53 protein-coding genes and 5 pseudogenes (1 of these 58 only partly in view) are annotated in these 55,893 nt (G+C 60.6%); 31 read left to right on the plus strand and 27 right to left on the minus strand.

Annotation, left to right across the window (positions count from 1 at the left end):
• Window positions 1–66: 66 nt before the first annotated feature.
• A pseudogene (locus tag ATY29_RS37790) lies at window positions 67–195 on the plus strand (acyltransferase); the annotation flags it as partial.
• A 71-nt stretch (window positions 196–266) separates the two neighbouring features.
• On the opposite strand, the gene ATY29_RS20760 reads toward ATY29_RS37790, so the two are convergent.
• The 7 genes from ATY29_RS20760 to ATY29_RS20790 all read right to left on the minus strand — a co-directional run bounded on the left by ATY29_RS20760 (window position 267) and on the right by ATY29_RS20790 (window position 9,056).
• Window positions 267–1,964 carry a hypothetical protein gene (locus ATY29_RS20760; RefSeq protein ID WP_097537202.1) on the minus strand — a complete coding sequence of 566 codons (1,698 nt, stop codon included), beginning with the start codon at window positions 1,962–1,964 and terminating at the stop codon, window positions 267–269.
• Window positions 1,965–2,025: 61 nt separating this feature from the next.
• A complete protein-coding gene (locus ATY29_RS20765) occupies window positions 2,026–2,871 on the minus strand; it encodes an FkbM family methyltransferase (RefSeq protein ID WP_097537203.1) in 846 nt (281 codons plus the stop codon).
• Window positions 2,872–2,899: 28 nt separating this feature from the next.
• Complete coding sequence (locus tag ATY29_RS20770) at window positions 2,900–3,640, minus strand: FkbM family methyltransferase (RefSeq protein WP_097537204.1); 741 nt, start codon at window positions 3,638–3,640, stop codon at window positions 2,900–2,902.
• 5 nt (window positions 3,641–3,645) lie between these two features.
• A complete protein-coding gene (locus tag ATY29_RS20775) occupies window positions 3,646–4,422 on the minus strand; it encodes a class I SAM-dependent methyltransferase (RefSeq protein ID WP_097537205.1) in 777 nt (258 codons plus the stop codon).
• A gap of 1 nt (window position 4,423) precedes the next feature.
• Window positions 4,424–5,755 (minus strand): glycosyltransferase family 2 protein, encoded by a 1,332-nt coding sequence (locus tag ATY29_RS20780; protein ID WP_097537206.1) that lies wholly within the window; start codon window positions 5,753–5,755, stop codon window positions 4,424–4,426.
• Between the two features lie 6 nt (window positions 5,756–5,761).
• A complete protein-coding gene (locus tag ATY29_RS20785) occupies window positions 5,762–6,748 on the minus strand; it encodes a lysylphosphatidylglycerol synthase transmembrane domain-containing protein (protein WP_097537207.1) in 987 nt (328 codons plus the stop codon).
• Between the two features lie 319 nt (window positions 6,749–7,067).
• Window positions 7,068–9,056: a hypothetical protein gene (locus ATY29_RS20790; protein WP_097537208.1), complete on the minus strand. Its 1,989-nt coding sequence runs from the start codon at window positions 9,054–9,056 to the stop codon at window positions 7,068–7,070.
• 444 nt (window positions 9,057–9,500) lie between these two features.
• Here ATY29_RS20790 and ATY29_RS20795 point away from each other — a divergent pair, with 444 nt between their 5' ends.
• From ATY29_RS20795 to ATY29_RS20825, 7 genes and pseudogenes are all read left to right on the plus strand, one after another.
• The gene (locus ATY29_RS20795; protein ID WP_097537209.1) at window positions 9,501–9,755 is read left to right on the plus strand and encodes a DUF7940 domain-containing protein; all 255 of its coding nucleotides are present in this window, start codon (window positions 9,501–9,503) and stop codon (window positions 9,753–9,755) included.
• Window positions 9,730–10,193 (plus strand): annotated as a pseudogene (locus ATY29_RS20800) (lysozyme). The gene ATY29_RS20795 and the pseudogene ATY29_RS20800 overlap by 26 nt, the downstream one beginning before the upstream one ends.
• On the plus strand, window positions 10,193–10,555 hold the full coding sequence (locus ATY29_RS20805; protein ID WP_097537210.1) for a hypothetical protein: 363 nt from the start codon (window positions 10,193–10,195) through the stop codon (window positions 10,553–10,555). The pseudogene ATY29_RS20800 and the gene ATY29_RS20805 overlap by 1 nt, the downstream one beginning before the upstream one ends.
• A gap of 22 nt (window positions 10,556–10,577) precedes the next feature.
• Complete coding sequence (locus ATY29_RS20810; protein ID WP_097537211.1) at window positions 10,578–10,787, plus strand: hypothetical protein; 210 nt, start codon at window positions 10,578–10,580, stop codon at window positions 10,785–10,787.
• Window positions 10,784–12,636, plus strand: a pseudogene (locus ATY29_RS20815) (SGNH/GDSL hydrolase family protein). Before ATY29_RS20810 ends, ATY29_RS20815 begins: the two are co-directional and overlap by 4 nt.
• A gap of 10 nt (window positions 12,637–12,646) precedes the next feature.
• Window positions 12,647–12,997 carry a DUF1515 family protein gene (locus ATY29_RS20820; protein WP_097537212.1) on the plus strand — a complete coding sequence of 117 codons (351 nt, stop codon included), beginning with the start codon at window positions 12,647–12,649 and terminating at the stop codon, window positions 12,995–12,997.
• 298 nt (window positions 12,998–13,295) lie between these two features.
• A complete protein-coding gene (locus tag ATY29_RS20825; protein ID WP_003569599.1) occupies window positions 13,296–13,481 on the plus strand; it encodes a hypothetical protein in 186 nt (61 codons plus the stop codon).
• Between the two features lie 496 nt (window positions 13,482–13,977).
• On the opposite strand, the gene ATY29_RS20830 is transcribed toward ATY29_RS20825, so the two are convergent.
• Both ATY29_RS20830 and ATY29_RS20835 read right to left on the minus strand, forming a co-directional pair.
• Window positions 13,978–14,178 carry a hypothetical protein gene (locus ATY29_RS20830; protein ID WP_003569598.1) on the minus strand — a complete coding sequence of 67 codons (201 nt, stop codon included), beginning with the start codon at window positions 14,176–14,178 and terminating at the stop codon, window positions 13,978–13,980.
• A 541-nt stretch (window positions 14,179–14,719) separates the two neighbouring features.
• A complete protein-coding gene (locus tag ATY29_RS20835) occupies window positions 14,720–16,222 on the minus strand; it encodes a DegQ family serine endoprotease (protein WP_097537213.1) in 1,503 nt (500 codons plus the stop codon).
• A 556-nt stretch (window positions 16,223–16,778) separates the two neighbouring features.
• On the opposite strand from ATY29_RS20835, the gene ATY29_RS20840 reads away from it, so the two are divergent.
• On the plus strand, window positions 16,779–17,813 hold the full coding sequence (locus ATY29_RS20840) for a LacI family DNA-binding transcriptional regulator (RefSeq protein WP_097537214.1): 1,035 nt from the start codon (window positions 16,779–16,781) through the stop codon (window positions 17,811–17,813).
• Between the two features lie 111 nt (window positions 17,814–17,924).
• Entirely contained in the window at window positions 17,925–18,845 is a 921-nt protein-coding gene (locus tag ATY29_RS20845) for a LysR family transcriptional regulator (RefSeq protein ID WP_097537215.1), read from the plus strand.
• 56 nt (window positions 18,846–18,901) lie between these two features.
• Here ATY29_RS20845 and ATY29_RS20850 read toward each other — a convergent pair whose 3' ends face one another.
• Complete coding sequence (locus ATY29_RS20850) at window positions 18,902–19,855, minus strand: NmrA/HSCARG family protein (RefSeq protein WP_097537216.1); 954 nt, start codon at window positions 19,853–19,855, stop codon at window positions 18,902–18,904.
• A 194-nt stretch (window positions 19,856–20,049) separates the two neighbouring features.
• On the opposite strand from ATY29_RS20850, the pseudogene ATY29_RS37795 reads away from it, so the two are divergent.
• Window positions 20,050–20,174 (plus strand): annotated as a pseudogene (locus ATY29_RS37795) (GntR family transcriptional regulator); the annotation flags it as partial.
• Between the two features lie 201 nt (window positions 20,175–20,375).
• Here ATY29_RS37795 and cysN read toward each other — a convergent pair.
• From cysN to ATY29_RS20870, 3 genes are all read right to left on the minus strand, one after another.
• Window positions 20,376–21,872, minus strand: a complete 1,497-nt coding sequence (gene cysN / locus ATY29_RS20860) for a sulfate adenylyltransferase subunit CysN (RefSeq protein ID WP_003569593.1) — start codon at window positions 21,870–21,872, stop codon at window positions 20,376–20,378.
• 1 nt (window position 21,873) lies between these two features.
• Entirely contained in the window at window positions 21,874–22,827 is a 954-nt protein-coding gene (gene cysD / locus ATY29_RS20865; RefSeq protein ID WP_003569592.1) for a sulfate adenylyltransferase subunit CysD, read from the minus strand.
• A gap of 114 nt (window positions 22,828–22,941) precedes the next feature.
• Window positions 22,942–23,700 carry a phosphoadenylyl-sulfate reductase gene (locus ATY29_RS20870; protein ID WP_003569591.1) on the minus strand — a complete coding sequence of 253 codons (759 nt, stop codon included), beginning with the start codon at window positions 23,698–23,700 and terminating at the stop codon, window positions 22,942–22,944.
• A 419-nt stretch (window positions 23,701–24,119) separates the two neighbouring features.
• On the opposite strand from ATY29_RS20870, the gene ATY29_RS20875 reads away from it, so the two are divergent.
• Entirely contained in the window at window positions 24,120–24,566 is a 447-nt protein-coding gene (locus ATY29_RS20875) for an RrF2 family transcriptional regulator (protein WP_003569590.1), read from the plus strand.
• Here the strand turns inward: ATY29_RS20875 and ATY29_RS20880 are convergent, their stop codons facing one another.
• Entirely contained in the window at window positions 24,567–25,910 is a 1,344-nt protein-coding gene (locus ATY29_RS20880; protein ID WP_097537218.1) for a chloride channel protein, read from the minus strand.
• Window positions 25,911–26,046: 136 nt separating this feature from the next.
• Here ATY29_RS20880 and ATY29_RS20885 point away from each other — a divergent pair, with 136 nt between their 5' ends.
• Together ATY29_RS20885 and ATY29_RS20890 are read left to right on the plus strand one after the other, a co-directional pair.
• Window positions 26,047–26,433 carry a DUF6152 family protein gene (locus tag ATY29_RS20885; protein WP_025415613.1) on the plus strand — a complete coding sequence of 129 codons (387 nt, stop codon included), beginning with the start codon at window positions 26,047–26,049 and terminating at the stop codon, window positions 26,431–26,433.
• Window positions 26,434–26,450: 17 nt separating this feature from the next.
• On the plus strand, window positions 26,451–26,924 hold the full coding sequence (locus tag ATY29_RS20890) for a DUF6644 family protein (RefSeq protein ID WP_097537219.1): 474 nt from the start codon (window positions 26,451–26,453) through the stop codon (window positions 26,922–26,924).
• 84 nt (window positions 26,925–27,008) lie between these two features.
• Here ATY29_RS20890 and betA read toward each other — a convergent pair whose 3' ends face one another.
• The 3 genes from betA to betI form a co-directional block, all read right to left on the minus strand.
• The gene (gene betA / locus ATY29_RS20895) at window positions 27,009–28,661 is read right to left on the minus strand and encodes a choline dehydrogenase (protein WP_025415615.1); all 1,653 of its coding nucleotides are present in this window, start codon (window positions 28,659–28,661) and stop codon (window positions 27,009–27,011) included.
• Window positions 28,662–28,876: 215 nt separating this feature from the next.
• Window positions 28,877–30,340 carry a betaine-aldehyde dehydrogenase gene (betB, locus tag ATY29_RS20900; protein WP_097537220.1) on the minus strand — a complete coding sequence of 488 codons (1,464 nt, stop codon included), beginning with the start codon at window positions 30,338–30,340 and terminating at the stop codon, window positions 28,877–28,879.
• 1 nt (window position 30,341) lies between these two features.
• Window positions 30,342–30,938, minus strand: a complete 597-nt coding sequence (gene betI, locus ATY29_RS20905) for a transcriptional regulator BetI (protein WP_025415617.1) — start codon at window positions 30,936–30,938, stop codon at window positions 30,342–30,344.
• A gap of 141 nt (window positions 30,939–31,079) precedes the next feature.
• On the opposite strand from betI, the gene ATY29_RS20910 reads away from it, so the two are divergent.
• From ATY29_RS20910 to ATY29_RS20925, 4 genes and pseudogenes are all read left to right on the plus strand, one after another.
• Window positions 31,080–31,679: an HdeD family acid-resistance protein gene (locus ATY29_RS20910; RefSeq protein ID WP_097537221.1), complete on the plus strand. Its 600-nt coding sequence runs from the start codon at window positions 31,080–31,082 to the stop codon at window positions 31,677–31,679.
• A 106-nt stretch (window positions 31,680–31,785) separates the two neighbouring features.
• A complete protein-coding gene (locus ATY29_RS20915) occupies window positions 31,786–32,028 on the plus strand; it encodes a ribbon-helix-helix domain-containing protein (RefSeq protein WP_025415619.1) in 243 nt (80 codons plus the stop codon).
• 154 nt (window positions 32,029–32,182) lie between these two features.
• A pseudogene (locus ATY29_RS20920) lies at window positions 32,183–33,347 on the plus strand (diguanylate cyclase domain-containing protein).
• A 77-nt stretch (window positions 33,348–33,424) separates the two neighbouring features.
• Window positions 33,425–34,423, plus strand: coding sequence for an NAD(P)H-quinone oxidoreductase (locus tag ATY29_RS20925; protein ID WP_025415620.1), 999 nt, complete (start codon window positions 33,425–33,427; stop codon window positions 34,421–34,423).
• On the opposite strand, the gene ATY29_RS20930 is transcribed toward ATY29_RS20925, so the two are convergent.
• Window positions 34,404–35,831, minus strand: coding sequence for an MFS transporter (locus ATY29_RS20930; protein WP_097537222.1), 1,428 nt, complete (start codon window positions 35,829–35,831; stop codon window positions 34,404–34,406). The genes ATY29_RS20925 and ATY29_RS20930 overlap by 20 nt on opposite strands.
• Window positions 35,832–35,934: 103 nt before the next feature.
• Between ATY29_RS20930 and ATY29_RS20935 the strand changes: the two genes are divergently transcribed.
• Window positions 35,935–36,558, plus strand: coding sequence for a helix-turn-helix transcriptional regulator (locus ATY29_RS20935; RefSeq protein ID WP_025415622.1), 624 nt, complete (start codon window positions 35,935–35,937; stop codon window positions 36,556–36,558).
• Between the two features lie 24 nt (window positions 36,559–36,582).
• Here ATY29_RS20935 and ATY29_RS20940 read toward each other — a convergent pair whose 3' ends face one another.
• Window positions 36,583–37,794, minus strand: coding sequence for an MFS transporter (locus ATY29_RS20940; RefSeq protein ID WP_097537223.1), 1,212 nt, complete (start codon window positions 37,792–37,794; stop codon window positions 36,583–36,585).
• Window positions 37,795–38,225: 431 nt separating this feature from the next.
• On the opposite strand from ATY29_RS20940, the gene ATY29_RS20945 reads away from it, so the two are divergent.
• Window positions 38,226–39,233 (plus strand): asparaginase, encoded by a 1,008-nt coding sequence (locus ATY29_RS20945; protein ID WP_097537224.1) that lies wholly within the window; start codon window positions 38,226–38,228, stop codon window positions 39,231–39,233.
• A gap of 74 nt (window positions 39,234–39,307) precedes the next feature.
• Here ATY29_RS20945 and ATY29_RS20950 read toward each other — a convergent pair whose 3' ends face one another.
• On the minus strand, window positions 39,308–40,063 hold the full coding sequence (locus ATY29_RS20950; protein WP_025415625.1) for a DeoR/GlpR family DNA-binding transcription regulator: 756 nt from the start codon (window positions 40,061–40,063) through the stop codon (window positions 39,308–39,310).
• A gap of 140 nt (window positions 40,064–40,203) precedes the next feature.
• Here ATY29_RS20950 and ATY29_RS20955 point away from each other — a divergent pair, with 140 nt between their 5' ends.
• Complete coding sequence (locus tag ATY29_RS20955) at window positions 40,204–40,560, plus strand: hypothetical protein (protein ID WP_025415626.1); 357 nt, start codon at window positions 40,204–40,206, stop codon at window positions 40,558–40,560.
• A 265-nt stretch (window positions 40,561–40,825) separates the two neighbouring features.
• Window positions 40,826–41,446, plus strand: coding sequence for a glutathione S-transferase family protein (locus ATY29_RS20960; RefSeq protein WP_097537225.1), 621 nt, complete (start codon window positions 40,826–40,828; stop codon window positions 41,444–41,446).
• 76 nt (window positions 41,447–41,522) lie between these two features.
• Here ATY29_RS20960 and ATY29_RS20965 read toward each other — a convergent pair whose 3' ends face one another.
• Both ATY29_RS20965 and ATY29_RS36435 read right to left on the minus strand, forming a co-directional pair.
• Window positions 41,523–42,191, minus strand: coding sequence for a glutathione S-transferase family protein (locus tag ATY29_RS20965; protein WP_097537226.1), 669 nt, complete (start codon window positions 42,189–42,191; stop codon window positions 41,523–41,525).
• 114 nt (window positions 42,192–42,305) lie between these two features.
• Window positions 42,306–42,671 carry a hypothetical protein gene (locus tag ATY29_RS36435; RefSeq protein ID WP_128398658.1) on the minus strand — a complete coding sequence of 122 codons (366 nt, stop codon included), beginning with the start codon at window positions 42,669–42,671 and terminating at the stop codon, window positions 42,306–42,308.
• On the opposite strand from ATY29_RS36435, the gene ATY29_RS20970 reads away from it, so the two are divergent.
• A complete protein-coding gene (locus ATY29_RS20970; protein WP_025415629.1) occupies window positions 42,643–43,161 on the plus strand; it encodes a GNAT family N-acetyltransferase in 519 nt (172 codons plus the stop codon). The two genes, ATY29_RS36435 and ATY29_RS20970, sit on opposite strands and share 29 nt — an antisense overlap.
• On the opposite strand, the gene ATY29_RS20975 is transcribed toward ATY29_RS20970, so the two are convergent.
• Together ATY29_RS20975 and ATY29_RS20980 are read right to left on the minus strand one after the other, a co-directional pair.
• Window positions 43,146–43,511, minus strand: coding sequence for an MmcQ/YjbR family DNA-binding protein (locus ATY29_RS20975; protein ID WP_097537227.1), 366 nt, complete (start codon window positions 43,509–43,511; stop codon window positions 43,146–43,148). The genes ATY29_RS20970 and ATY29_RS20975 overlap by 16 nt on opposite strands.
• Before the next feature lie 38 nt (window positions 43,512–43,549).
• The gene (locus ATY29_RS20980; protein ID WP_097537228.1) at window positions 43,550–43,744 is read right to left on the minus strand and encodes a hypothetical protein; all 195 of its coding nucleotides are present in this window, start codon (window positions 43,742–43,744) and stop codon (window positions 43,550–43,552) included.
• A gap of 179 nt (window positions 43,745–43,923) precedes the next feature.
• On the opposite strand from ATY29_RS20980, the gene ATY29_RS20985 reads away from it, so the two are divergent.
• Entirely contained in the window at window positions 43,924–44,820 is an 897-nt protein-coding gene (locus ATY29_RS20985; protein ID WP_097537229.1) for a LysR substrate-binding domain-containing protein, read from the plus strand.
• A gap of 1 nt (window position 44,821) precedes the next feature.
• On the opposite strand, the gene ATY29_RS20990 is transcribed toward ATY29_RS20985, so the two are convergent.
• Window positions 44,822–45,487 carry a glutathione S-transferase family protein gene (locus ATY29_RS20990; RefSeq protein WP_097537230.1) on the minus strand — a complete coding sequence of 222 codons (666 nt, stop codon included), beginning with the start codon at window positions 45,485–45,487 and terminating at the stop codon, window positions 44,822–44,824.
• 99 nt (window positions 45,488–45,586) lie between these two features.
• The gene (locus ATY29_RS20995) at window positions 45,587–46,957 is read right to left on the minus strand and encodes a TIGR03808 family TAT-translocated repetitive protein (RefSeq protein ID WP_097537235.1); all 1,371 of its coding nucleotides are present in this window, start codon (window positions 46,955–46,957) and stop codon (window positions 45,587–45,589) included.
• A gap of 246 nt (window positions 46,958–47,203) precedes the next feature.
• Between ATY29_RS20995 and ATY29_RS21000 the strand changes: the two genes are divergently transcribed.
• Window positions 47,204–49,501: a sensor domain-containing protein gene (locus ATY29_RS21000; protein ID WP_097537231.1), complete on the plus strand. Its 2,298-nt coding sequence runs from the start codon at window positions 47,204–47,206 to the stop codon at window positions 49,499–49,501.
• Window positions 49,502–49,504: 3 nt separating this feature from the next.
• Here ATY29_RS21000 and ATY29_RS21005 read toward each other — a convergent pair whose 3' ends face one another.
• Window positions 49,505–50,476, minus strand: coding sequence for a glycerophosphodiester phosphodiesterase family protein (locus ATY29_RS21005; protein ID WP_025415636.1), 972 nt, complete (start codon window positions 50,474–50,476; stop codon window positions 49,505–49,507).
• A gap of 116 nt (window positions 50,477–50,592) precedes the next feature.
• Here ATY29_RS21005 and ATY29_RS21010 point away from each other — a divergent pair, with 116 nt between their 5' ends.
• The 6 genes from ATY29_RS21010 to ATY29_RS21040 form a co-directional block, all read left to right on the plus strand.
• A complete protein-coding gene (locus ATY29_RS21010; protein ID WP_097537232.1) occupies window positions 50,593–51,396 on the plus strand; it encodes an alpha/beta fold hydrolase in 804 nt (267 codons plus the stop codon).
• Window positions 51,397–51,444: 48 nt separating this feature from the next.
• Complete coding sequence (locus ATY29_RS21015) at window positions 51,445–52,455, plus strand: ligase-associated DNA damage response exonuclease (RefSeq protein WP_097537233.1); 1,011 nt, start codon at window positions 51,445–51,447, stop codon at window positions 52,453–52,455.
• A gap of 273 nt (window positions 52,456–52,728) precedes the next feature.
• Window positions 52,729–54,354, plus strand: a complete 1,626-nt coding sequence (locus tag ATY29_RS21025; protein WP_025415638.1) for a cisplatin damage response ATP-dependent DNA ligase — start codon at window positions 52,729–52,731, stop codon at window positions 54,352–54,354.
• 119 nt (window positions 54,355–54,473) lie between these two features.
• Window positions 54,474–55,394 carry an alpha/beta hydrolase family protein gene (locus ATY29_RS21030; protein ID WP_003569540.1) on the plus strand — a complete coding sequence of 307 codons (921 nt, stop codon included), beginning with the start codon at window positions 54,474–54,476 and terminating at the stop codon, window positions 55,392–55,394.
• A gap of 64 nt (window positions 55,395–55,458) precedes the next feature.
• Window positions 55,459–55,668, plus strand: coding sequence for a hypothetical protein (locus ATY29_RS21035; RefSeq protein WP_025415639.1), 210 nt, complete (start codon window positions 55,459–55,461; stop codon window positions 55,666–55,668).
• 135 nt (window positions 55,669–55,803) lie between these two features.
• A protein-coding gene (locus ATY29_RS21040) for a L,D-transpeptidase (protein WP_037092441.1) crosses the window boundary here: on the plus strand, window positions 55,804–55,893 show its beginning. Its footprint extends 717 nt past the window's final position; the window shows 90 of its 807 coding nt (coding positions 1–90); its start codon is at window positions 55,804–55,806; its stop codon lies off the right edge, out of view.

The raw sequence follows: 55,893 nt of genomic DNA on the forward strand, positions 1-55,893 counted from the left end.
TGAGATGAAACGCGGCCTATAGATTCCATCTCTCGACACCCGAAAATGCGTTCGCCGGACGCTTACAAAATATTGATGAACGTCACGATAGGGACGGGCGCCGTTATCGGAGCAAATTCCGTCGTTACGGCCGATATTCCCGAATATGCAATCGCCGTTGGTTCGCCAGCGAAAGTCATCAAATACCGCAGCTAAATCGGTCCGGCGACTAGACGCTGGAGACAAGAAGAGCGGTAGTGAGGAAAGTTGGCGTCTCACACACCATTTCAAAGCGCTCGCAGCGTTACACTTACCAAGCCGCCTAAATAGGTTTTCAACTCGCTGGGTCTGATAAAGCGAAAATATAGATACTCGTATGCGAGAGATGCATTGTCCCATGAGCTTTTTTTGGACGATATTTCAAGCTCAGCTTGCGGTCCACTCAGATCGATATCTCTTGCGCTGGCCCAGGCGTCGCAGAAAAAAGCGATACGTGCGGGGTTCGTCGAATGAACTGGCCTCACGCCTGGTGCCGAGTCGATGCCGAAGAACGCTATGTGCTCAGGTGTAAACGCCATCCGGCTCTGTCCGCCCCAAATGATGTGAAATTTCGAGGTATAATCAGCAAATCCATATTCCGAGGCCTCGCCCGGCATCGGAAACTTATCGGTTATCCAATAATTTGAAAAAGTCGACCATTGTGGATTATCAACAAGGTATTGCGAGACTGCCAAGTCTTTTGCCGCTCGTGCCTGCCAAGCTGCGTAACTTCCCCACCACCGATTTGTAAATAACGTAAGAGCGATCAGAAGTAACACAAACGAAGTTTTCTTGGCCTGCAAGCTAGGCGCTTTTCGTTTCAGAAATCGCAAAACACCGACCGCGATCACAGCCAGCGGGAGGGGCATCAAGATCGCATTTCTCATCAACACCCCAAGCTCCGGACTCTTTCCAACAACGATGTAGGGAAGAGTTCCGCAAAGAAGTGAGAAGAGCCCAAAACTTATTATCTTGACACTGCCGTCTAGTCTCTGACTGCCGATATCAGGCTTTTCAGCGTTTGGCGTTCTTAGGAGGAAAAATAAAGCGATAAAAAGCGTCGAATATACGAAGGCAGCCAAAAGCACATAAAAGTTCCAATCGTCAATTGCAACAGGCCTAATCGCAACAGGCCATACAATTCCATCGACTAAAAATCGGTAAGAATTACTAGCAATGCTCGGGAGGTCTAAATAAAAGCTATTATAATTGTTGTAAAGCCCAGTCTTTTGGTAAAAAAATCCCTTATACAGCCAATAGACGATAGGAAGAGTTGTAAAATCTAGTTTTGACCAACAGAATGAAAGAAATGTGGATATGCACCCCCGTAGGTCGCTAACCTGCCGAGCCGCTTGGCTAATGTAGACGAGGTAGGCGAGGATGAAAGCGGCAGCGTAAAGTACCAGCAAAGAATTGAGCGTAAACGACACGAAGTAAATAAGAATAGAAGCGCCTCGTGCGAGGTAGTAAAGGCCTCCGCGGATCCGTTCAACTGAGATAAATAGGTACGTGGCCACCAGGAACAGCGCGTAAGCGTTAAAGTATGTTGAATATGTGATAATTACAGTAACAGTCGTTAACGGCAGCAAATTCGAAAAAAGCGCAATATAAAAAGATTCTCTCTCAGTGAGGAATCCGCACTTGAGGCCAATAAGATAGGAAAAAATAACAGCAATATAAACGCCGAAAATTACTATAGATTTTAGCAAGAAAATATTTGGAATATAAGATAGAGGCCAAACATAGTATGTGAACATTGGTACTGCTGCGGAAGAGTACATATTCATAATTGCGTTCCAGTCCTTGAAAAATAGTGACGAGAACAGGCCGGCGTCTTCCGCAAATATTCCTTCATTAACGAAGGCCATCCAGTGCGTACACAAAACTGAAACAGTCAGCAGAACCAAGCTGGTTAGTTTGGGCGCACGTCGAACGTAATCGCTCATGATGTGTCTCCTGATATTCCAAATTCCCCAAACCGTGGATACGGAGATGCTTTCCGCGATATCAATCGCAAGTGGCTAGCACGTTCAATCCTCCGCCTATGGGGATGATCGATCTAACAAAATCCGGGTTTCGCGGCAGTTTTCGATTTCTCGCAACGTCGGATATCTCATATCCCACACTCCAGAGAGAATTCAGAATCGCATCAAATTTTTCGGGCTGAGATTTGTATACGTAAGGCGCAAGCTCCAATAGAATTTTTGGCTGATATTTAATTATTGTTGCCTTGGCACCAAGCAGCACATCGCTTTCGTTTCCGTCTACGTCCAACTTAATGAAATCAATGCGATCAATCCCGTTTGCTGACACAAATTCATCAAGTGTACTCATTGCGGCACCAACTGTACCCATCAGGCGGCCGTGATGTTCGAGATGCAGATCGCTTGTAGTTTCCAACGGCCAGCTCGAATACACCGCGTCAGGCAATTTAGTGTTACTTGTTGCCATGAGCATCATCTGATGTGCGCTGATACGCGGCGCTAACGTTGGATTGAGTGCGATATTGGCCTTCTGTTTCCCGAAGGCAAAAGCTGTCGGTTCAAAGGAGAACACCTTGCCGCGAGCTCCGACAAGTTGTGCAAACGGCAAAGTATGTGCTCCGATGTTCGCGCCTATATCGAGGACGACATCGCCTTCTTTAACTAGCTGCGTATATAGCTTCAGAGTTTGAACCTCAAAGCCACCCAGGATATAGATTGCCAGATCTATCCCTTCCTTGAGGTCAATAGACCAAGTCACTCCCCTGCGCACGGCAGTAAGCTCTGACGGAAGGTGAAAGAGACGTCGGCCCCAAAGAATTGCCGTCGAAATAGAGCGGGCAATCCTGATTTTGTTGCTGGTCGACAGCATGTGATTTCGTCCTAAGTTGTTGGTGGCCTCATGGACGCGGGCGTCTGCTGAGGATCAGATTGCAGTATTCGCGGGCGTCCTGCGGATCAAACTGAGTGCCGTCAAAATGATGCAAAGCGGCATCGCGGATCATTTGTATATCGAGATCAAGTCGATCGATAAAAGCGAGGAGAGCTGCAGGATCCACCCCGGCCTTTGAAAGGCCGTAAGGCCAATACTCCATCAAAATCTTAATATTCACGTTTTCCTGCAGCACCCGCTCAGCGCCCCGTAGCACGCTGAGTTCATAGCCTTGGACATCGATCTTAATCAGATCTACGCGTGTTTCACGGGGGAAATACTGATCGAGACTCGCGAGGGGGACACTGATTGCCTGTCGACCGTCACCGCTGTCAAAGGTACGATGATCCACATTTAACTCGTCGGATATAAAAAGTTTGATAGCTCCGCTTCGGTCTCCGACCGCGGCATTACTCAATCGAACATTGGCCAGGTTGCGCAAATTGTCTCGTAGTCGCCGATAGTTCGCAGGGGCGGGCTCAAAGGCATGCACAATCCCAGAATCGCCGACAAGACCTGACAGGAAACGAGTGTAGACCCCGATATTTGCACCAACATCCACAATCGTCATGCCAGGTCTAACAAGCTCTCGCAGTAACGCCCGCTCTGTCCGATCTGAATAGCTTTTCCACAAGCGATAGGTCGGATAGTAGAGCGGATAACAATGCCTATACAGCAGATTGGCGATGGAAATGATTGTTGTGTTCATCGTTGTTACTTTGCGATCAAGTGCGCGCTAAAGAACGAGGCGAACAGTACGGGGAAAGTACGCGCGAGCCGTCTATCAATTGGGAGATAGAGCCGATAAAGCCAGTGTGGTACCGGCAAAATCCTAGAGATCCCCCCCGTCACCATGTAGGCAATACTCGTAAAATAACCTAATTTAATTGCCTTTAGATCATACTGATTGGACAATCGTGTCAGCCAATCACGACGCGAAAAGAACATCATATAGGGAATCGCTTGGTTTGAAGACGATAAGGGGCCCTCGATCGTATCCAGAACCGGTTGGGAAATTTGGAAATCAACCGGTTCATGGTGCAGGAACTTAAGGAAGGGATAGGAAACGGCGGAGAAATAGGGTTCAACGAGTACCAACTGCCCCCCTTTCTTAAGTTTGCGACTTGCGCCGCTGAGAAAGAGAATTGGATCACGCAGGTGATGTAGTACATTTGTCAGGGTAATTACATCAATACTGTGATCTTTGATAGCTTGTAGATCTGCTATATTATGACAATCAAAAACGATGTCTAGATAATCAAGATTGAGAACGTCTGTAGCCATTATATGTGGTTGAAATTTTTTCAACGGTGATGTGCCGCTGCCGATCTCCAGTACCTTCTTCTGAGAAAAATTTGGGATCTGGTCGAACAACTGTGCGTACAGTTCGCGATACCATAGCATTAGGTTGCGATTGCTTTGAAGTCGGTCACGATTCTCCAAAGTCATCGCCAAATCATGATCGTAGAGTTCTGTATTCTCTATCTTCATCTCAGATAAACTTTATTCGCCGAGCGGAAAAAGCGAGCATCGCCAATAAGATAACGCCATGGCGCCACCGGGAAATATTTGTTTCTCCGTAGAGCCGTTGGCGATAGCAGATGGGAACCTCAACGATCTTCAATCCCATTCTTGCGGCGCCGAAAATGAGATCGAAATCTCCAAACGGATCGAAGTCGCCGAAGTATGAACGGTTTTTGGCGAGCTTCAAATAATTGGACCGACTGATTACCTTTGTTCCGCAAAGGGTGTCTTTGAACCGCTGACCGAGAACGAACGAAAAGGCCGTAGCAAAAAACTTGTTTCCTAGCAGGTTGAAGAAACGCATCGCTTTCTTCTCCATTGGATACACAAGCCGCGTTCCGTTGATGAATTCGCCTTTATTGTCTTTGATGGCAGCATAGAACTTGGGAAGATCCTCGGGTGGAACGGTCATGTCTGCATCAAGAATCATAAGGATTTCATTCGAGGCAAGGCTGAATCCCTTCCGGACGGCGTCCCCTTTTCCCTTTCCTTCTTGCTGGTCAATCACAATTCTGCGCTCTGATCCATAGCGGGCTTGTGCGGCCTGGATCGCACTCCAGGTCTCATCCGTTGAATTGCCCTCGATAAAGATGATTTCGTCTTTTGGCCCCATTGGCGGAATGCGTCTGACTATTTCGTCGATATTGCCGGCTTCGTTTCGCGCGGGCACGATGACTGAGACGGATGGCGCGTCGACTTCTTTCACCGTCGCTACAGGTCTTGCGACAGCGATATTCAAAAGACAAAGGTTTCTGAATACCGGTAAAGGGGCGATGTAGCGATTGATAAAATTACTGACGAGCGGAATGTAGAGCGGGACCAGGATCTTTTGATCTAAGCTGATCAGCTCGAAATTTTCGAGTTCCAGCAGGTTTCGAACGTCCTCATGCGCTAACCAGTTGGCTTCGGGTAAGTTGCCTCGCAAGTTCAAGGCCGATGCGACATTAACCAAAGGTCGCCACAAGGCGCTATAGTAGGTAAGAACCAGGCGAGTTTCCGGATGGGACGCTTTATGCAGATCGGCAAAGAGGTTTTGAATGTCGCGCTCATAGTGAATGAGTCCGCCAATCACTATGTAGTCAGCGCAGGTTTCTCTGAGCTGCTCAAAAGGAAGCGCTGAATTTTCGCGAAAGGTCTCAGCGGGGAGGCTTTCATTAGGCTCTGAACGGAACGCAATTCGACCTTGAGGCATCGCACCTACTAAGAGTGACGAGGCAGGGTCAATTTCTACGACGGAATTTTGAGGGAGTATAAAAAGCTCCAGGTATTTCCGGAGCAACGAATAGAAATATTTTCTCATCGGTCTCTAACTTGGCAAGACGCGCGCCATGCGCCACCGGCCGTAAAGGATCGCTGCCGGCAGGACATAAGCCGCAAAAAATAGGAGATGGATAGCTGTCGCTACGAGAAAACCTTCAGCGGAGGAGCGCCCCAGGAGAAGGAATGCAGACACTACTGAAGCATGAAAAGTTCCGATACCAGAGGGTGCAGCAGGGAGCATCAGCCCTAGGGCGCCTGCGAACAATACGACGAGCGCCTCTTCGTAGCTGAGTGACACCCCCACAAATTGTGCGGCAAACACGTACGAAAAAGCATACGCTGACAACCACATTGATAATGTAAGAATGCCGGGAGAGAACAGATTGTTGAGCGTCATTTGCTCACCCGCACTGCGTATTAGCACTGCGATATGTCTGTTGAAGAAAGATTCCCACCCTATATATGTGAATACCGTGCAGATCCATTTCAGGAGAAGCGCGTTGAAGTATTTCACCAGCACAATGGCCGTAATCGCAAGTCCGAGAGCCGAAGCAATCGAAGCAAACAATATCTCAGTGTGGGCGGTATCCATCGATAATGTCAGAACGGTAGCAGCTAACACGCCAACAGCAGCGATCGTAATGAGATCGATTACTTTCTCGACCATCAGGCTGCCAAATACCTCGGCTTGAGCTATTCGGCCTGCAACATGGCTGTAGTGAACTCGCAACAGATCACCTCCTCTTGCAGGGAGAAACATGTTGCCGCCGAGGCAAAGAATGGAGGCTGTAAGAGAGGTGCGCTTGTCAAGTTTTCTACCTATCAGCATCTGCCAACGGCAACCGTAGATTACAGCAATCAAAACAGCCGTGAGCGAAAATGGCCAAAGAGAAACCGGGTGAACACCGTCCTTCAGTATACGAATAGTATCTCGCCAGTTAATCGAGCTAACCAGAAACGCAAGCAATGCGAGGCTCATAAGATAAGCGAAAAAAGTCCGAGCGCTTATTTTTGAACGAGCTTGTGCGGCCATCTAATTCGATCTTCGAAACTTGAGAGCCTTGAAGGCTAAACAGGCCATGACTCCTGCCACTGGCCCAAGCAAATGTGGGAAAACGACATACAGAGCGGCACCGCTTTAGCCGTATTCAGGCCTTCGACTACCCTTAAGAGAAAACTTTAGCAATAGATAACTATTACGGTACCTCGCGGTACCTATATTGAGTCGCCGCGGACAACACCCGTCTCCATTCGGGGGGCGGGTTTTTCCACAGCCACACCTCCGGAGCCCCAATGCTCGTTCATAACTGGCGCGCCATACTAAGGCGCGCCTGGAACGTCCGCTTCCGATTTCATTGTGGGGGAAAACCGTTGAACCGGTACAGTTCCCAGCCAAATCCGTCTTTCAGCAGCAAAGTCGATTCCGGCAGCATTCGCGATATCGTTTTTTCTGCCAATGCAAACTTGGCGGCGCCGATGCGTTCGGCCAGCAACTGCTGTTTCTGTGTCACCCGGATAAAGTACCGGATGTGATTGCGCTCAATGAAGGCGTCCACATCGCTTTCGGATTCAGGATAAGTCGGCAGCAACCATCCCTTATCTCTGCCTCCGGTATAAGCGGCCGCATATAAAGTACTGCCGGTATCGAATGGTTGAAATACGATCCTCAAATCATTCGCCGCGACATAGCGATAAATGATGTAACCTTCACGCTGGGCTCCCAGAAAATCATCGAGTTTTTGCCGGCCAATCAGGACGTCCATGGTTCCCTGCTCCATCCAGGAATAGGGTTGGCGTTTAGGGCGAGACATGAATTTGACGGCAGGAAGACAGAAAACAACGAGAGTAACGAGAACCACCGCAAACGCAAACAAATGGCCGTTGACCGCCCTCTGGCCTTGTCGCAGACGTGCCGACATTTCGAACAAAATTCCACCCGGCTGGGCAGCACTGCTCGCTGCAATTTTCTCGACTATCAAGCTCGCGCCGATGTAAGCTGTCGAAAAATATAGCAAATAGGCCGGCGTTGCCCATCGTATATGGTTGAACATGACGGCGTACCAGATGATGAACATCGCAGTTGTCGTCGCGACCAGCACAAATATCCTTCTGAACGACGCGAGCAACGCTCCAATGATCAGGATGAGAGCGACGATCGCATATCGCCGACGATCCAGAAACCAATCATGCAAGATGAAGAAAAAGTCGTGCCAGCCCTGACGGGTCGTGAGATCGGTGACGAAAACCCGGTTTGCCGGATCAAAAGCACGGCCGAGTTCGAGCCTATAGTCCGCCATCCACTGGTCTGAAAGTCCGGGATGCCCGAAAACGAAAGGATAGATAGGGTTACCGAGCACAATGAGATTTTTGACGTACCAATAGCCCGCGAGGGATAAAAACGCGGCCAGGCAGGTCAAAAAAAGCGAAAATGGCATTTTGCCGCGATAGATCGACGGCAACAGCGCTAAGCCGACCAAGCCAACCATCTGAAGCTCGGTGTATTTGCCACCGACCGCCCCACCCAAGAGCAAAGCACAAGAGACAATCTCGGAGGGCCTGCCGGTCTCAAGGTAGCGCCAGAGAAAAAGGACAGCCGCAACCGAAAAACAGGATCTGGGAAGAGCGGTTAAAGGGACTGCCGCGCCTGGGGTAAAAAAGGGCTGAAACGCGATCAGATAGAAAACTAGCAACAATCCAGCCGCCCGCCAGCGGTGCGCACAACTTGTGAGCAATAACAAAAATCCGAGGAAGATCGCCACATTCATCAGGCCCGCCGCGAGCCAATGATCGACGATCAGCAGTGCACTGGCGAAAAGCACATTGAAGAAAAGCGGTATGTTTCCGTAAAAATTGCTGTCTATCTGCGGCGTGACAAATCCACCATGGGAAACGATGCTTTGGGCGAGTGGGATCTGAAAAGCCCAAACGTCAGCTGATCCTGCCGGGAAAAGCGCTGTAACCGACATTACCCCAGTCAAGCCAATAAATGCAGCAGATGCCAAAAGCGGGAAAGGATTGCCCTTGGCAGTCGCCCGCCCGCCCATCACGGCCAAATTGCGCAAATCGCCAAAAATCGCCAACACATCGTCCCGGCGCCAGATCATCAGCATGGCGGCAAGGGGCAGCACGACTTCCACGCGCAACAAATGAATCGCCCCAAGAGCGGTTGCCAAACCACCGACGAGCGCAAGTCCCGGTAAGACGCCGCTGAGGAGCAGATCCGTCCCGTCACGAAAAGAAGGATTAACGCCGCGGTTCAACCGAAGCACAAGCGCACGATGAAGGGTCAGGCCGAATAGTAAAATCGCTGCAATGACAAGCCAGGCGGCGAGCACAGTCATGACCGGATGTTCCCCCCAGTGCGTTCCCGCTCATGGGCGGCATCGATGTGAGCTCGCGAACCATCAGATCGGAAATGAAAAACTCGAATCAACAACGACCCGTCACGGCGCAGTCTCAATTCCGATCGCCAAGACCGGATAGGGATCGTTCTCCCTGCCGCCGCAGGCTCCGCCCGGCATAAATGAAAAATATTCCTCTTTGTCAATTGCCAGCAAGGATGGCTCGAAGACGCGGCGTCGTGCGGGCGCTGCCGTGAAGAACATTTCCCATAGTGCACCCTCTTCCAGACGACTCAGGATCGATGATGCGCCATCACACTCAGGGACTACACACCCCTTTTCCGCTCGACGGAAGACCACCGCGTACTATTGAACGTCAACTCTCACTCCCGTCTCCACGCAGGGGCCGGGCGCCCGCTCTATCCCAAACCCGGAGCCCACCCCATGCTCGTCCATAACTGGCGCGCGGTGATCAAGCACGCCTGGTCCGTCCGTCTGATGGCGCTGGCGCTGCTCTGTATCGTCCTTGAGCCCGTCATCAATTTCGTCGCGGCAACCTGGGTGTCGCGCAACCTCTACATCCAGCTCGCCATGTCGGCGGCGACAGGGCTTTTCGTCGTTGCGGCGATCGTCGCCCGCATTTTCGTTCAGCAGAAAATCTCAGGAGATCTGAATGGCAAACCGCCTGCAGAAGGGTAGTGCCGCCGCGGCCATGGCTGTGGCGCTGGTCGGGTCGTTCGAGGGATTGCGGCAGAATGCCCATCCCGATCCGGCCACACGGGGGCAGCCGTGGACGATCTGCTACGGCAGCACCAATGGCGTCAAACCCGGGGATCGCAAGACGGTGGAGCAGTGCAAGGCGCTCCTGGCGCTGGAGCTCAACACCTATGCGCGCGGCTCGAAGGCTGTGTGCGCGTGCCGCTGCCGGATGCGCGCTTCGTGGCGCTGACCTCCTTCGCCTATAATGTCGGGGTCAAGGCCGCTTGCGGCTCGAGCGCGGTCAGGCTCATCAACCAGGGTAGGACGGCCGAGGGCTGCGAGGCGCTGTTGAAGTGGAACCGCGCCGCCGGCATCACCTTTCCCGGCCTTGTCAGGCGCCGGCAGAAAGAGCGGCAATTCTGCCTGGAGGGCATCTGATGTTCTCCCTGCTCGACACCCTCAAAATGGGCACCGGCATCGCCGCCGGCCTGGTGCTCTATCACCTCTATGCCGTTTCGATCGGCTATCCCTCGGCGGCGCGCCAGGCGCGCGCGGGATATGTGCTGCTGGCCGAGAAGGCTGCGGCCGATGCGAGAGCGGCCGAGATGGAGCGCCAGCGCAATGCGGCCTCGCTCGCCACCGAAGAGCACAGCAAGCGCCTTCTGGCCGCGGAGGCTTCAGAGAAGGCGGCCAGAGACACACTCGAAACCGAGATCCAATCCTATGAACTTCAGCTTTCTGAAAAGAACCGCGCTTGCGCTGTCACTGCTGCTGATCGTCAGTGGCTGCTCCGCCACTGAGCGGCTGAACAGGGCCTCTGTCATGAAGGGGCAGGCGGCGGCCGGCATCGCGCTGCCGCCTTTGCCCGATGATCTGCGCCGGCAGGAAGCGCATGCGCCGGTCCGCGAAGGCGAGCCTGTCATCGCCATCCTTGCCCGCGAGCGCCAGGCGCTCGACCGCGCCAATGCCCGCCAGGGGCGCATGGAGCAATTTTACGACGACCTCACCAGCAGAATTGGATCCCGCCGATGATGAACGGAATATCGCTCGCCGTAACAAGCCCGAGGTTCAGGGCTGGCGCATCCGGCCCGGTCGATCCCGACCGCTACATGTTCTTCGCCACCCGCAACCGCATGCCCTCGGGCACCATCGTGACGGCCGCATCCGGCACGAATTATGTGTGCAGCAAGATCATAGTCAGCACGCCGCAATATAAGACGCGGACTTTCCGCTTTCACCTCTCGGGCTTCGCGTCGACGGAAGGCGGAAACTCCCCGCAGGAGACGATTGTCACCGGAACCATCGGTACGCCCGGCAACTCCGTCCTTATCGATGAAATGTATATGCGCGTTGGCGGCACCTTCCATCAGCTGCAGTTCGGTGCATCGAACACGGTTACGATCGCCGACCAGACCAACGGCGCGTGGACGGATGAAATCACCATTCCCGACGTCGCCGCCGAAAGCGCGATCGAACTCTGGACTTTCTACCACACCGCCGTTGCCGAAAAGATCTGGCCCGTCTACCGCATCCAGAAGCATCGAGGCGAGCGAATCTGGGGGGCAAGTGACCTTGCCACGCTGGAAGCCTTTATGGCCACCCCGGATGCCGACAGCACGGCGTCTCTCGACACGGGATATGGCACACAGGCGCAGCCGCAATATTTCGGCCCCGACTTCATGGTCGCCAAAGGCGATTGGGATGGCCGCCCGGTCGCGCTCGGCTTTTGTGACAGCCTCGGCGAAGGTCGACAGGAGTTCAGCTCGGCTGCGGATGACCGCGGCAATCTCGGCTGGTTCCGCCGCTGGCTCGACAAGGACGGGATCAATGGCCGCACGCCGCATCTGCTGATGGGCATGCCGGGAGCGGGTTCCGTCCGCGAATATACCGGGTCCAGATCTTCCATTGCCACGCGTCGCAGGGATATCGTCCGCGAAATTATCGCCTTCAACAGCGGCGAATGGCCGTTCACTGTCGTCGCCAATCAGCTGGGGCAGAACGATATTTCGACCTCTTACAACACGTGGTTCAACACCAACTACCGCAGTTTGGTGACCCGCATCCGCGCTGAATATCCTGGCGCCAAGATCGTCGCCTTCCCGCCGCTTGGCCGTACCGACATCCAGAAGACCATAACGCTGACCTCGGCAGGGACGGTGGCCACCGGCACGATAGCGGCCGGCACCACCGGCCTTGCCAGCGGGCAGACTATCAGCATTACCGGGGCGACACCGACCGCCTACAACGGCAACGTCGTGATTACGGTCACAGGTCCGAATAGCTTCACATACGATTTTACGGGCGGCACGTCGCCGGCGACCGGAACAATTCGCCTCGGCGAACTGGGATTGAGGGTCGAGTTTCAAGCCTATTCGGCCAATCAGTCATGGCCGGCCGACGGGACGCATCGGGAAAGTGGCGGCTGCATGATGATATCATGGCGCAGACGTCGTCCTGCTGCGACGCGGCGATCGATACTTACTCAGCCTGGGTGTCGCCCTCACGCGGCGGCTGCTGGCCCGGTATGCTGGAACTGCCAAGCACGACGCTGACGGTCCAGGCCGGCACAGACGGCGTTGCTACCTACAATTCCATCACCGTGGCAGATGCGAGCTTCCTTCGAGCAGAGCAGACCATCAATCTCTATTCCGGCCCCGACGGCCTAGCGCGCCTAAGCACGCAGGTCATCGCCAGCATTGCCGGCAACGTCATCACATATCAAGGCACGAGCGCGGTGGTGATGCCGATTGGAACGGTCGTCCGTCCGGCCGAGGCGATCGGGGAAAACACGCCAGCATCCATGGTGCACCCGCAACCCGTTATGATCGACCGCATTGTCAGCGGCATCGCCCAGTCCGAAAAAACGAAATTCGCAATCTAGAGGCACCCGCATGAACACATCTGACTTCGACCCCCGGCTGCATCAGCAGATGGGGGAACTGCTCGCAGAGGTCCGCAATCTCAGGGATGCTTTCAGGCAATCGGAAATCAAATCCGACAACAGCCGGTCTCAGATGCACGGACGGCTGGATCTCCTCGTTGATCGCGTTGGCAAGGTCGAGGGAACCGCTTCGGCCGTGCAAGAGGATATCTCGGAAATGCGGCCGGTGACCGATGACGTCCGCCGGTGGAAGCTCATGGGGCTCGGCGCTCTCGGGATCGTCGGGATAGGGGCGTCGGCGCTTACCTTCATGATCACCAAGTTTGGTGCGTCTGCTGCTGGGTGGTTTGTCGGAAAATAGAGGCACAGGCGCAAAGTAAACTGGCCATTGCATCTGCTCCCCCGGCCCTGGACTCCAAAAAAGCCCCGCCGTAGCGGGGCAAGTCGTTGACAACGCGGATCGCACGGGAGGAACACCCATGCTTTCCTGCTAATATAACGAAAGAGGGCCCGGCTAGGTTCCGCTACAGTGTCGTATTGACGATAATTTACTGGTCGCACCAAGCGTTCCGCTGCCCTGAAACGAGCCTTTTAAATTTTAGCTATCGCTAACGAACAAATCCGCATCGGGCTGGTTCTCCTTTCAGGAGGAAACAGTCATGAAGAGCATGAACAATCGCCAGGTTCGCATTCCGGGTCCCCGGGAGCTTGATATTGCAGAACATTGCCGCAAGTTCGGGATCAGTCCGGCCGAAGAAAAGAAGCTGAAGAAACTTCTCGGGTCTCGGGCACCTCTGCATGAAATCCAGGCCAACGCTCCGCCGCGACAGCCGAGGTGGCGTTGACAGAGGATGCGTCTGTTTCACGCTCCGTTACGGCCATGACTCAAAGATTGAGCGGCGCCAGACGATGCCGCGAAGGCGAGGGACCGGATCTTGCTGCCGGGCGTCCTGATCGCCGATCCTGTTGATCAGGGAGGGCCGATTGTGGTGCTTACCCGTGAAAATCCGCTGAAAGCCCCGCTTCGCCGGGGTTTTTTGATGGGGTGCCGAGGCGCTTTGGTTTTTCGCAGGCGCCGAAGCATGCCAGTCTAACGATTGAAGCGGATCGAAGCAATTTTCGCTTGTTACTTGGCCCGACGGGGCGAGCGCGCCGGCTGATCTGCGGCGCCTGAATTGGCGGAACTTCCGACAAATAGTGACGTTGTGGCCGACGGACCGCGTAGCAGGTCTCGTCTCCTGTACCAACTGCTACCCCTGCAGTCGCTGCGCGGTCCACTGCACATCCGGGATGGCCGGAGCGCTTCTCTGCCCGGCCCGCACAGCCCGAAGCGCGAGCCGATCAATGGGCAAGTTGGCGCGACAGCATGAGGATGTAATCATCAGCGATATCGGCGACCACCATCGCGGCTTCGGCTGGCGGATAGCCCTTGCCGATGGCCTCGCTGAGGATTTTCATCACGAGCGGTTCGAGTGCTTCCCGGCAGTCGGCGAGAGTTTCGACATGCGGGCATTTCGGACGAAATTGCAGGACGTTGTTCATGGCGTACCCTCCATATGATCGAGTTCGGCCCTCTATGGAAGCCGGCCTCTCGATGAAAGGCGGGCCACGGTTCCGGCGAGCTGTCCCGAAACCAAATGAGTCATCGTGAAAATACGATGGCATAGGGCGGGAGGTATTCAAGGTGATGCTGATATTAAGGTAAGCCAGTAGGGTTAATTCGTCCACTGAGGGTTGATCGGTCCTCAACGGGCGCGTCCGTCAATAGCGCAACACCTTGTTTACATGTCGCTTTTCGGGACAAAAAGACGGGGCGTTTTTTCAGATTTCCAGAAAAATGCCAGCATTCGCCATGCGGGCGTCAGGCTTGACATCGCGAGCCGGAGGATTTGTCCCGGGGCTGGACACCACATCGGAAAAGCCCACTTTCGCGGGCTTCGCCTTTCCAATCTCAAATTCGAAATGCGCGCTCGTCTCAGGCTGCGCTGAACGGCACGGCGACGACGGTCTTGCTGCCAGGCGCGGCCGTTCAGGCCGCGGCAAACGGCACGGCGACGAAGGTTTTACTGCCAGACGCGGCCGTTCAGGCGGCGGCAAATGGCACAGCGACGAAGGTTTTACTGCCATCGCGTTCGACGAGCAGCAGCACCGATTTGCGGCCGGATTTGCCGGCCTCGGCAATCGCGGTCTTGACGTCGCGGCTGTTGTGGACCGGTCGGTCGTTGACCGAGACGATCACATCGCCCGCCTGGATGCCGGCGGCAGCGGCCGACTTGTCGGGATCGACGCTGGCGACCACCGCGCCGCTGACGGCGCGCGGCAGGTTGAGCTGCTGGCGCATATCGGGCGTCAGCTCGGCAAGGCCGATGCCGAGGCTCGGCTGGCCGCTGCTCTCGCCCTTGCTATCCGGGCTTTCGGCGGCGGCCTGTTTCTGGCCGTCCTCGTTGCCGCCGACGGTGACGTTGAGGTCGATCGCCTTGCCGTCGCGCCAGATGCCGAGGGATTTCTTGGCGCCCGGCGAAAGATCGGCGACCAGCCGCGACAGGTCCTTCGGCGTCTTGACAGTCTGGCCGCCGACCGATGTGACGATATCGCCCGGCTTCACGCCGGCATGGGCGGCCGGCGTATCGGCGGTCACGGCGGCAACCAGTGCGCCTGACTTGTCGAGGCCGACGGCATCGGCGACATCTTTCGTCACCGGCTGGATCTGCACGCCGAGATAGCCGTGATCGATCGAGCCGTCCTTCTGCAGCTTGGCGACGATCGCCTTGGCCTCATCGGACGGAATGGCGAAACCGACACCGACGCTGCCGCCGTTCGGCGAATAGATCGCGGTGTTGATGCCGACGACATTGCCGCTGCGGTCGACCAGCGGCCCGCCGGAGTTGCCGTGGTTGATCGGCGCGTCGATCTGGATGAAATCATCATACGGCCCGCTGTGCAGGTCGCGGCCGCGCGCCGAAACGATGCCCGCCGTTACCGTGGTGCCGATGCCGAACGGGTTGCCGATCGCCAGAATCTGGTCGCCGAGCTTCAATTTGTCGGAATCGCCCCAGGCAATGGTCTGCAGCGGCTTTCCCGCCTCGATCTTGACGACGGCGACATCGGATTTCGGGTCGGTGCCGATCAGCTTCGCCGGCAGTTCGGTACCGTCATCGAGCGTCACCTTGATGTCGACGGCATTGTCGATGACGTGATTGTTGGTGACGATCACCCCGTCCGGGCTGATGATGAAGCCGGAGCCGAGCGCCATGGCCTGCTGCGAAGGCCGGTTTTTCGGCGCCTGGCGCGGCAGCGGGATGCCCTGATCCTCGAAAAACTGGCGGAACTGCTCGTCCATCGGCGAATCCTGCTCGTCGGCGCTGACATCGGTCGCCTTCACAGTCGTGGTGATGGTAACGACGGCGGGCTTGTCGGCGTCGACGATCGACGCGAAGGAACCGCTGGCTGCGAGAACGCCGCCGGCATCGGCCGGTGCGGCAGAGGCGTTCGACGCGTTGATGGTCAACGGCAGGCATGCGGCGCCGGCGAGGATGGCAGCCCCGACCAGGGCTGCGGCGCGATGTTTGCGGAGGATGTGTGACATGGTGATGGTCCTTGGAAGGGTGGCCCTTGCGAGAGCATTGACTTTGGATGGCGTCGGGCTTCCCCCTGGACCTGGCGTCGGATGGCGTTGGGCGCCAATTGCTCTCATCGCGGCGCAGCCGTTGGGGGGCGACCGGGCGAAAAAGAAGAATTCGCGCTCGGGATTCATATGATCGCCGCCAGCGGATTTACAAATTAAATATTGATCATGTTGATATTGCCGATTTGTAAGACATTACTGGAAGTTAATCTTTGTGCCGAGGGATTTTCGGACCAGCGCCCACGCTTTGGAAATTCCACGCCGACTTTGTTCCGCCTCGCGTCCGCCGCGGCGGTTTCACTTGAAATCTAATGGACTTATTCCCGCAGCCGGTGATCCGGTGCGACGCGCACGCCCGTACATTCCCGCCAGACGATCCAGCGGCTCTGTCTGCAGTTTTATCCCTGGATTCTGTTGCTAATTTAAAACGTTAGTAGACTCTAAATTATTTATTCTTCAGAAAGCAAAGGCCGCGAATCGAGGGTTGGTGAGTCTCGCGGGCAGCATTTGAGGGACAATGAACAAGGCAGTGGGGCCGGGGACGGCCAGGCGCGGCGCGCAAGTGAAGTTGATCGATGTGGCGAAGAAGGTGGGCGTCAGCCCCATCACCATTTCGCGCGCGCTTCGCAATCCCGCAATCGTCTCGGAAGATCTGCGCGAGGTGATCCTGCGCACGGTCGCCGAAATGGGCTATATGCCCAATCTTGCCGCCCGGGCGCTCGCCGGCCGCCACAACGGTGTCGTCGGCGTCATCACGCCCGCCTTGCACCAATACGGCTTCACCGACCTGATGGTCGGGATCGAGGATCGCTTCCGCGACACCGAACTCACCGTGCAATATTCCAATACGCTGCGCCATGCCGAGGGCGAGGCGGGGCTGCTGAAATCCTTCCTGACGCAGAAGCCGGCCGGCGTGATCATCGCCGGCGCCGAATCCTATCGTGATCTTCTGCCGCTGATCGAAAGTGCCGCCTGTCCCATCGCCCATGTTGCCGATCTCAGCCAGGAGCCGCAAAGGCTGGTCGTCGGCCTCGACCATTATTCGGCAGGCACCGGCCCCACCCGCTTCCTGTTGTCGAGGGGCTATCGCAGGATCGCTTTCATGGGCCGCGGCGCCGATGTTCGCTCGCGCCGCCGTATCGAAGGTTATGAGGCGGTAATGCGGGAAGCCGGATATTTCGACCCCGATCTCATCATCGGCGGCGATTCGGCCAGCCGCACCGGCCTCGGCCGGGAACTGTTTTCCCACCTGTTGCAGCGCGTTCCCGATGTCGATGCCGTCTTTGCCCAGAGCGACGAGATGGCGCTCGGCGTCCTGATCGAATGCAAGGAGCGCGGCATCCGCGTGCCGGAAGACGTCGGCATCTGCGGTTTCAACGACCTGGAATTCTCGGCCTTTACCGAGCCGTCGCTGACGACGGTGCACATTCCCCGCTACGAGATCGGCTACCGCGTCGCCGACATGCTGCTGCGCGCCGTCCGCGACGAGCCGCCCCACGAAGGCAAGGCCGACTTGGGCTTTACCATTATTCCGCGCGGTTCGACGCGGTAATTTGGTACGCACCGCGACAACAGACGTGGAGCCGAGCCTTGCGGAGGCCTGGACTGGGCATGGTCAGAATTATTCCGTATAAGGATCGGATGGCAACCACTGTGCTGAAAAATGGATAAAGCGGGCCTGTCTTTTGACAGAATGCGCACCTTTGTTCGTGTCGCCGAGCGGGGCAATCTGTCGATGGTCGCAAGGGAGCTGGGTGTCGGCCAATCCACCGTCACGCGGCACCTCAATGAACTTGAGGAGGCTGTCGGCGTGCCGCTTCTCAGCCGCACCACGCGCCGCGTCACCCTTACTGACGAAGGCAGTCGCTATTATACCAACTGCCTTCAGATATTGCGCCTGGTCGAACAGGCAGCTGAAGAAGCCAGAGATGCCCGCCAGGCCCCCGCCGGCGCAGTTCGGCTTTCCTGTACGGCAGCGCTCGGCGTCATGCATGTCACGCGGATGATCTTCGACTTTCAGGACAGGCATCCGGATATCCGCGTCGATCTCAACCTGACGGACGAGCGTATCGACCTGGTGCGCGAAGGCGTTGACGTGGCGCTCCGTCTTGGACCTCTCGCCGACAGCGCAATGAAACTTCATGCGCTCGGAGAGAGCCAGCGGCTGCTGGTCGGTGCTCCGGCGTATTTGTCTGTTCGCGGACGGCCGCAGCGCCCGGCCGATCTGTCACGCTACGAAACCGTCGTGATGTCCAACGTGGCGGGCAGCAATCAGATCCTTCTCTCCTCGCCCGATGGCACCAGCCTGATGGTTCCCGTCAGCGGTCGTCTGCGCGTCGATCACGGGCTTGCGGCGCGCGAAGCCCTTGCCGCCGGACGCGGCATTGGTCCTACCCATCTCTGGCTGATCCACGATCTTCTGGACGACGGCCGGCTCGAGGTCGTGCTTGGCGACTATCGGCCTTCGCCGGTTCCGGTGAGCTTGCTGATCGTTCCGGAGCGTGCAGCCATTGCCCGCGTTCGGCTGCTCGTCGACTTTCTTGCCGCCGAGATTTCCAAACTACCGGGAATCCGGCAATCGTAAGTCTTCGTTTTCAAGCACGCCGTTGTCAAAATCGCTGCCGCGAGGCGAGCTAGGCGTCAACCTCCGAAGGACCGCTTGTCGCCGCGCCACCCCGTCGTCCGCAGAAACTGCTCCCAGTCATGCGTCTCGGGATTCAGGCGACGGCTCCATTCGAGATCGTGCTCCTTACCGAAATAGCCATACTCGACAGCATATTCGACCATCCCGAGAATCTCTCGAACAAGAAATTCGTTGGCGGCAAACTCGGGAAAATAGTGCAGCAGGCCGTCTCTGGTGAAAGCATTTCGATACTCGGCCTTGAGGCCTGTCACGCGTTGAAAGGTTTCGACCATTTCCCGCGGAGAAATGATATCGCCGACGATCGGCAGCGTCTTGCCGTTGTAGCGCTCAGGGTTCGAGAAGATCTCGAGGACAACAGGCCCGGTTGCCGTCAGCGGATCGACGAAGGGTGCTGCGAAATCTTCCGGAAGATAAATCGGCAAGAGCAGGGAGTCGCCTTCCATGCGCGGCGCATAATACTCGAGAAGATTGGTGTAGAAGAATGCCAGCATGATGAAGGAATGAGAGATCGGCAGGCCGCGGATATAATCTGCAACGCGCGCCTTGTCGGTGAAGTGCGGTGCATACTTCGTCCCACCGGCGATCTTGTCGACATTCTCGAGCGTGCTGAAAACAATGTGCCCGATGCCGGCCTCCACGGCCGCATCCGCCAACTGCCGGCCGAGAGGAGCCTCGCTCGTCTCCGGCGGGGCGATCGGAGGCGTCATCAGAAATGCGCCATCTGCGCCCTTGAATGCAGCAACGAGTTCCTTCTGAAGGCCGAGTTCGAGAGGCACGGTGGCGATTTCGGCGCCGAGTTGCTCGAGACGTAAAGCTTCGGGCGAATCCTTTCTCCGAGTGAAAGCACGGACGCGGAAACGTTGGCTCTCAAGAAGTGTCGCAACGACGCTGCGCCCTTGTTTGCTCGTTGCCCCCATTACCGCGATCAGTGGCTTACTGTCTGTAGACATAGCTTCATCCTTTTCCCTGTCATTCGCCGCCAGATCGGCGGCGTCCTTGCAAGGCAGGGCGGTCGGTCCGTGCCGAACGCCTACCTTTGACGTGGTACTTTATCGAAGCAGGTTCTTTTGATGTAGATCGCTGAAATGCATAATATAATGCCATTTTATGGATAAGTGGCGCCGGCCAGCGCCGAGACAAGTCCATGCCGCGCTACGATATCGGCTACCGCGTCGCCGACATGCTGCTGCGGGACGTCCGCGACGAGCCGGCTGAGGAAGACAAGGTCACTTGGGCTTTATCATTATTCCGCGGGGTTCGACGCGGTAAGTCGATAGGGTCTGCAGAGCCAGAAGCCGCCCCTCACCCTAACCCTCTCCCGTTCTGACGGGGAGAGGGGACGTGCCCTGCGGAGAGGTTGCTACATGGTCCCTTCGCCCCGTTTACGGGGGCCCGAAGGACGCGTCGAGACCGTGGCTCGACCCCGGTCGGTGCCGGCAGGCGGATGAGGGGTAGCCCCCTCGAACCCTATCAAATATCGCTGGCAGCGCTCGACCAGAGGTCGGCCGCTTCCGCTGCCGTCATGCGCCGTACCTCAGCCTCATGGCTGCGGCTGGCGAAGAGTTCGCTGGCCATGATCTGTTCGGCGAGATCGGCCGGCAGCGAGAGGATGACGCGGCCTTCGCCATTGTGCAGGCCGCCGAGTTCGGTGCGTTTGCCGGTCACCATGCCGCCGGCGACCGTGTTGTTGGTCTCCGGATCGATCAGGATGAAGGAGCCGGACTGCCGGTTCTGCTCATAGGGGTCGAAGATCGCCGCTTCGTCGAAGACGAGCCGGACTTTGCCGATGGCGTTCATGTAGAGCCGCTGGGCGGCGTTCCATGTGCCGGTCTTGAGTTCCAACTGGCTGAGCGGCTGCACCTGGACGCGCTGGCGGCGCGAACCGCTCTTCAGCCAGTAGCGCTTGCCGGGCTCGATGCCCTCGGGCTGGAGTGCGACGATCTGCGCGTCGAAGGCAAGGCCGACCTGCGGCTGGGCATCGATCGAGACGATCATGTCGCCGCGCGCCACATCGACCTGGCGGTCGAGCACCAGCGTTATGGCGTCGCCGGCAACCGCGGCATTGCGCACGAGATCGAAGGTGACGATCTTGGAGACATTGGCAACCATGCCCGACGGCAGGATCATGACGCTGTCGCCTGGTTTGACCGAGCCGCCGGCAACCGTGCCCTGGTAGCCGCGGAAGCTTTCGCCCGGACGCGACACGCGCTGGACCGACAGGCGGAAGCCGACCGTCTGCGACGATCGCACGGTGGCAAGCTCCAGCGTCTCGACCAGCGTCGGGCCGCTGTACCAGGGCATGGCGGCCTGGCCGGAATAGACGACGTTTTCGCCCTTCAGCGCCGACATCGGGATGGCGGTGATCTGCTTGACGCCGAGCGAAAGCGCAAATTCCCGGAACTCATGGCTGATCTTGTCGAAGCCGGCGCGATCGTAGCCCGTCAGGTCGATCTTGTTGACGGCGAGCACGAACTGCTTGATCCCGAGCAGCGAAGCGATCGTCGCGTGGCGACGCGTCTGCTCGAGAATGCCGAAGCGCGCATCGACCAGCAGGATGGCGAGATCGGCGGTCGAGGCGCCGGTCGCCATGTTGCGGGTATATTGCTCGTGGCCGGGCGTGTCAGCGACGATGAAGGAGCGCTTGTCGGTCGAGAAATAGCGATAGGCGACATCGATGGTGATGCCCTGTTCGCGCTCGGCCTGAAGGCCATCGAGCAGCAGCGCGAAGTCGGGCAGGCCGAGATCGTTCTGCTTGCCGGTGGAATCGCGCTGCAGCGTGGCGGCCTGGTCCTCCTTGACCGCCTTGGTGTCCCAAAGCAGGCGGCCGATCAGCGTCGACTTGCCGTCATCGACGCTGCCGCAGGTGATGAGCCGTAGCGGGCGCGAGTCGCGCTGGGCCTTCTGCGGCTCGGCGGCGGGCAGGCTGACGGCGGTTGCGGCCGAGACGGCGGTTTGCACTACGGTCATCTCAGAAATATCCTTCACGCTTCTTCTTTTCCATGGAGCCGGACTGGTCGCGGTCGATGGCGCGGCCCTGGCGTTCGGACACCGTTGCGATTTCGAGTTCGGCGATCACCTCTTCGAGGGTGGTGGCCTCAGAGCGGATGGCGCCGGTCAGCGGGAAGTCGCCGAGCGTGCGGAAGCGGATCATGCCTTCCTGACGCACTTCGCCGGGCAGCAGTTCCAAGCGCGGATCCTCGGCGAGGATCATCATGCCGTCGCGTTCGACGAACGGCCGCTTCTTGGCGTAATAGAGCGGCACCAGCGGAATGTCCTCGGCCTGGATGTAACGCCAGATATCGACTTCGGTCCAGTTCGAGAGCGGGAAGGCGCGTACGCTCTCGCCCTTGCGGATCATGCCGTTATAGACGTTCCAGAGTTCCGGCCGCTGGTTGCGCGGGTCCCAGCGATGATCGGGGGTGCGGAAGGAATAGATGCGCTCCTTGGCGCGGCTGGCTTCCTCGTCGCGGCGCGCGCCGCCGAAAGCGGCGTCGAACTGGCCGGCATCGAGCGCCTGGCGCAGGCCCTCGGTCTTCATGATGTCGGTGAAGGCGGCCGAACCATGGGTGAAGGGCGTGATGTTTTCGGCTGCACCGCGCGGATTGATATGCTCGATCAGGTCGAGATCGTACTTCTTCGCGGTCGCGTCGCGGAAGGCGATCATCTCGCGGAACTTCCAGCCGGTGTTCACATGCAGGAGCGGAAAGGGCACGCGGCCGGGATAGAAGGCCTTGCGCGCCAGGTGCAGCAGCACCGAGGAATCCTTGCCGATCGAATAGAGCATGACGGGACGCTCGAATTCGGCGGCAACCTCGCGGAAGATATGGATGGATTCGTTTTCCAGCGCCTTCAGATGCGGGTCGAGCGGCGCCTTGGCGCTCTGTGGATTGCTGAGTTCCGTATCCGGACGGCTATCGGGCATGTCTTACTCCAGACTGTCGGTCGTTTGCGGCGGCCCGCAAACAATTCCTTGATGTTGGCTTTCCCAAGGCAGCGGCGGTCGCCGCGCCTTGAATTGGGATAGCCGTGAAGTTGATTATACCGCGGCGACCGCCGCTGCCTCTTCGGCGACATGCAGGCCGCATTCGCGCGTCTCATCCTGCTCCCACCACCAGCGGCCGGCGCGTTCCGGCTCGCCGGGCTTGATCGCCCGGGTGCAGGGCTCGCAGCCGATCGAGGGATAGCCGCGGGCATGCAGCGGATTGACCGGCACGCCGTTTGCGGAAACGAAGGCCTTGATCGCCTCGAGATCCCAATCGGCGAGCGGATTGACCTTCAAGAGGTGGCGTTCGGCGTCATATTCGGCAAAGGGTGTCTCGGCGCGGTTGGCCGATTGGCCGCGGCGCAGGCCGGTGATCCAGATCGCAGCGCCCTCAAGTGCACGCGCAAGCGGCTTCAGCTTGCGCACGCCACAACAGGCATGCCGGGCTTCGACGCTCTCGTAGAAACCATTGAGGCCGTATTGCGCCGCATAGGCGTCGATATCGGCCTTTTCAGGCTCGTAGCGCTGGATCTTGATGTCGTACTGGCTTTCGGTCTCTTCGATCAGCGCCAGCGTCTCGGCAAACAGCCGACCGGTCTGCAGCGTCGCAACATCGATCGGCAGGCGATGCGTGCCGATCTCGGCGGTAATCACCTGGTCTTCGATGCCGAGCGAAGTGGTGAACACCACGCGACCGCCAAGACCTGCGACCAGCGACAGACGCCCGGCCAGGTCGAGACCGGCCAGCCTGTCGTTCAGCGCCTCGGCTTCGGCAATCGGCCCTTTTTCCGCAATCGACTTGATAACAGTCATGAGAATCCTGTCCTTTGTTGACCGGAGTATCGCAGTTCGATCCTGGATCGGACAGAAAAAGGGATTTCGAAAGCTGCGGGCGGAGGAGCAAATATCTCTCCGAAGCTGCCGCAATGCAAAAAAACAGCCGCCCGAAGATAAAAATCCCCGCGAACAGCTGGTATGTCTATAAAAATAGTAGAGTTACACGCGGCCTGTCAATCCGAAATCTGAAGTGATGCCGAAAAAGGTGCAGAAAGGGCGGTTTAAGCGTAGATTGTGACAGCTTGGCCGAGAGGGAAAAACAAGGCCGAAAACGCTTAGTCCTCAAGGCTTTCTCCGGTGCGTTCAAATTCCGTTCATGCTGGTTGTGCCATAGAGGCGAAAGTACTTCCGTAGCGGCGCGGAAATTCGCGCCGCCTGTGTGTCGATGGTCTGAGATGATTACGCAAAAGGCGAAATATGCGCTGCGGGCGCTGACGGTCCTGGCGGATGCCGATGCCGACGAACCGGTGATGATTTCCGACATCGCGGCGCAGCAGAAGATCCCGAAAAAGTTCCTCGAACAGATCCTGCTCGACCTCAAACATCACGGCATCGTCGTCAGCCGCCGCGGCAAGCAGGGCGGCTATCTGCTGCTGAAGCCCGCCCATACCATCACCTTCGGTGAAATCCTGCGCATTATCGACGGCCCGATCGCCCCGCTGCCCTGCCTGTCGATCACCGCCTACCGCCGATGCGACGATTGCGACGGCGAACAAAACTGCCAGATCCGCCACGTCTTCGCCAAGGTGGCCGACGCCACCCGCAAGGTGCTGTTCTCCACAACCATCGCCGATGCCGTCGGCCCGAGGCACGGCGCCGAAGTCACCCGGCTGCTGGCCTGATCAGTTCTCAACCGTTTCCCTGGCACGCCGGGCCCTGATCGCCGCGGCGATGAAGACGCGTGACAGGCCGTGATAGAGCGGTTCGCGTGAGAGGATGCGCGAGGTGATGTAGCCGATCATCGAGACTGCCATGATCGGGATGACGGCCTGGTGATCGCCGGTCATTTCGAGGATGATGACGAAGGCCGTCATCGGCGCCTGCACCACACCGGAGAAATATCCAGCCATGCCGAGAATGGCTGCAAGCGCGATACTGCTGCCGAGGAGCGAACCGACGGTACTGCCGAAGCCGGCGCCGACGGCAAGCGAAGGCGCGAAGATGCCGCCCGGAATTCCCGAGATCATCGACAGGAAGCCGGCAAGGAGCTTTTCGAGGAAGAACAGCAGGGGCAGGGGATTGCCCTCGACGGCGGCTTTCGCCTGGTCGTAGCCCGTTCCAAAGGTCGTGCCGTCAGACAGGATGCCGATCACCGCGACGGCGAGGCCGCAGACTGTTGCCAGCATCACCATCCGCCGCAGCGGCTGCGGATGCGCCCATCGGCGGACATGCTGCCCGAGATGGAGCGCGAGCCCGCTGAAAACAGCACCCAATGCGCCGCCGCCGATGCCGCAGACGAGCACCAGTTCCCAGTCGCGCACGGAGGCAGGGGCGACCGCAGCGGAGCCGAAATAGCTGTAGCTGCCGGCAAGCCCGAGGGCGGCAAGGCCGGAAAGGATGACGGCGGTCAGCACCAGGCCGTTGGCGCGCGACTCATAGGTCCGGCTCATTTCCTCGATCGCAAAGACGACACCGGCGAGCGGCGTGTTGAAGGCGGCGGCGATGCCGGCCGCCGAGCCGGCGAGGATCAGCCCGCGCGCCTGCGCCATGCCGCCGAAGCGGGCGACGGCCAGCATGATCGAGGCGCCGACCTGCACCGTCGGGCCTTCGCGGCCGATCGATGCGCCACTCGCCAGCCCCAGCACGGTCAGCACGATCTTGCCGACGACCAGCCGCAGCGACAGCAGGCGCGCCCGGTCGTCCGGATCGCGCAGATGCCGCGCGGCGATCGCCTGCGGAATGCCGCTGCCCTGCGCATTCGGGAAAAACGTCGCGGCGAGATAGGCCGACAGCATGAAGCCGAGCGGCGTGATAATGAGCGGCAGCAGAAAGCTCCATTGCCCCGAAGCGGTCACGCCGGCGAAGGCGTGTTGCGCGAGATCCGCAAGCCGGGCGAAGCCGACGCTGATGACGCCGATCGCCAAGGCGCCGAACCAGAAGATCAGCCGCGGACGCCACACCGAAAAGGAGCCCCACAGGACACGGGATCTGCGAAGAAGTCTGGACTTACGATACAACACTGGCATGCCGAGGAATATTGGATATGACCTCTTAAACCGGTTTGCCGGGAGGCGACCACCTCTTTCTTCAAGATTTGGTGAAATAGCTTTTCTTCGCTCGGCGATGCTCCACCTGCCTGTCCATACGGGTAGGGAGAACATCATGTTGCCAATTTCAATACAGCGCGTCGTGGCCGCGGCCATGCTTTCGATGTCTTTCGCCACCGGCGCAATTGCCCATCACGGCTGGTCATGGGCCGAGGCGGACCAAATCGAGCTGCGCGGCACCATCGAGAAAATATCCATGGGCGGGCCGCATCCGACGCTCGATGTCGCCACCGCCGATGACGGCCTGTGGCGCGTCGAACTCGGCAATCCGCGCCAGACGGAACGCTCCGGCTTCGTCGAGGGCGTCGCCAAGCCCGGTGACCAGGTGGTCGCACTCGGCAACCGTTCGCAGGATCCGAAGGAAAAGCGGATGAAGGCGGTGCGCATCACCATCGGCGAGAAGCGCTACGATATCTATCCCGACCGCATCCGGACGAACTGACCAAGGCGAACCGAGCTGTGATCGACATTCTCGAATGGCTGTCGGCCACGACACCCGCGGTCGCGCTGCGGCGCTCCGGAACGCTCTATATGTTCGTCAATGCCGCCCATATCCTGGCGATCGGCCTGCTTGTCGGCGCCATCCTGCCGCTCGATCTGAGGCTCGCCGGCTTCTTCCGCAAGGTGCCGGTCGACATCGTCGCGCCCTTTCTCTCCCGTTCCGCAGGCGTCGGCCTCGTTCTGGCGATCGCGACCGGCTTCTGCCTCTTCAGCGTGCGGGCGGTCGAATATGCCGAAAATCCTGCCTTCCTCGCCAAGCTCGGGCTGATTGCCTTCGGTCTACTCAACCTCCTGACGGTTCATGTCGGGCGAGGGTGGAAAACGCTTATTGCCACCGGTGTCATCCGACCCAGCCTGCGCGTGTCCGCAGCCCTGTCGGTTGCGATCTGGATCGGCGCGGTATTGGCCGGGCGGTGGATCGGATTCCTCTGATGTGCTGCCATTCTCGATACGACACAAAGATCCGTCCTATCGCAATCGCAACGCACGCTGCCGCGACAGGAAGGCTACCACTGACTATCGATCGCTAACCGCCGCCCTTGGATTAACCCACGGTTCCTGGTTCGAGCGCGCCAGCGGCTGTTTGCCGAGGATATGGTCGGCGGCCTTTTCGCCGGTCATGATCGAGGGGCCGTTCAGGTTGCCGTAGGTGACGTGCGGGAAGATCGAGCTGTCGGCGACGCGAAGGCCATCGACGCCGATCACCCGCGTCTGCGGGTCGACCACCGCCATCGGATCGTCCTTGGCGCCCATCTTGCAGGTGCCGCAAGGGTGATAGGCGCTTTCCAGGTGTTCGCGCAGGAAGGCGTCGATCTCATCGTCGCTCTGCACGCCTTCTCCGGGCTGGATCTCCGCGCCGCGATAGTCGTCGAAGGCGCTCTGCCCGAAGAGTTCGCGGGTCAGCCGCACGCAGTGGCGGAATTTCTCCCAGTCCTCGGCATGGCTCATATAGTTGAAGCGCAGCACCGGATCGGCCTTCGGATCGGAAGAGCGCAACGTCACGCTGCCGCGCGATTTCGACAGGTTGTAGCCGACATGCACCTGGAAGCCGTGGCTTTTCGCCGCCGCCTTGCCGTCGTAGCTGATCGCCACGGGGAGGAAATGATACTGGATATCGGGCTGCTTCAGCCCCGGTGCGGAGCGCAGGAAGGCGCAGGCCTCGAACTGGTTGGAGGCGCCGAGTCCGCCTTTGGAAAGCAGCCATTGCGCGCCCGCCACGCCCTGCCAGAACCATGGCAGCCAGGAATAGAGCGACACCGGCTTGGTGCTCACCTGCTGGAAGTAAAATTCCATGTGGTCCTGCAGATTGGCGCCGACACCCGGCCGGTCGGCCTTTACCTCGATGCCCATTTCCTTCAGGTGCTCACCCGGTCCGATGCCCGACAGCATCAAAAGCTTCGGCGAATTGAAGGAGGAGGCCGAGACGATCACCTCGCGGTTGGCCCTCACCACTTCTACCTTGCCGTTGCGTTCAATCTCGACGCCGGTGGCACGGCCGTCCTCGATCACGATCTTGCGGGCGAAGGCGTAGACGATCCCGACATTTTTCCGCTTCAGCGCCGGTTTCAGATAGGCATTGGCGGTAGACCAGCGGCGGCCGGCAAAGATGGTCTGCTCCATCAGACCGAAGCCTTCCTGCTTGCTGCCGTTATAATCCTCGGTCGTCTCGAAGCCCGCCTGTTTGCCGGCCTCGATGAAGGCACGGAACAGCGGGTTGGTGAAACCGCCGCGCTGGACATGCAGCGGCCCGTCGGTGCCGCGCCAGCCGTCCTCGCCGCCATGCGAATGCTCCATCCGCTTGAAATAGGGAAGCACGTCGGCATAGGCCCAGCCGCTGGCGCCAAGCTCTTCCCAGCGGTTGAAATCCTCGGCATGGCCGCGCACATAGACCATGCCGTTGATCGAGGAGGAGCCGCCGATCACCTTGCCGCGCGGCGCGGTGATGCGCCGGTTGTTGAGGTTCGGTTCCGGCTCGGACAGATAACCCCAGTTGTAGCGCTTCATGCTCATCGGCCAGGCAAGCGCCGCCGGCATCTGGATGAACGGCCCGAAATCGCTGCCGCCCGCCTCGATGACGAGCACGCTGTTCTGGCCGCCCTCGGAGAGGCGGTAGGCCAGCGCCGAGCCGGCGGAGCCCGAGCCGATGATGACGAAATCTGCTTGTTGCATCTTCTTGTCTTTCTCGAGCTGCCGTTATCCGGCTGCTTCCTGTTTTCCCAGAGCCTGCCCCTCATCCGCCTGCCGGCACCTTCTCCCCGCCTGCGGGGAGAAGGGGATATGCCGCACCGGCTTCGTCAATCCTCGACGTTGCGTTTGGCACGTCCCCTCTCCCCGCCTGCGGGGAGAGGGTTAGGGTGAGGGGCAAAGGCAGGCACAAATATTTCTCAATAAGGCGCCGCCACCGGCCCCATGCCGACGTAAACCGTCTTCAGTTCGGAATAATGCTCGAGCGCCGCCAGCGAATTCTCCCGGCCGAAGCCCGATTGTTTCGAGCCGCCGAAGGGGATTTCCACCGGGCAGAGATTATAGGTGTTGATCCACAGCGTGCCCGCTTCCAGCCGGTCGACGACGCGGTGGGCGCGGGTGAGGTCGGCGGTAAAGACACCGCCGGAGAGGCCGAATTCGCTGGCATTGGCGCGTGCGATCACCTCGTCCTCATCGTCGAAATCGAGCACCGACATCACAGGCCCGAAGATCTCCTCGCGGGCAATGGTCATCTCGTCGGTGACGTCGGCAAACACCGTCGGCTGCACATAATAACCTTCGCCCGCGACGTTGTTCGGAATGCCGCCGCCGGCAACAAGCGTTGCGCCTTCGGACTTGCCCTTCTCGATATAGGCGATCACCTTCTCGCGCTGCGCCCAGGAAACCATCGGGCCGATCTGCGTCGCCTCATCCATCGGATCACCGATCAACATCGCCTCGGTGCGCGCCTTCAGCCGCTTCAGGAATTCGGTCTTGATGCCCTTCTGCACGAAGACCCGGGTGCCGTTCGAGCAGACCTGGCCGGTGGAATAGAAGTTGCCGAGCATCGCCCCGCCGACCGCCGAATCGAGATCGGCATCGTCGAAGACGATGAGCGGTGACTTGCCGCCGAGTTCCATCGTCACGTGCTTGAGGTTGCCGGCCGCCGCCGCCGCGACCCTGCGGCCGGTGGGCACCGAGCCGGTCAGCGACACCTTGGCGACATCGGCATGGTTGACGAGCAGCGGCCCGGTGTCGCGGTCGCCCTGGATGACGTTGAAGAGCCCCTTCGGCAGCCCGGCCTCATGCAGGATCTCGGCGATCTTCAAGGCGCCGAGCGGCGTGTTTTCCGAGGGCTTGAACACCATGGCATTGCCGCAGACGAGCGCCGGGGCCGCTTTCCAGCAGGCGATCTGCTGCGGATAGTTCCAGGCGCCGATGCCGACGCAGACGCCGAGTGGAACGCGCTTGGTATAGGCGAAATCCTGGCCGAGCGGGATATGGGCGCCGTTGAGGCCGGCGGGTGCAACGCCGCCGAAGAATTCGAAGGCATCCGCGCCCGAGGTCGGGTCGGCGACGATGGTCTCCTGGATCGGCTTGCCGGTATCCAACGTTTCCAGTTCTGAGAGCGACCGGTTGCGCTCGCGCATGATCTCGGCGGCGCGTTTGAGGATGCGCCCACGCACCATCGGGCTCATCGCCGCCCATTCCGGCTGGGCGCGTTTGGCGGCGGCAATCGCCTTTTCGACGATGGCAGGCGTTGCCGCATGCAGCCGGGCGATCACCTCGCCGGTGGCCGGATAGAGGCTCTCGATGACGGTGCCATCGGTATCCTCGACATATTCGCCGTCGATGAAGTGCGAGGCTTTCGGCTGGGCTTTCATGTCATTTGTCCTTGGGGGAGGTGGTGGATAGAAGCGCGTTCAGATAATCCTCGGTCAGCGCGATCGAAGCTTCGATGCCGATCGGCGCCGATTTCAGACTTTGCCTGATATAGAGCCCGTCGATCATCGCCGCTGCGCCTTCGGCGATGCGTTCTGCGGCCTCAGCGGGCAACAGCGCCTTGAGATCGGCGAGCAGGTTGGAGCGCAGCCGGCTGGCATAGATCACCAGGAAGCGCCGCGTCTCCTCCGAGCGTTGCGCTTCGGCGTAAAAGGCAAGCCAGGCGGCGATCGTCTCCGGCGCGAACTGGTCGGCGTGGAAATTGACGCGGATGATGGCCGAAAGCCGCTCGCGCGGCGTCCGGGCGACCGCCAGCGCCGCCACGGTATCGTGGCGCAACTGCCTGAGAAGCGAGCGGATCGTCTCGATCAGCAACTGTTCCTTGCTGCCGAAATAATGATGGGCAAGGGCTGGCGATACGCCGGCCTGGCGGGCGATGTCGGACATGGTGACGGCAAGCGAGCCGTGATCGCCGATCACTCGCAGCGCTGCATCGACCAGCGCCTTGCGGCGCACCGGCTCCATTCCAACTTTCGGCAAACCGCCAACCCCCAAAAAATTTCGGCCAGAGTATTTTTGATTGACTGATCAATCAACAAAAATCTTTCTGAATTTGGCGTGAACCCGATCTTTCCCCCCACAATTGCTGCAACATATTGCTTAAGCAACAGGAGGTGCGTCATGGCCGATGTCTTCAACGCAGAGCCCACAACATCCTCGTTGCAGTCGAAATGGATCTGGTTCGTCGGCCTCGGCGTGTTGCTGCTCGTCTGCGGTCTGATCGCGCTCGGCAATCTGATGCTCGCCACCGTCGTCTCGGTCTATTATGTCGGCATGCTCATGCTGTTTGGCGGGGTGGTCTATCTCGTCCACGCCTTCCAGGTGCGCGGCTGGGATCACGTGCTGTTCTGGGCGCTGAGCGGCCTGCTCTATGTGCTGGCCGGCATCTGCGCCTTCGTCAATCCCATCCTCACCTCGGCGGCGCTGACGCTGTTTCTTTCGCTGGCGCTAGTGATCGCCGGCGTCTTCCGCACCTGGGTCGGCATGCGCATGAAGCCCACCAAGGGCTGGCGATGGGTCGTCGCGAGCGGCGTCATCACCGCCTTGGCCGGTTTCGTCATCGCGCTCGGCTGGCCGGTCAACAGCCTGTGGATCCTCGGCCTGTTCCTGGCTGCCGACCTCATCATCCAGGGCTGGACGATGATCGCTTTCGGCCTCGGGATTCGCAGCGGACCTGGCAAAAGCGATACCCCTGCGCCGCTTTCCGATCGTTCTTTTTGACAAGGGGATGAGAGGGGATTAAACTTTAGGGGTATGTGCGATCGCCGCAAATGGTCATGCGTCCCCCAAAGGCAGGGTACTGCCTGAATAAAAAGGGAGGAAGTTCATGCCGATGGTCACCGTTTCCATCTCTCCGCAACAGGCAGCGGGCATCCGTGCCGCCGTCGATAATGGTGGTTATGCCTCGAGCAGCGAGGTCGTCCGCGAGGCCCTGCGCCTCTGGGATACCGCCCGCAAACTCAACGAATTCCGCGACGATGTCCTCGATGACGAGGGCGCTCCGTCCGGGGGCAGATGTGTCGCCGATATGTTCGCCGATCACGAGGCGGAGCGCCGCCGCACCGCCTGAGCAAGCGCCTGATTGTATTTGCAATCCGGATAAGCGCGGAACGCGTGGCGATGGCCCGCGTCTTTCACAAAACTTTCATATTGGCGAAAGGGTTCATTGATCCTTCCGGGGCATCTTCGTGACCAAAGAAGAACACGTCACAGTGGAGATCAGCATGTCCCTGGCTGCCACCGTCGAGCCCGGCGTCCTGCGCCGCTATTCACGCTGGCCAAGCTCGTGGTCGAAAACGCCTTTCAGCCGATCGTCGAGGCCGGCACCGGCACGGTGTTCGGTTATGAATCCCTGATGCGCGGCCAGGAGCGCATCGGCTACGACACCCCGGTCGACATTCTCGACGAGGCCCATCGGGCCGGCCAGCTGCTGCAGCTCGAACAGATGCTGGCAAGCCGTGCGCTCGCCAAATTCGCCACCCTGTCGAATTTCTCCACCTCGACGCTGTTCCTCAATCTCGATGTCCGGCTGATCCCGGATGGCGAACGCCTGGTCGAAAGCCTGCTGCAGCACACCTCAAGGAATTTATCTATCAGCCCTTCGGCCGCGATCTCCTGAAGAACAAGATGTATGAGCGCAGCATCTCGCATTTCGTCGAAATGGCACCGATCGTCGGCCTCGACAGCGATGCCGAGCATCTGATGGCGATCTTCGCCAACATGGAAGGCAGCAACTGCCTGATCCTCACTGACAATATGCGTTATGCCGGCGTCGTTTCCGCCGCCTCGCTGATTAAGGTGATCAACGAGAAGCAGCTGAAGACCGCCCAGGACCAGAACCCGCTGACCGGCCTGCCGGGCAATCGCGCCATCCGCGATTTCATGCGCCAGTCCGGCCGCGACGGCGATGAGGTCCGTCATTTCTGCTATTGCGATTTCGACAATTTCAAGCCGTCCAACGATGCCTACGGCTTCCATCTCGGCGACCATGCGATCTCGCTGTTTGCCGCGCTGATGCGCCGCTATTTCTTCGCCGAGCGCCATTTTCTCGGCCATGTGGGCGGCGACGATTTCTTCATCGGCGTCGTCGGCTGGACCAAGCAGGAGCTGACGGAAATTCTCGATCGGCTGATCGGCGATTTCCATGACGCCGTGCTCGACCTCTATTCCGACGAACACCGCGCCGCCGGCCGCATCCTCGGTCATGACCGCGCCGGCGCGGAAGCCTTGTTTCCGCTGATGCGCTGTTCGATCCGCGTCATCGAACTGCCGGGAGGTCTTGTTATCGACGATATCAATCGCGTCAGCTCCGAGATCGCTGTCATCAAGTCGGCCGCCAAGGAGAGCGACGACGGCCTGGTCTTCCATCTGCTGGGCGAGGCGAATTGACGCCCTTGCCACTTCCAGCCTTCCCAAGCCCGCGGGGCTGACTTATCTCCAACAGTCGGGATCAGGAGGGTTGCGCCATGCCATTGCCGCAGGAAATGCGTTTCGTCGATCTGCCGTCCTTCGGCGGGCCGGAGGTGATGACCATCGGCAGAGGCCCACTTCCGGAGCCGGGTGAGGGGCAGGTGCTGGTGCGCGCCGAGGCGGTCGGCGTCAACCGCCCCGATGTCGCCCAGCGCGAGGGCAGCTATCCCGCGCCCAAGGATGCGAGCCCGATCCTCGGCCTGGAGCTTGCAGGTGAAATCGTCGCGATCGGCCCCGGCGTCAGCGGCTATAGCCCCGGCGACAAGGTCTGCGGCCTCGCCAATGGCGGCGCCTATGCCGAATACTGCCTGTTGCCGGCAGGCCAGATCCTGCCCGTTCCCAAGGGTTATGATGCGGTCAAGGCCGCCGCTCTCCCCGAGACCTTCTTCACCGTCTGGGCCAATCTCTTCCAGATGGCCGGGCTGACGGAAGGCGAGACGGTGCTGATCCATGGCGGCTCCAGCGGCATCGGCACGACGGCGATCCAGCTCGCCCGCGCCTTCGGCGCCGAGGTCTACGCCACGGCCGGCTCAGCCCAGAAATGCGAGGCCTGCGAAAGGCTCGGCGCCAAACGCGCCATCAACTACCGGAGCGAGGATTTCGCCGCGGTGATCAAGGCCGAAACCGGTCAGGGCGTCGATATCATCCTCGACATGATCGGCGCTTCTTATTTCGAGCGCAATCTCGCCTCGCTGGCGAAGGACGGCTGCCTGTCGATCATCGCCTTCCTCGGCGGCGCCGTTGCCGAAAAGGTCAACCTGTCGCCGATCATGGTCAAGCGGCTGACGGTGACCGGCTCCACCATGCGCCCGCGCACGGCGGAAGAAAAACGTGCCATCCGCGACGACCTGCTCTCTGAGGTCTGGCCGCTTTTGGAAGCCGGCACCGTCGCCCCCGTTATCCACAAAGTGTTCGCCTTCGAGGACGTCGTCGAAGCCCATCGGCTGATGGAAGACGGCAGCCATGTCGGCAAGATCATGCTGCGCGTCGATTGAGCGTCAGCGAAACGCCGACGGCGAGAACCCCGGGCAGCGCCGTCAGCAGATAAAGCCAGTAGGCCGCCGACAGCGCGCCTGCTATCCCGCCCGGATCGACGAGGCCGGCGCCATTGGCGATGAGGCCGGCGAAGGCTGCGCCGAACGCGCCGCCAAGCGAACTCATCGTCGGGATTGCCGCCGAAGCCTTGTCCTGTTCGCTGTCGGCGACGAGCGTCAAGACCATGGCGACGAGGTGCGCCCAGCCGAGCCCGACGCCGAAGCCCATCATGAACATGCCGATGGCTGCCGGCACGATGAAGAGCATCTGCGCATGCGGATTATCGTTGGCGAGGAAGGCCGCAAGGCTGGCGGTCGCCGCCGCTTCGATCAGCGCACCCGCAATGATGGCGAAATAGGCCTGCCGTCCGGTCAGCGAGCCGCTGAGGAAGGCGGCGAACGTCCAGCCGAGGGCGACGAGCGCGACGAGATAACCTGAGACAAGCGGTGTCACCCCGTGCAGCACCTGCAGGAAATAGGGAATGAAAACGTCGCTGACGAGCACGATCGCCATGGCCAGCATCGTCAGGTAGACGCGCGCGATCGGCCGGGAAAAACTCACCGCGCCGGAGGGCAGCAACCGGTTCGGGCTTCGGCCCTCGATGAAAAGCATGCCGGCGACAGCGACGACAGAGGCCGCGATCAAAGCGATTTTCGCAGCCATGGTCTCGATCGTCCCGGCGGTGCTGACCATCAGCACGGCGCCAAGCAACAGCCCGATCTGGGCAAGCGGCGTTTTCGCGTGGTCGCGGTCGTCTGCGACCTCAGGCAACAGCCGTGGCGCCAGAACCGCCATCGCCAGGCCGAGCGGCACGAGCACGACGAACGCATAGCGCCAGTTGCTGCCGCCGGAAAAGAAGCCGCCGAGTGTCGGCCCGATAACGGTCGCCACACCCCAGATCGCCGCATAGAGCGTCGACGCCTTCGTCCATAGCGGCTCGGGATAGACGAAGCGGATGAAGGCATAGCCAAGCGCTGCAAGCGCGCCGGTGCCGAGACCCTGCACCGCGCGGCCGATCAGCACCACCGGCATCGACGGCGCGGTTGCGGCAATCAGGCTGCCGACGCCGAAGACCAGCGCAGCAATCACATAGACGGCGCGAAGCCCGATACCCCGCGGCCGCATGGCGACGAAGATCGAACCGAGCACGGCGGCGGCGACGAACAGGCTGGTAACCCAGGAAAACAGCGCCAGCCCGCCGATATCGCGCACGATCGACGGCGCTATCGTCGCCATGATGTAAGTCTCCACCGCATAAAGCGTCACGCCGCCGGCAAGGATCAACGTTGCCGGCAGATGCTCAGGCAGGAAGAGGCGGAGGAGGGAGCTGGCGTTGGCAATGGTTGCAGTCTGGTCGATATCCGACATGGGCTAACCCCGAGATTTTTGCTGGCGAAGGATTATTTTCCAAGTTATAAATTGGAAAAATTACATGTCGCCCCAATTAAAACAAGTCATGACTTGGAAAAATATGCGCCAGTCGCCCGCCAACCGCATCCTGATCCTGATAAAGACCGACGGCCCGCAGCTTGGCGGTGCGATCGGCGATGCACTCGGTATTTCGGCCGAGGCCGCCCGCCAGCAGCTCGCCAAGCTGGCGGAGCAGGGGCTGGTGGAGCCGGTCACCATCGGTGCCACAGGCAGGGGCCGGCCGCGTCAGCTCTGGCACCTCACCGCCGCGGGCAACCGGCAATTCCCGGACGGCCATGCCGAACTGACGGCAAACCTGCTTGTGACGCTGGTCGAACAGTTAGGCCCCGCAGCGCTCGACACGGTCATCTCCGCCCGCGAGGCGGATACGCTGCAGCGTTATCGGCTGGAACTGGAAAATGCCGGCGACCTTGCCGCCCGCGTCGAGGTCCTGGCCGCCATCCGCACCCGCGAGGGCTATATGGCCGATCACTGGCAGGAGGCGGACGGCTCCTTCACGCTGGTCGAAAACCACTGCCCGATCTGCGCGGCTGCCACGGCCTGCGCCGGCTTCTGCCGCTCCGAACTCGAGACCTTCCGCACCGCCCTCGGCGCCGACGTCGAGCGCCGCGAACACATCCTCGCCGGGGCAAGGCGCTGCGCCTACCGGATCACGCCGCGTTGACCAATATCGCAAGCAGCCCGCACCTTACGCCGGCTGCCGCGCCTGCCGTCGGCTGCTTTCGAGATAGAGCAAGACCCCGACCGATGCGAGGCCTGCGGCGGCGCCGACGAAAGCGGTGCCGGAATAGTCGCTGACCGATGTGCCGAAGGCGAAGAGCCCGGCGGCGATGCCGGTGCCGATGAAGGTGTTGAGCGAGATCAGCGAGGTTCCAAGCCCCGGCCGGTCGGCGATCAGGTCCTGCAGATAGGTGATCGGCACGCTGAGGATTGCCGCCGCCCCGCCGGCATTGAGAAGAAGCAGCGCATAGATGTGCCAGGGCGCCGAGGCAAAGCCCAGCAACAGCAGATAGGCGCAGTAGATCAGCGCGCCGAAGGCGAGCACATGCACGGTGCGGAACCGCCGTTGCGCCATGCCCCACATCATCATGAACGGCATCTCGAGAAGGGCCGTCAGCCCGGCGATGAAGCCGACATCGACCACGGTTCCGCCGGCCGCATGGGTGATGATCAGCGGCAGCAGCATGCTGTTCAGCCGCTGCAGTCCGAAAAGCAGCGCCATGACGATAACGCGGACCAGCACATAGGGCATGAAGATCCGTTTCAGCGACGCAAGGAAACCGACGGGATCGGGAGCACGGCCGGCCGTGCCGTTTCCGGGGGCGAAGAAGAAATATAGGCAGAAGCAGGTGAGGCTTGCGAAGGCCGCGATCCCATAGGCCGGCGTCATCGACGGCGAATTGACGAGATAGAGGCCGATCAGCCCTGGAGCCAGCGCCCATGAGCCGGAAAAAAGCGCCCGCACCGTTGCCGTGACCGCCGCTCCCTGGCCGCGATCCATCTGGTTGGTCCTGGCGCGCAGGCTGGCAAACAGCAGCGAATAGGTGGAATTGCTCATCGGCACCAGCAACAGCGTCGAGACGATGAAGACGGCAGGGTTGTGAAAGATCGCGATCGACCCGAAGCCGAGCATGCCGGCGACCGAAAGCCCCAGCACCAGCGGCCGCCGCTCCTTCAGCCTGTCGGACCAGATGCCGAGCGTCAGGCTGGTGGTGACGTTGACGATCGCCGAGAAGAAGATCAGCGCCGAATAGGTGCCGTTGCTAAGGCCGAGTTCGTTGATCCCGATGATCGACTGATAGGGCGCGGTCGAGGCATAGGTGAAGGCGAGCGCGATGAGGGTCACGGTTGGAATGCGGATCCTGTTGTCGCCAAGGATCAAGGAAAATGTGGAGGGCATGGTGCGGTTCCTGATGCACCACCCTTAGCGGCATCGGACACATCAGAGAAACGATAGTTTTCGATCGGCGGCGTCAATTCTTGTGATGAGTATCGAGATGATGCGGTTGTTCGACGGAGCATGCATGGTCGAGCAGCGCGCATGGATTCCAGGCTCAAGGCCTGGAATGACGGAGGGTGGGGCTCAACAGGCAGGAAGCGCGATGGGGAGAGCTTGACCAAGGTAGGCGCAACCACCTGCTGCTCCGCCGCACGTCGCGTCTTGCTGCAGACGCTTACCCCACTCTCCGTCGTGCTCGGCCTTGAGCCGAGCATCCACGCCTCATCAACCAGCGGTCGTCGCCCGAATTCCGGCGTCACCTAAACCCCGTTGGCTTTCGCGTCGCGACGCGTTATGCCTGCCGCATCCCGCCAGCATCCGGATAAGAACCAATGACCAATCCCGTCACCGTCGAAGTTACCCGCGGCCTGCTCGTCGAAAGCCGCCATCGCGGCGCGGTGGCCGTTGTCGATGGTGATGGCAAGCTCGTCTTTTCGCTGGGTGACATCGAGGCCGCCGTCTTCCCGCGCTCGGCCTGCAAGGCGATGCAGGCGTTGCCGCTGATCGAGAGCGGTGCGGCCGACGCCTATGGCTTCGGCGACAAGGAATTGGCGCTTGCCTGCGCTTCGCACAATGGCGAGGATGAACACGTGGCGCTTGCCGCTTCCATGCTATCGCGGGCCGGCCGAAATGCCGAAGCGCTGGAATGCGGCGCCCATTGGTCGATGAGCCAGAAGGTCCTGATCCATCAGGTCCGCACGCTCGATGTGCCGACCGCGCTGCACAACAATTGCTCGGGAAAACATGCCGGCTTCATCTGCGCCTGCTGCCATAGGGATATCGATCCGAAGGGTTATGTCGGCTACCAGCACCCGCTGCAGGTCGAAATCCGCGCGGTGATGGAAAGCCTGACCGGCGCCGTGCTCGGCGCAGAGAGCTGCGGCACCGACGGCTGCTCCATTCCGACCTATGCCGTGCCGCTCAAGAGCCTTGCCCACGGCTTCGCCAAAATGGCGACCGGGGTCGGCCTGGAACCTTTGCGCGCCAAAGCATCCCGCCGGCTCATCGAGGCCTGCATGGCCGAGCCCTTCTATGTTGCCGGCACCGGCCGCGCCTGCACGGAGCTGATGCAGATCGCCCCCGGCCGCATCTTCGTTAAAACAGGCGCCGAGGGCGTCTTCTGCGCCGCGATCCCGGAAAAGGGCATCGCCATCGCGCTGAAATGCGAGGACGGCACGACCCGCGCCGCCGAAGCCATGGTGGCTGCGACACTCGCCCGTTTCTCTGAGACTGAGAGTGAGGTGCATGCCGCGCTGATGGGCTTTGCCGCCACCTCGATGCGCAATTGGAATGGCATCCATGTCGGCGATATCAGGGCCACTTCCGCCCTGACCGCATAAGCAGGGGGCGGAATTCGCCGGTGGCGTGACCATGGTTTCCGCATGCCGCAAGGGCAGGGCGGCCAGCAGCACCGTCACGCCACAGCGATCGTGCCATTGAGATCGCGATAAGGTTTCAGCCGCTCGGCCGGCATCTCAGCTGGCACGATCAGCCCCGCCACTTCGGATATACCGAGCACCGGGCAGGGCGAGACGAGGTCGAACTTCTCCTCCGTCAGCAGCACATGCGTTTCGGCCGAGCAGCCGGCAATATGGCGTTTGATCGCCGCTTCCTCGAAATCGCCGGTGGAAAGTCCGTGCACCGGATGGGCGGCCGTGACGCCGAGGAAGAACAGGTCGGGGCGCAACTGCGAGATCGCTGCAACTGCTGCTGCCCCCGTCGCCACCATCGAATGTTTGTAGAGTCGCCCGCCGGTGAGGATCACCTCGGCCGTCGGGTGGTGTTCCAGCTCGGCGGCGATCGTCGGGCTGTGGGTGGCGACGGTCAGCGGCATGTCGCGCGACAGGTGCCTGGCGATTTCCGCCGTTGTCGTGCCGCCGTCGAGAAAGATCATCTGCCCCGGCCTGACCATCGCCGCCGCAGCAGCCCCGAGCCGCGCCTTGATTTCCGACGAGACGCTACGCCGCGCGGTGAAATCGGGCAGATCGGGCGAAAGTGGCATTGCCCCGCCATGCACGCGTTTTAGCAGCCCCTCCGCCGCCATCTCGCGCAAATCGCGCCGGATTGTGTCTTCCGAAAGCGAAAAATCCTCGGCGACGCGCTTGGCGATCACCTGGCCGTCACGGCGCAGGATGTCGAGAATCAGGGCCTTGCGCTGCGTCGTCAACATGGTCTCTCCGCGCGAAATTGAACGAGATGGCATGATCTTGCACGAATTGACTCGACATTCAAGAAATATCGTGCGTTTTCACGACATCCCGTGCATGAGGCCGGGATGTGCCCGCGCATGAAGCGGAGATGGAGTGGATCATGTTGATTTTAATTGCCGGGCCCTACAGGTCGGGAACGGGCGACGACCCGGAGAAGATGGCCGCCAACCTGCAGCGGCTGGAGGAACCCTCGCATAAGCTGTTTGCTGCCGGCCACGTGCCGATGATCGGCGAATGGGTGGCGCTGCCGATCTGGCAGGCCGCTGGCGGCAAGTCGGTCGGCGATGCGCTCTACGAAGAGATCTTCCACCCGGTCGCCGGCCGGCTGCTGCAGCTCTGCGAGGGCGTGCTGCGGCTGCCGGGCGACTCCAAGGGCGCCGACAACGACGTGCGCATCGCCAGGGAACGCGGCATCCCGGTCTGGCACCGGCTGGAGGATGTGCCGGGTTGCAGCTGAGCAGCGGACCCGAGGCTGCCCCTCACCTTAGCCCTTTCCCCGTAAAACGGAGAGGGGACGTACCCAGCGCGAGATCTGCGGGGAACCGAGAGGACGCGGCATGTTCCCTTCTGCCCGTAAAACGGGGAGAGGTGGCGGCAGCCGGATGAGGGGCTGCCGCACGGCACGCCGATCATTGTCCGGCTGCCGAAAGGCGAGGCAATCTCCCCGGTTCCGCCGCACGCCTCCCTGCGCTATACCAACTCCCGAAAGGGAGACGAGAACCATGCTGACATTGTATTACGCGCCGGGAACCTGCGCACTCGCAAGCCTGATTGCCCTGGAAGAATCGGGGCTCGCCTTCGAAACGCGCAAGCTCACCTTTGCCAATGGCGAGCAGCGTTCGCCGGACTATCTGCAGATCAATCCGAAGGGCCGGGTGCCGGCGCTGGTCACCGATCGCGGCGTGCTGACGGAAACGCCGGCGATCCTCGGCTTTATCGCAGAAAGCGCGCCGGGCGCCAAACTGGCGCCGCTCGGCGATGCCTTCGAAATGGCGCGGCTGCAGTCCTTCAACAGCTATCTATGCTCGACCGTGCATGTGAACCATGCCCATCGCCCGCGCGGCTCCCGCTGGGCCGACGAGCCGGCGGCACTCGAGGCGATGAAGGCCAAGGTACCGCAGAATATGGCTGACTGCTTCACGCTGATCGAAGAGAAGATGTTCGAAGGCCCGTGGGTGATGGGCGAGACCTACTCGCTCGCCGATCCCTATCTCTTCGTCATGACCGACTGGCTGCCATCCGACGGCGTCGATCCCACCCGCTTCGCAAAGGTCACCGACCACCACGCCCGCATGCTGCAGCGCCCCGCCGTCCAGCGGGCGCTGGCTTACGATCGGGGCTGATGCTTCGCTCGGGCCGGAACGGGCTAGGTAGGGACGGTATCCGAATTGGCGGCCCGCGGCTTGGGGTCACAACTGTCTAAGTAACCGGCCCTTTGTCAGCGGCCGATGCGGCGGTGAACACGGCCAGCTGGGCCGCGAAAGCGCGCTGATAGGCCGGCCGGGCTTCGCCGCGGGCCACATAGGCGCCAAGGTTCGGATATTCCTCCAATAGACCCGATGCTCGCGCCCTAAGGAGCACCGTCACCATCAGCAAGTCGCCGGCGCTGAACGCACCATCGAGCCAGTCGGCATCGCCAAGGCGAGTGGAAAGGCTCCCCAGCCGTTTGCGGATGCTGTCATCGAGGACGCTGAGGCGCCTCTCGTACCAGGGTTCGTCGCGCTCGAGGATGGTGGCGAGGCTGCGCTCGAAGATCGGTGACTCCACTGTATTAAGCGCGGCAAACATCCACGTGACAGCGCGCGCCCGGGCATTCGCATCCTCCGGCAGCAGGCCCGCATGGCGCTCGGCGATATGAAACACGATCGCTCCGGACTCGAACAGAGCGAGATCGCCTTCTTCATAGGTCGGAATCTGCCCGAAAGGATGAAGCGCCAGATGCGCGGGCTCCTTCATCGTCTTGAACGAAACGAGACGAACCTCGTAGGGCTGCCCCGCTTCTTCGAGCGCCCAGCGAACGCGCATGTCGCGCGCCAGACCTCGGCCGCGATCGGGCGAGCATTCAAAGGCGGTAATGGTAATCGTCATCGCTTCCTCCCTATAGATTTATCCTCAGATCGATGCCGATTTAAGGCGTCATGTGGCTTGAAGACGGCCGGCGAAACGCGATTCCGACACGATGCTCGCGATAATCTTCGCGGGTCAGATTAGATTCAGTTTCACAAGCCCTCCGATTGTCGGCAGATCCTCCAGCCATTGCAATTGTGAACGCCAAATCAGCCGATCTGCAAAGCCTGGACAAACATCTAGCTCCGCTTCAGTATCGATCCACACAAGCTCTTCCGAAGCCATGTGTTTAACAGGAGAATGCCTTTGTTTGCCGTCGCAAAACACCCAGAACGCACCGGCCGGGGCGGACGAGACAGGCACGGCTTCCGCTAGCCAAACAGTTCCTGCAAAAATGCGCAGCGGTTTGCGCGCGGAATCTGGAATAAATGCTCTGATCTCGCTGCTCGGCCTTGAGCGCCAAAGCTGGCGCATGTCCAATGTCGAGAAGAATATGATCATCGAATTGTCTGCTTATGATTTCGACGCGTTGCTGAAAGGCTTCGTGCCCGCAAATACCCGCCTGGTTTCCGATAGCGTCGTCGCGCCGCCGCAGATTCTGGAGATGCTGGCGAGGATCGCCGCCGAGATCGGCGCCAAGTTTACCCCGTCGGCCTGGATGATTGTCGAGGCGGGTGAGATCGTCGGGCTATGCTCCGTCATTCGCACACCCGAGAACGGCGAAATCCACATCGGCTATGGGGTAGCGCCCAGCCGTGAGCGGCGTGGATGCGCGACGCGGGCGATAGGCGAGCTGCTCGAATGGGCGCGGAAGGACCCGCGGGTGAGGCTGCTTTCCGCCGAGACCGGGGTGGAAAACATCGGCTCCCAGCGTGTCCTCGAACGCAACGGATTCATCCGCACCGGCGAGCGCATCGATCCCGAAGACGGTCTGGTGATCTGCTGGCAGGCATCTGCCGATGAGCAGGTGCCGGCCTATAATCGGGGCTGATGTCCAAACCGCGCGGCAAGCTTCTTCGGCGCCCGCCTCAGCCAGGCGCCGATCAACCGCAACCGCAATTCCTCGTCGCCGATCATGGCCGCACGCACCGGCAGATACGGCCAGCCGACATAATGGTCGGTCTGGAAGTAGATGTCGGGCGCCATTTCTAGCAGACGATCCTTGTCGTCGAGCGAAATCGAAATCACGATCGTCTCGGCGTTCTTGATCGCCACGAAGCTCTTGCCGGCGACCTTCAGAGCCGGGTTGCCATAGGAGGTGCTTTCCTCGACATCGGCCAGGCCGGCTTCGGCCACCAGCCGTTTCAGCCGTTCAAAGGTCGCATCGACGTCACCGGCCATTGTTCCCGCCTTTCCACCGGGCGAAATCTAGCATGAATTCACGCGCATTTCGCCAGCGGCGGCTTCCCCTCGGCAAGAAAACCGGTCTCAGCACCCAGCGGCAGATCGGCGATTTCGCGCAGCGACATGCGCTCGACCTCGGGATGCCGCAGCGGGTCGTCTTTCCAGGTTGGAGCGATGTCGACACCGCCCATGGCAAGGGTTGGCTTCAAGAAAAACTTCAGCAACGACATGGCATGCCTCGCTTTCTCCAACGGTGCGGGATCGTGACCGCCGGCGGCTGACGCCGATTTGTGCTATCCCCGCTTCGCTGACGGCCAGCGTTCAAGCGGGATTACCGATGCTTGCAATGTCGGCTTCTGCAGGCGGATTTTCAATTGAGATTACGGCGGCGCTGCTATAGAAAAACTATATGAAGAACTTGAATTCCGTCCATCTCAACGGCCTGCGGGCGCTGGAGGCTGTCGGTCGTCTCGGCTCGCTACAGGCAGCCGCCGACGAGCTCGGCGTCTCGGTCGGCGCCGTCAGCCAGCAGGTCATCAAGGCCGAAGCCCAACTCGGCCAGGTGATGTTCGAGCGCACCGCCCGGGGAATGATCGCCACTGAAGCCGGCCGGCCGGTGCTCCTGGCGCTCGACGAGGGTTTTGCCCGTCTTTCCGCAGCGGTGTCGATCGCAAACCGCAAGGACGACACGATCCTGACCATTTCGGTGGCGCCGGTTTTCGCTGCCCGCTGGCTGGTTTGCCGCCTCGATCGTTTCGCCGAGCGTCACCCCGACATCAAGCTGCGGCTCGATGCAACCAGCAACCTCGTCAATCCAGCCCTTTGCGACGTCGATATCGGCATCCGCGTCGGTGCCGGCAAATGGCCTGACGTGAAAGCCGAACTGTTGCTGGAGCAGGAGGTCTTTCCCGTCTGTTCGCCCGAGATGGCGGCGCAATTGAAAGAGCCTGCCGATATCCTCGCTTTGCCGGCGATCATCGATGGCCCTGCCATGTTCACCTGGGAAGTCTGGATGCGCGAGGCGGAGCTGTCGGGCGCGACGCTTGCGACGCGCCACGTTTTCAACGATGCCTCGCTCTGTCTCGATGCGGCGATCGCCGGCCAGGGCGTCATGCTTGCTTGGCAGACCCTTGCCGCCTTCGCGCTCGCCGAAGGCCGGCTAGCGGCGCCCTTCGGCATTCGCGCGCGCACCGGCTTCGGTCACTACTTCGTTACTGCCGAAGGCACGCGCGAACCGAAGAAGGTCAAGGATTTCAAGGCTTGGATCCGCGAGGAAATGGCCGGCACATTGACCCTTTTCCGGTAACTCACACCTCGATCGGTTCCCTGGCTCGGCTTGCCTGCATTGCCTTATAGCCGGCGCGTGACTGGCAGTGTTCGATCCAGCCCTTGACGTTCGGATGCGCATCGAACAGCGCCGCCTCGCTCTGGGCGTAGCGCAGCACCTCGGCAATGTTAAGATCGGCGACGGTGAAGCGATCGCCGACGATCCACTGCCGGCCGGCAAGGTGGCTTTCGAGAGCCGCAAACGGCCGGCGCAATGCGCGGCAGGCGACGGCAATCACCTGCTTGCCCTCATCGCTGTTTTCGAGGCCGTTATCATAGGTCAGGACGATTTTGACCGTCTCCGGTTCGACCTGCGCGGCGGCCCAGACGGTCCACATGGTCAGCAATCCGTCTTCTTCGACGGTTTGACCGGAAAGCGGCCCGCCATGTTTGCGGGCGAGGTAGAGATTGATCGCCAGCGACTCGTGCATGACGAATTCGCCGTCCTTGATGCTGGGGATCTGCGCCATCGGGTTGACGGCAGCAAAATCGGACGATTGCGTATTGAGCGGCGCTTCTGCTGCCAGCGGGTCTGCGAGCCGCCTTGCCTGCAGCACCGGCACCGAGCGGAATTCGAGCCCGAGCTCCTCCGCCATCCAGTAGACGCGCGATGCCCGCGATCGATAGACCCCGTAGATTGTCAGCATTTCTTATCCCCTCGATGCAACTGCCGGGCAGGGTAGAGGCCGCAGCGGCTGCGGAAAAGTCCTTGCCGCTGATGGGACGATAAAAGCTTTTGATACCCGTCAGGAGATGCGGTTTCGCTCGACGGTCAGCTGTTTGTAAGGCGCGCCGCCGCCCGCCATCTCGTCCGACACTTTCTTTTCCCATTGGAAGCCGAGAACGGCGCCTTCGGCAGTTTCCTGGAAGACGTTGTCGGTAATGACGGCGGTGCCTGCGCCATCGGCGACCGAAACGGCGCATCCCACAGGCGCCTGGCGCACCACATTGCCGCTGACGACGACATTGCGGAGATAGGGACCCCAGCCGATCTGCATGCCCCAGCGCGGTGCGCCTTCGATCACATTGCCCGAGATCAGCGTATCGGCCTCTGCCGCAATACCGATGCCGAAGCCGACCTCGTGCTTGTAGGGGCCTTTCAGTGTCAGGTTTCGCACGACGTTGCCGATGACGGTCGCCAGCCTGCCACCCTCGTCGAAATTGGCGATCGAGATGCCGTTCGCCGCCCCGTCGATCATGTTGGCGGAAACGACGGCGCCCTCGAAGGCGAATTCGACATAGATCGCCGTCTCGCCGGAGCGCCGGCACTGGTTGTTGCTGATCTGGATGTCCGAGGCCGAATTGGCGCGGATCGCCGTAAATGCGCAGTCGGAAATGTGGTTGTTCACCACCATCACGCCGTCGGCGCGGAAAATGTTGATGCCATTGCCGTTCTGGCCGGTGCCGCCGTCATTGGCGCGGATGTTGGAGATGCGGTTGCCGGAAACCACCGTGCCGTCCTCGGCCTTGTTCCAGCGATGCACCAGGATGCCGCCATTGCCGCAATCGGTGATCGTGTTTCCGGTGACCGTAAGATTGGCGGAATCGACCGCATAAAGCCCGGCCTGGGCCGCACCCGAAACGCGGCTGCGTTCGATCCGCCCGCCGCAGCGCTCCAGCTGCAATCCGTGTTTGCGGCTGCCGCCGATCTCGCAATTGTCGATCAGCACCTCGTCGACGCCGGTAAATTGCACGAGCCCGCCGGCATAGTCGCCGAGCCAGTGGTTGCCGCCGTCGATGACGAGGTTGGAAAGCTCGATGCGGCGCAGGTTCTCCGCAGAGAAGAGGTGACCTTCGCCGGTGTAGACGATGCGCGAGGCGCCGGGCACGCCAGTGATGCGGGTATTGTCGGGCAGGGTGAGATTGGAAACCTTGTAGGTGCCAGGCGGCAGGTAGACCGGCACGTTTTCGCGCGCCGCCTGTTCGATCATCTGCTGCAGGTTGCGGGTCTTGCGGTCGCCACTTTCGGGAATGGCGCGATATTCCACCGCGCCGATTGCGCCGCGCAGATCCGGTTGCCCGGCAGCCGCCAGCGGCGCAGCAATCGCGCGCGGCGCTGAACCTCCCGCAACCGCCGCGGCTGCGAGAAAGAAAAGCATGTCGCGGCGTGAAGGCATTCCGAATTCTCTGCTCATAGCGCCTCGGTAGCACAAAACGTGCCAGACGCGCCTGTCTCTTTCTGGCGCAGGCGGCCGGAATTGCGGTTGTAGCCCCGGCCAAGGGCAGGATATCGCCGCCGATCTTGTCGCCTTGTTCACCCTTTCATTTAAGCAAGCCGAAGGGAATGGGGACTACTTTGAAGGGAATATTACGGGGTGATTGTGCGGGGTGTGGGCCTTCGGCCCACCGGGGAGAATGGCAGCATGTACGAACCGAGTGCCAGGCGATGGGAATCGACCGATGCCCTGTCGGCCGAAACGCGGCGGATCGTCGCCGCGACGGAGGCGATGATGGCCTCGACCGCCCATCACCTCTCCGACGGCATCGAGAACCTGCGCCTCAAGGCAATCGTCCACGAACTTCCGGATTTCCTCTATGTCAAGGATCGTGACAGCCGCTTCGTCTTCGCCAACGCCGTCACCGCCAGCAGCCTCGGCCTGGAGAGCGCTGCGCTGATCACCGGAAAACGTGATTTCGATCTGTTTGATTTCGAGACGGCGCGCCACCATTTCGATATCGAGCAACAGATCATGGCGACGGGGCAAGCCTGCATCGACATGGAGGAAAGCTATGTCCTTCCCGGAGGAAAAAGGCCGATATGCCGGCTGACCTCGAAGATACCGCTGCGCAACGATCGCGGCGAGGTCGTCGGCCTGATCGGCGTTTCCCGTGATATCACCGAACGCAAGCGCCAGGAGGATCTCCATTGCGAGCAGGCGAACCTGCTCGAAATGATCGCCCGCAACGAGCCGCTGCCGATGATCCTCGAGGCGCTGGTGCTGATGATCGAGGCGCAACTGACCGGCATCGACGGATCGGTGCTGCTGCTGAACGGCGAGGGCACCAGGCTTTATCACGGCGCTGCCCCCAACCTGCCTGGCGGCTACAGCCGGCTGATCGACGGCGTTACCATCGGTCCCAAGGTCGGCTCCTGCGGCACCGCCGCCTGGCGTGGCCAGACGGTGATCGTCGAGGATGTGATGAGCGATCCGCTGTGGGAGGATTTTCGCGCGCTGGTCGCGCCCTTCGGCTTCCGTTCCTGCTGGTCGACCCCGATCGCCACCTCTGAGAATAATGTGCTCGGCACTTTCGCCCTCTATTCCAGGGAAGTCCGCCGCCCGACGGAGCATGAGATGAAGCTGGTGGCGCTCGCCACCCACATTGCCGGCATCGCCATCGAGCGCAAACGTGTCGACGATCGCATCCATTTCATGGCCCATCACGACGATCTTACCGGCCTGCCGAACCGCGCCTTCCTGAAGGAGCGGCTGGCCAATATCCTCGACCAGGCCCGGCGCCACACCCGCAAGGTCACCGTCGCCTATATCGACCTCGACAATTTCAAGGACATCAACGACGGCCGCGGCCATGCCGCCGGCGACGAGGTGCTGAAAGAGATCGCCGCCCGCATGGCCAACAGCGTCCGGGCTTCCGATATGGTGGTGCGTCTCGGCGGCGACGAATTCCTCGTGGTGCTCGTTCACCAGTCGAGCCACGATGCCGGCATCACGCGCCGCCTGCGCGAGCTGCAGAAGGCGATCAACCGGCCGATCCCCAGCGATGGCGGCGAAATCGCCGTTACCTCGAGCATCGGCGTTGCCGCCTTCCCCTTCGACGGCGCGACCTCGGAAGAGCTTCTCGCCAATGCCGACCGCGCCATGTATCGCTCCAAGGAGCTCGGCCGCAACACCTTGCAGCATTACGATGGTGGTGGCACGCCGGTGGGAATGCCGCTCGGCGAACAGGAAGAACTGCACCAGGCGATCACCGGCGACCAGCTGTTCCTGCAATATCAGCCGCAGGTCGATGTCGCCAGCGGCCGCATCACCGGCATCGAGGCTCTGGTGCGCTGGAACCATCCGGCCAAGGGCAGGGTGCCACCTATCAATTTCATCCCGCTCGCCGAAGAGACCGGCCTCATCGTTCCCCTCGGCCTCTGGGTGCTGAACGAGGCCTGCCGCCAAGCCCGCCACTGGCAGGATATGGGCCTGCCGCCGCTGACCGTCGCCGTCAATGTTTCGGCCAAGCAGTTCGCCGATCCGGATTTTGCGAGCCACGTCGCCGAGGCGCTGGAGCGCCATCGCCTGCAGTCGCGCTGGCTGGAGCTGGAGGTCACCGAAAGCGTGGTGATGCAGGATGCCGAACGAGCCCTTGCCATGATGGAACAGCTGCGGGCGCTCGGCGTTCGGCTGTCGATCGACGATTTCGGCTCCGGCTATTCGAGCCTCGCGGCGCTGAAGACCTTCCCCTTCGACCGGCTGAAGATGGACCGTTCGCTGGTCGAGGCGCTGCCGGGCGACAAAACCGCCGTCGCCATCGCCTCGGCGGTGATTTCGCTGGCGCAGACGCTGAAGCTTTCGGTTCTCGCCGAGGGTGTGGAAACCGACGCCCAGATGGATTTCCTGCGTCACGCGCGTTGCGAAGAGGCGCAAGGTTTCCGCTTCTCCAAGCCCGTCCCTCCGGAGGAGATCCCGGCATTGCTGCGGGCGCGCGGCCTCTGACGCTTATTTTTCCCGGCTGCCGATCGCCTCGATCTCGTTCGTCCATATGCCCGCCGCATAATTCGCCGGCAGCCGCGCCAACAGCGCGGGATCGTCGATGCCGGTGGAAAAATCACTGCCGCGATAGGGGCCGAGCACGAAGACCTCGGTTCCGGCATTCTGCATCCGGTTGAGAAAACGGTCTGGCCAGCCCCAGAGCCATGGCGCAATGTTGATCGGCACCAGCATCATCGCGTGTTTGCAGGCATCCGGCAGCACGCCGGTCCAGCCATAGCCGATATAGCCGGTGAGGCAGCCTTTCAGGCTCTTGCGCGAGGCGGTCTTGATCTCGGGCACCAGCCGACGGATGACATCGATCGGCTCGTCGCCGCCATAGACGATGATGTCGGCCCGCCGTGTGGCCGGAAGCCCGTTGAGCACGGCGGCGAGTTTTTCGCCCTCGGAAGGATCGCGGCTCTTGACGTTGATGAGGAAGCGCCGATCCGGAAAGGTCGAAAGCGCCTCGGCCAGCGTCGGCATCATGCCGACACCGCGGCCGCGAAAGGGAAAGGTCTTGCCGCCATCGGCGGTATAACCGTAGCCGATGTCGAGCTTGCGCATGTCAGCCATCGAATGCTCGCGGGTGACCCCGTGCCCGTCGGTGCGGCAGTCGAGCGTCCAGTCGTGAAAGACGGCGAATGCGCCGTCTGTCGTCGGATGCACGTCGATCTCGACAATATCGGCGCCGGCTGCAAAGCCTGCCTGCATCGAGCGGATGGTATTCTCGAGATAATCATGTTTCGGCGTCAGCATGCGGGCGGCCGTGCAGGTGTCGTTCTTCAGATCGGTCTCGTCGAACCGCTGGGCAATGCCGCGATGGGCAAGCAGCACAGGCTTTCCTGGACGATGCTCGGCGAGCAGGCTGGTGTTGTTGAGATAGATGCCGGCCGCGGCGAGCGCGATTGCCCCGGCGCAATAAAAAAGCTTCCTGCCCAATGCCGCCCCTCCTGGTTGCATAGATGGGCGCAACAGCTAGAAAGCGATTCTGGTTGTTCTTGGGCTGTTTTCAGGCTTTTCTACGCCCGAGTCTATTCCAAGGAGAAGATGCCGCTATGGAACCGCACGACGACGAGCTCATCCGTTTCGAAGAACAGGGCGCGGCCGCCTTGCCGCCGGCTTCTGTTGAAGGCCATCTCGGACGCGACGGCGCCCGCATCTGGTATGCGAGCTACGGGGCCGGCCCTGCCGTCATCCTGCTGCATGGCGGCCTCGGCCATAGCGGCAATTGGGGCTATCAGCTCCAGGCGCTCATCGACAGCGGCCGCCGCGTCGTGCTCATCGACAGCCGCGGCCATGGCCGCAGCACCCGCGATATCAGTCCCTATAGCTATGAGCTGATGGCCGCCGACGTCCTTGCGGTCATGGACGAATTGCATCTGGAAAAGGCAGCCTTCATCGGCTGGAGCGACGGCGCCTGCATCGCGCTGATCCTCGCCGCGACGGCGCCCTCACGTGTCGAGGGCGTCTTCTTCTTCGCCTGCAACATGGATCCGAGCGGCACGCTGGAATTCGTTCCGACGCCGGTCATCGACCGCTGTTTCAGCCGCCACGCCAAGGACTATGCGGCACTGTCGGCCACGCCGGACGATTTCGATTCCTTCGTCGAGGCGGTCAGCCTCATGATGCGCACGGAGCCGAACTATCAGGCCGCCGACCTCGGCCGCATTCACGTGCCGGTGGCAATCGTGCTCGGCGAGCACGACGAATTCATCAAGCCGGAGCATGCCGAATATCTTGCCCGCAGCGTTCCGGACGCCGAGATGATATATCTTAGAGGCGTCAGCCATTTCGCGCCGCTGCAGCGGCCGGCCGAATTCAACGCCGCGGTGCTGTCCTTCCTCCACAGGCTCCCTTGATGATCGCGCCCACTGGCCTCGCGTCCATTCCCCGCTATCTCTAGCCTTATGAGACCTGATGCGCTGCTCTATCCCGCCCCCGAAGGGCTCTATTGTCCCGAGGGCGGCTTTTATGTCGATCCGGTGCGGCCTGTCGAACGGGCGCTCGTCACCCACGGCCATTCCGATCACGCCCGGCCGGGCCATGTGAACGTGCTGGCCACCCGCCAGACGCTCGAGATCATGCGCTTGCGTTACGGCGACGGTTTCTGCGCCAGCGAGCAGGCTGCCGCCATCGGCGAGGAACTGCTCATCAACGGCGTCAAGGTGAGCTTTCATCCCGCCGGCCACGTGCTCGGTTCGGCGCAGATCGCCATCGAGAAAAACGGCACCCGTATCGTCGTCTCCGGCGATTACAAGCGCCGCCCCGATCCGACCTGCGCCACCTATGTGCCGGTTCCCTGCGATGTCTTCATCACCGAGGCGACCTTCGGCCTGCCGGTCTTTCATCATCCCGATCCGATGGACGAGATCGGCAAGCTGCTGGCCTCGCTCAGGCAATTTCCCGAGCGCACCCATCTCGTCGGCGCTTATGCGCTCGGCAAGGCGCAGCGCGTCATAAGGCTATTGCGCGATGCCGGTTATGCCGAACCGATCTATATCCACGGCGCCATGGAAAAGCTCTGCGACTACTATGTCGGCGAGGGCATCGATCTCGGCGAGCTGCTGCCGGCGACGATCGAAAGCCGCGACAAATCCGCCTTCAGAGGCGCGGTCGTCATCGGCCCGTCCTCTGCCTTCGCCGACCGCTGGGCCCGCCGCTTCAACGAGCCGTTACCGGCCTTCGCCTCCGGCTGGATGATGGTGCGCCAGCGCGCCAAACAGCTGGGCGTCGAACTGCCGCTCGTCATCTCAGATCATTGCGACTGGCCTGAACTGACCGAAACCATCCGCGAGCTGCACCCGGCCGAGGTCTGGGTGACTCATGGCCGCGAGGAGGCCTTGGTGCGCTGGTGCCAGCTGCAGGGCATAAAGGCTAAACCGTTGCATCTGGTGGGGTATGAGGATGAGGCGGATTGAGATGAGCTGCTTGCTGCGTGAAAACCCCTCCCTAGCCGACCTTGCCGCCACTTTGGAGATGGCAGCGACGCCCACCTCTCGGTCCCTCATTCCTGTCCTCGGACTTGATCCGAGGGATGTCACAGGAATCCAGCCACCGCGCGTCGGCGCGGTGAATGACTCATGCAACGTCAAAGAGTTTCCCGCGCCCAAGGACTTGGGCGCACTGGATTCCTGTGACGAGCACCGGAATGAGGGAGCACGCATTGGGCCTCCCCAAGCCTGGTGGCCAACATGAAAGCCTTCGCCGACCTCCTCGACCGTCTCGTCCTGACCCCCAGCCGCAACGGCAAGCTGAAGCTGTTGACCGATTATTTCCGCGATACGCCCGACCCCGACCGCGGCTACGGCCTTGCCGCCATCGCTGGTACGCTGGAGGTGCGCAACGTCAAGCCCGCCATGCTGCGCGAACTGGTGCTGGAGCGCATGGACGAGGTGTTATTCCGCTATTCCTACGATTATGTCGGCGATCTCGCCGAAACCATCTCGCTCGTCTGGGACAATGAGCGGGATATCGACCGCTCGGCCCTTTCCCAGCCGCGTCTCGGCGAGGTCGTTACCGGCATGAATGCGCTCGGCCGCACCGAGGTGCGCAGCTTCGTCCGCGACCTGCTCGACCGGCTGGATGCATCGGGCCGGTTCGCCTTCATCAAGCTGGCGACCGGGGCCATGCGCATCGGCGTTTCCGCCCGTCTTGCCAAACAGGCGCTGGCCGATCTCGGCGACAAGGACGTCACCGAGATCGAAACGCTCTGGCACGGCCTGCAGCCGCCCTACGAGACATTGTTCGAATGGCTGGCGGGCGGCGGCGAAAAGCCGGTGCTGGCAACACCGGCGATCTTTCATTCGGTCATGCTCGCCAATGCGGTGGAGGAGGGGGACCTTAACGCTCTCGATCCCGCCAATTATGCCGCCGAATGGAAATGGGACGGCATCCGCGTCCAGCTCTCCCGCTCCGGTGACAGGCGCAAGATCTATTCCCGCTCCGGCGACGATATTTCGGGCGCCTTTCCGGATGTCCTCGACGCTATCAATTTTTCCGGTGTCGTCGACGGCGAGCTGCTGGTCGGCGGCACTGCCCGCTCCAACAGCCCGACCCGCACCTTCTCCGACCTGCAGCAGCGCCTGAACCGCAAGACGGTGACGGCAAAGATGCTGGCCGACTACCCCGCCTTCATCCGCACCTATGACCTGCTCTTCGATGATGAGGAGGATGTTCGCGGCCGCAGCTATGTCGATCGCCGCGACCGGCTGGCCGAGATTATCGACCGCGCGCCCCACGACCGATTCGACCTCTCGCCGCTCGTGCCTTTTTCATCCTGGGACGAACTCGACCGTCTCCGCGCCGCGCCGCCCGATCCGGTCATCGAAGGCGTGATGATCAAGCGGCGCGACAGCATCTATCAGGCCGGCCGGATGAAAGGCCCGTGGTTCAAATGGAAGCGCAATCCCTATAATGTCGATGCGGTGCTGATGTATGCCCAGCGCGGCCACGGCAAGCGCTCGAGCTACTATTCCGATTTCACCTTTGGCGTCTGGGCCGATGACGAGGACGGCGAACAGCTGGTGCCTGTGGGCAAGGCCTATTTCGGTTTCACCGATGCCGAGCTCGAGGTGCTCGACAAGTTTGTGCGCAACAATACCACCGAACGTTTCGGGCCGGTGAGGGCGGTGCGCGCCGACAAGGATTTCGGCTTCGTCGTCGAAGTGGCCTTTGAAGGCATCAACCGCTCGAGTCGGCACAAATCCGGGGTCGCCATGCGCTTTCCCCGCATCGCCCGCCTTCGCCCCGACAAACCCACCTACGAGGCCGATCGGTTGCGCACGCTGATCGCCATGATCGACGCCAAGCCGGAGTAATCTCCGATCCCCCTGCGCAACAATGACGCAGTGCCAAAATTTCAACAGGATGTGTATTGGCGATGACGATCTTCCGGTGCAAATCTTGTGTGCCGGGAAAATGATTTGGGTGATGCGTTATGAGCTCGCATGAACAAAATTCCTTTTTCCGCCAACGCCGTGCCGTGCTGGCGGGTCTTGCCGGCGCACTGGTCCTGCCGCGGATGGCCGCCGCCTTCGATGTTCCGGATGAGCCGCGCCTTGCCAAGCACGACTACGCCAAGGCCCGCAGCCATTTCCGCACGAAGCTGTTGCAGAAGGGCCCGGCGCCCGATAAATACGAGCCGCTGACGGCACCTGCCGACGCCGACAAGATCTTCTATCGCTCCGGCTACGGCGAGCTCGAACTGGCCGCTTGGGTCTCGAAATACAAGCGCGAGCGCGCGGCCAAGCCGGCCGTGCTCTTTCTGCACGGCGGCAACGCCATAGGCACCGGCCATTGGCAATTGATGAAGCCCTATATGGATGCCGGTTACGTCGTGATGATGCCGTCGCTGCGCGGCGAAAACGGCCAGATGGGCAATTTCTCCGGCTTCTACGATGAGGTCGACGACGTACTTGCCGCCACCGAGCGCTTGGCACATCTGCCGGGCGTCGATCCCGGGCGCCTGTTCATCGCCGGTCATAGCATCGGCGGCACGCTGACCATGCTGACGGCGATGAGCACCCATAAATTCCGCGCCGCCGCGCCGATTTCCGGCAATCCCAACGCTTTCCGTTTCTTCAGCCGCTATCCCCAGGATATCCGCTTCGACGACAGCAATGCGCATGAATTCGAGGTGCGGTCAGCGCTGTGTTACGCCCACAGCTTCAAATGCCCGGTCCGTGTCGTCCACGGTACGGAAGAGGCGCATTTCAACGACCGCGCCGATCTGCTCGCCCGCCGCGCCCGCGCCGCCGGCATTCACATCGAGACCGACACCGTCGCCGGCAATCACACCTCGGCGCTGCCTGCCGAGATCGAACAGAGCATCCGCTTCTTCCACGGGGTGGCGGCCTGAGTTCCGCGTCCTCTAAACATCATTGCCGGATTGATGAATTTAGCGGAAGTTGTAGTTTCTGATCATGATTGGCAAAATACTTATCGTTGCCGCCGGCGTGACCTTTGCAGTTATGTTTTGGCTGATGCTTCAGCTCATTGCGGGCCGGCCCGACTTGCTGAAGATGACTCCGGCCGAGCATGGCTGGTATGCAAAGCGGATTTTACCGCTGATGCTCCTGTCTGCCGCGTTCACCACCGCAGGAGCTTTGGCTAAGCGGTGGGGATGGCCCTGAGGTGTGGCCGCTTTGGCTTCGGGCAACTTGATTAGCTCCCGGCTTTTCCTCCCCAACGCCAGCCTCGCGCCAGCCGCGCATGCCATCGTCGCGGCAGATATCGCTGTCTCGCCGATCGTTGATAAGGGTGGTTCCATGAATTTTCTGCGCCGGGTCTTCCCGATTGCCGGGCTCGTCATTGCAGCGGCGTCGCTGAGCGGCTGCAACATCCTCATTCCCGATGTC

Origin of the sequence: Rhizobium hidalgonense (assembly GCF_002914525.1) — a bacterium.
GTDB classification, from domain to species: domain Bacteria; phylum Pseudomonadota; class Alphaproteobacteria; order Rhizobiales; family Rhizobiaceae; genus Rhizobium; species Rhizobium hidalgonense.

Bases quoted from the DNA above. Each gene is read 5' to 3' on its own strand.
- ATY29_RS36435 (WP_128398658.1), bottom strand. From the start codon at position 42,671: ATGATCATATTCTTCTCGACATTGGACATGCGCCAGCTTTGGCGCTCA.
- ATY29_RS20915 (WP_025415619.1), top strand. From the start codon at position 31,786: ATGCCGATGGTCACCGTTTCCATCTCTCCGCAACAGGCAGCGGGCATC.
- ATY29_RS20965 (WP_097537226.1), bottom strand. From the start codon at position 42,191: ATGACGATTACCATTACCGCCTTTGAATGCTCGCCCGATCGCGGCCGA.
- ATY29_RS20885 (WP_025415613.1), top strand. From the start codon at position 26,047: ATGTTGCCAATTTCAATACAGCGCGTCGTGGCCGCGGCCATGCTTTCG.
- ATY29_RS20765 (WP_097537203.1), bottom strand. From the start codon at position 2,871: ATGCTGTCGACCAGCAACAAAATCAGGATTGCCCGCTCTATTTCGACG.
- ATY29_RS20870 (WP_003569591.1), bottom strand. From the start codon at position 23,700: ATGACTGTTATCAAGTCGATTGCGGAAAAAGGGCCGATTGCCGAAGCC.
- ATY29_RS20925 (WP_025415620.1), top strand. From the start codon at position 33,425: ATGCCATTGCCGCAGGAAATGCGTTTCGTCGATCTGCCGTCCTTCGGC.
- ATY29_RS20995 (WP_097537235.1), bottom strand. From the start codon at position 46,957: ATGCCTTCACGCCGCGACATGCTTTTCTTTCTCGCAGCCGCGGCGGTT.
- ATY29_RS20975 (WP_097537227.1), bottom strand. From the start codon at position 43,511: ATGGCCGGTGACGTCGATGCGACCTTTGAACGGCTGAAACGGCTGGTG.
- ATY29_RS20825 (WP_003569599.1), top strand. From the start codon at position 13,296: ATGAAGAGCATGAACAATCGCCAGGTTCGCATTCCGGGTCCCCGGGAG.
- cysD (WP_003569592.1), bottom strand. From the start codon at position 22,827: ATGCCCGATAGCCGTCCGGATACGGAACTCAGCAATCCACAGAGCGCC.
- ATY29_RS20985 (WP_097537229.1), top strand. From the start codon at position 43,924: ATGAAGAACTTGAATTCCGTCCATCTCAACGGCCTGCGGGCGCTGGAG.
- ATY29_RS20990 (WP_097537230.1), bottom strand. From the start codon at position 45,487: ATGCTGACAATCTACGGGGTCTATCGATCGCGGGCATCGCGCGTCTAC.
- ATY29_RS20805 (WP_097537210.1), top strand. From the start codon at position 10,193: ATGTTCTCCCTGCTCGACACCCTCAAAATGGGCACCGGCATCGCCGCC.
- ATY29_RS21025 (WP_025415638.1), top strand. From the start codon at position 52,729: ATGAAAGCCTTCGCCGACCTCCTCGACCGTCTCGTCCTGACCCCCAGC.
- ATY29_RS21000 (WP_097537231.1), top strand. From the start codon at position 47,204: ATGTACGAACCGAGTGCCAGGCGATGGGAATCGACCGATGCCCTGTCG.
- ATY29_RS20875 (WP_003569590.1), top strand. From the start codon at position 24,120: ATGATTACGCAAAAGGCGAAATATGCGCTGCGGGCGCTGACGGTCCTG.
- ATY29_RS21010 (WP_097537232.1), top strand. From the start codon at position 50,593: ATGGAACCGCACGACGACGAGCTCATCCGTTTCGAAGAACAGGGCGCG.
- ATY29_RS21035 (WP_025415639.1), top strand. From the start codon at position 55,459: ATGATTGGCAAAATACTTATCGTTGCCGCCGGCGTGACCTTTGCAGTT.
- ATY29_RS20820 (WP_097537212.1), top strand. From the start codon at position 12,647: ATGAACACATCTGACTTCGACCCCCGGCTGCATCAGCAGATGGGGGAA.
- ATY29_RS21015 (WP_097537233.1), top strand. From the start codon at position 51,445: ATGAGACCTGATGCGCTGCTCTATCCCGCCCCCGAAGGGCTCTATTGT.
- ATY29_RS20760 (WP_097537202.1), bottom strand. From the start codon at position 1,964: ATGAGCGATTACGTTCGACGTGCGCCCAAACTAACCAGCTTGGTTCTG.
- ATY29_RS20830 (WP_003569598.1), bottom strand. From the start codon at position 14,178: ATGAACAACGTCCTGCAATTTCGTCCGAAATGCCCGCATGTCGAAACT.
- ATY29_RS21030 (WP_003569540.1), top strand. From the start codon at position 54,474: ATGAGCTCGCATGAACAAAATTCCTTTTTCCGCCAACGCCGTGCCGTG.
- ATY29_RS20945 (WP_097537224.1), top strand. From the start codon at position 38,226: ATGACCAATCCCGTCACCGTCGAAGTTACCCGCGGCCTGCTCGTCGAA.
- ATY29_RS20935 (WP_025415622.1), top strand. From the start codon at position 35,935: ATGCGCCAGTCGCCCGCCAACCGCATCCTGATCCTGATAAAGACCGAC.
- betB (WP_097537220.1), bottom strand. From the start codon at position 30,340: ATGAAAGCCCAGCCGAAAGCCTCGCACTTCATCGACGGCGAATATGTC.
- ATY29_RS20790 (WP_097537208.1), bottom strand. From the start codon at position 9,056: ATGACTGTGCTCGCCGCCTGGCTTGTCATTGCAGCGATTTTACTATTC.
- ATY29_RS20980 (WP_097537228.1), bottom strand. From the start codon at position 43,744: ATGTCGTTGCTGAAGTTTTTCTTGAAGCCAACCCTTGCCATGGGCGGT.
- ATY29_RS20845 (WP_097537215.1), top strand. From the start codon at position 17,925: ATGGATAAAGCGGGCCTGTCTTTTGACAGAATGCGCACCTTTGTTCGT.
- cysN (WP_003569593.1), bottom strand. From the start codon at position 21,872: ATGACCGTAGTGCAAACCGCCGTCTCGGCCGCAACCGCCGTCAGCCTG.
- ATY29_RS20940 (WP_097537223.1), bottom strand. From the start codon at position 37,794: ATGCCCTCCACATTTTCCTTGATCCTTGGCGACAACAGGATCCGCATT.
- ATY29_RS20955 (WP_025415626.1), top strand. From the start codon at position 40,204: ATGTTGATTTTAATTGCCGGGCCCTACAGGTCGGGAACGGGCGACGAC.
- ATY29_RS20785 (WP_097537207.1), bottom strand. From the start codon at position 6,748: ATGGCCGCACAAGCTCGTTCAAAAATAAGCGCTCGGACTTTTTTCGCT.
- ATY29_RS20835 (WP_097537213.1), bottom strand. From the start codon at position 16,222: ATGTCACACATCCTCCGCAAACATCGCGCCGCAGCCCTGGTCGGGGCT.
- ATY29_RS20775 (WP_097537205.1), bottom strand. From the start codon at position 4,422: ATGAAGATAGAGAATACAGAACTCTACGATCATGATTTGGCGATGACT.
- ATY29_RS20950 (WP_025415625.1), bottom strand. From the start codon at position 40,063: ATGTTGACGACGCAGCGCAAGGCCCTGATTCTCGACATCCTGCGCCGT.
- ATY29_RS20910 (WP_097537221.1), top strand. From the start codon at position 31,080: ATGGCCGATGTCTTCAACGCAGAGCCCACAACATCCTCGTTGCAGTCG.
- ATY29_RS20850 (WP_097537216.1), bottom strand. From the start codon at position 19,855: ATGTCTACAGACAGTAAGCCACTGATCGCGGTAATGGGGGCAACGAGC.
- ATY29_RS20780 (WP_097537206.1), bottom strand. From the start codon at position 5,755: ATGAGAAAATATTTCTATTCGTTGCTCCGGAAATACCTGGAGCTTTTT.
- ATY29_RS20880 (WP_097537218.1), bottom strand. From the start codon at position 25,910: ATGCCAGTGTTGTATCGTAAGTCCAGACTTCTTCGCAGATCCCGTGTC.
- betA (WP_025415615.1), bottom strand. From the start codon at position 28,661: ATGCAACAAGCAGATTTCGTCATCATCGGCTCGGGCTCCGCCGGCTCG.
- ATY29_RS20770 (WP_097537204.1), bottom strand. From the start codon at position 3,640: ATGAACACAACAATCATTTCCATCGCCAATCTGCTGTATAGGCATTGT.
- ATY29_RS20810 (WP_097537211.1), top strand. From the start codon at position 10,578: ATGAAGGGGCAGGCGGCGGCCGGCATCGCGCTGCCGCCTTTGCCCGAT.
- ATY29_RS20840 (WP_097537214.1), top strand. From the start codon at position 16,779: ATGAACAAGGCAGTGGGGCCGGGGACGGCCAGGCGCGGCGCGCAAGTG.
- ATY29_RS20930 (WP_097537222.1), bottom strand. From the start codon at position 35,831: ATGTCGGATATCGACCAGACTGCAACCATTGCCAACGCCAGCTCCCTC.
- ATY29_RS20960 (WP_097537225.1), top strand. From the start codon at position 40,826: ATGCTGACATTGTATTACGCGCCGGGAACCTGCGCACTCGCAAGCCTG.
- ATY29_RS20970 (WP_025415629.1), top strand. From the start codon at position 42,643: ATGTCCAATGTCGAGAAGAATATGATCATCGAATTGTCTGCTTATGAT.
- ATY29_RS20795 (WP_097537209.1), top strand. From the start codon at position 9,501: ATGCTCGTCCATAACTGGCGCGCGGTGATCAAGCACGCCTGGTCCGTC.